Below are 57,671 nucleotides of genomic sequence, written 5' to 3'. Positions count from 1 at the left end.
GGTGGACTTGCCTGTTCCGTTAGCTCCCACGATGCCCATCTTCTCGAAACGGGCAAAGTTGTAATAAAAATTGTCTAAGATAATCTTCTCGTTGCCATCGCTGTCTGCAAATTTTTTGGAAACATATTGGCATTCAAAGATTTTAGAGCCTATGTACACGTTGCTGGCTTTGAGCCTAAGTTGTCGGTCTTGTATGCGCTGATTAGCTTTAGATTGCAATTCATAAAAGGCCTCTTCGCGGTATCGGGCTTTGTGCCCTCGCGCTTGAGGCATGCGACGCATCCATTCAAGCTCTTTGCGATACAAATTGTTAGCTCGTTGAATTTCGCTGCGCTGATTGTCAATGCGCTCTTGCCTCTTGTCCAAATAATAGGCGTAGTTACCACGGTAGGTATAGATATTTCGGTCGTCAAGCTCAATGATCACATTGCATACGTGGTCAAGAAAATACCGGTCGTGGGTCACCATGAGAAGCGTGAGCGTAGAGCGCGAGAGGTAATTCTCAAGCCAAACAATCATGTCGAGGTCGAGATGGTTGGTGGGTTCGTCAAGAATGAGAAAGTCGGGCTGGGTGATCAGGACGTTGGCGAGCGCCACTCTTTTTTGCTGTCCGCCACTCAGTTGACGCATGGGTTGGTACAAATCGAAGATATGAAGTTGGGTTAATATCTGCTTAGCCCTTAACAACCGTTCTTCGTCTCCTTGATGGTTGAAACACGCATCGATGACACGCTCGTCCGGATCAAACTTTGGAGTTTGCTCCAAGAAACTCAATCTAATGTCATTCCTAAAAATAATCTTACCGTCGTCATAACTTTCGTGTCCTGCAAGAATTTCTAAAAGAGTGGATTTTCCGGTGCCATTTTTAGCGATGAGACCAACCTTTTGCCCTTCGCCCACGGAAAAGTTTATATCTTGAAGAAGCACTAAAGCCCCAAACGTTTTGGTGAGATTTTGTACATCTAAAAAAGGTGTCATACCTGTTTTTCTTGTTCTTCTATTTCTTTTAACACCTTTTCTATATAGTCGAGCACATCCTCTCGGCCAGTTTTTTTCTCAGAACTGGTGATAAAATAAGGTGGTAAAGTTTCCCAAGTGTCAAGTAAAGCGTTCATCCATTTGGTTGCGTTTTCCTGTGCTTTAACTCGTCCCATCTTGTCGGCTTTGGTGAAAACGATGGAGAAGGGAATGCCACTAATTCCTAACCAGTCAATGAATTCTCGATCATTTTTTTGTTGTTCATGGCGAATGTCTATTAGAACAAAGACGTTTGCCAATTGCCTACGTTGCAAGATATAGGAACGTATCATGTTGTCTAACTGTCCTATTACTGTCTTCGAACGCTTGGCATAGCCATAGCCAGGCAGGTCTACGATGTACCATTCCTTGTTGATGACAAAATGATTGATGAGCAACGTTTTTCCCGGCGTGGCCGAGGTCTTGGCCAATCCTTTGTGATTGCAGAGCATGTTGATGAGGCTGGATTTGCCTACATTGCTTCGACCGATGAACGCAAACTCAGGTTTGGTGTCTTGGGGACATTTAGACACCGTGGGCGCTGAGAGGACGTATTGGGCTTGGTTGATATTCATGGAGTTGTGATTTTGTTGCAAAGGTAGATAAAAATTTGTAGAATATATATTTTTTTGCTATCTTTGCGAAAAATTTATAATAAGGTAAAGTAAGATAAATTATGACTAAGAAGTTTGCCGAATATGCAGGTTTGGACTTGAATAAGACAAATGAGGTGACGCTCCAAGAGTGGGAACGAAACAATATTTTTCACAGAAGCATTGACGAGCGAAAAGGATGTACCCCGTTTATTTTCTTCGAAGGACCTCCTTCCGCAAACGGACATCCAGGCATTCACCACGTGTTGGCGCGCGCCATCAAGGATACTTTTAACCGCTACAAGACCATGCGTGGCTTTGAGGTGAAACGCAAGGCGGGGTGGGATACTCACGGATTGCCTGTGGAACTGGGTGTCGAGAAAGAACTTGGAATTACAAAAAAGGATATCGACAACAAATCGTCCGACAAATATATCTCGGTGGAGGATTATAACCAACGCTGCCGCAAGAACGTGATGAAGTTTACCGCCGAGTGGCGAGAACTTACGGAGAAAATGGGATATTTCGTCGATCTGGACAATCCTTATATAACCTATGATAACAAATATATAGAGACCCTTTGGTGGCTGCTGAAGCAGCTGTATAACAAAGGCCTGCTATACAAAGGATATACGATACAGCCCTATTCTCCCGCGGCAGGCACAGGTTTGTCAAGCCATGAACTGAATCAGCCGGGATGCTACCGAGACGTGAAAGACACGACGGTAACAGCACAATTCTTGATAAAAAATCCAAAAAACGAATGGTGCGAACATGGTAAACCTTATTTTATAGCATGGACTACCACACCATGGACATTGCCATCGAACACAGCTCTCTGCGTAGGCCCAAAAATTGATTATGTGGTCGTGCAAACTTACAATCCGTATGATGGCGCACCTGTAACGGTAGTTATGGCGGAAACCAGAATCGCTGGCTATTTGGATGCTAAGCAAGAGTGCAAGGAAGGGAAGCTGCCGCCCTTTGACAAGGATAAGAAACTTTGTCCGTGGAAAATTATCGATCGATTGAAAGGCACGGAGCTCGAGGGGATGCAATATGAGCAACTCATGCCGTGGGTTAAACCGTGTGAGAAAGTTGATAATTTTGCGCCACAGTTTGTGAAAGACTACTCATCAAAACATCCAGAGAAACTGTTTGCAAGCCAAGAGGGCCGTGATAAATTTGTCGAAATGAGTGACAAGGCGTTCCGCGTAATACTTGGCGACTATGTGACGACAGAGGATGGAACTGGTATTGTGCATATCGCTCCAACTTTTGGCGCTGACGATGCCAAGGTTGCCAAAGACGCAGGGATACCAGGATTGTGCTTGGTTTCTCGGAAAGGCGCAACCCGTCCTATGGTTGACTTGCAAGGAAAATATTATAAACTTGACGAGCTTGACCAAAATTTTGTAAAGCAATGTGTGGATGTTGACGCATATAATAGACATGCCGGAGACTATGTGAAGAACGCCTACGACCCTAAATTTAACAAGGACGGCGTTTGGGACGCGAAGGCGTCCGAGAAAGCGGAGGACCTGAACATCGTTATTTGCATGGAGATGAAGCAGGAGGGGACGGCCTTCAAAATAGAGAAGCACGTTCATAATTACCCTCACTGTTGGCGTACGGACAAACCGATACTTTATTACCCACTTGACAGTTGGTTTATAAGAGACACGGCTAAAAAGGACCGTATGGTTGAACTGAACAAGACCATACGATGGCAACCGGAATCAACGGGCACCGGACGCTTTGGCAATTGGCTGGAAAATTTGAACGACTGGAACTTGTCTCGCTCGCGCTTTTGGGGCACACCATTGCCTATATGGCGTGACGAGAACCGCAATGAGAAGTGTATAGGCTCTGTAGAAGAACTATATAATGAGATAGAAAAATCTGTCGCTGTTGGCGTGATGAAAAGCAATCCCCTCAAAGAGAGAGGATTTGTACCCGGTGATTACTCTCAAGAGAACTATGACAAGATTGACCTCCATCGCCCTTACATTGACTATATAGTTTTGGTTACCGATGAAGGTAAGCCCATGAGACGTGAAACTGACTTGATAGACGTGTGGTTTGACAGTGGGTCTATGCCTTACGCCCAGCAACATTATCCGTTCGAGGGAGCCATCAATGCGGAGGGGTTGAAGAGAGTTGGCATGAGCGAGGATGCTTATCGACGCTTGCTTGTGCACAGTGCCTATGAGGGAATACCCATTCCTCCGGCGTTCTTCCCTGCTGATTTTATCAATGAGGGTGTTGACCAGACGCGTGGATGGTTCTTCACGCTGCATGCCATTGCCACGATGGTGTTCGACACGGTGGCTTTTAAGAATGTGATTTCAACGGGGCTTGTGCTTGACTCCAAGGGCAACAAAATGAGTAAGCACGTGGGCAACGTGACCAATCCGTTTGAGATGATAGACAAGTATGGCGCCGATGCTGTACGTTTTTACATGATGACCAACAGCGAGCCGTGGGATAACCTAAAGTTCGACGCTAACGGAGTTGATGAGGTAAGACGCAAATTCTTTGGTACGTTGTATAATACCTACAGTTTTTTCGCGCTCTATGCCAACGTTGACCACTATGGCGTGGACAGTGGCTCGCGTGTGCTCACGGAGCGCAGAGAGGGCTTGAAGGAGATAGACTTGTGGATTCTTTCGTGCCTGAACACGTTGGTCAAGAACGTGGAACTTGAGCTTGACAACTATGATCCTACCCGCGCGGGACGATTGATAGACAACTTCGTGAACAACGATTTGAGCAATTGGTATGTGAGATTAAATCGTAAACGCTTTTGGGGCAAGGAGATGAGCGCGGACAAGCTCGCGGCTTACGACACGCTTTACACCTGTTTGCTGACCGTGTCCAAATTGCTGGCGCCGTTCGCTCCGTTTTATGCGGATCAGCTTTACCATGATTTAGGCGGCGGGAAGGCATCCGTGCATATTGATAATTTCCCGGAAGTGAATGAGGGTTTCATAGACCTCGACTTAGAGAAACGTATGGATTTGGCCCAAAAAATCACCTCAATGGTATTGGCTTTGCGTCGTAAAGTCAATGTCAAAGTGCGCCAGCCGCTGCAGCAAATATTAATTCCCGCCGTGGACAAAGAACAGCGTGAACATATCGAGGCGGTGAAAGAGTTGATCATCCATGAAGTGAACGTGAAAGAGTTGAAGTTTGCTGAGGGTCAAGGTATTTTGGTCAAGAGGGTGAAATGCAATTTCCGAGTGATGGGAAAGAAGTTTGGCAAAGACATGAAAGGTGTAGCCGCAAAGATGGGCTTGCTGACACAAGATGAGATATCCCGGTTCGAGAGACAAGGACGTTACAGTTTTGAGTTGGACGGAAAGGCGATAACCGTAGATGTCGCGGATGTCGAAATCATATCCGAGGACGTTCCCGGATGGTTGGTAAGCAATGAGGGAAATCTTACCGTGGCGCTCGAAGTGGAGCTTACCGAGGCTCTCCGGCAAGAAGGAATGGCTCGCGAGCTCATCAACCGCATACAGAACATGCGAAAGGAAGCGGGCTTGGAAATCACCGACCGCATCAGTGTCGTCGTCGCCCCGAACACCGAAACTGACGCTGCCATCCACGCTCACGCCGATTATATCAAATCCCAGGTGTTGGCCAACGAAATCTCAATCGCTGACAATGATGGGGATGAGGTTGATTTTGACAGCTTCAAATTGAATATAACAATCAAGAGAATACAACTATAACATTGTGTTTGCCAGTATGGTCCATGTTACGACCGTGCTGGCAAAACATATAATTTTATTTTTTTTAATGGAAATAAAAGCACGTTATTCTGACGAAGATCTTGAAGAGTTTCGTGGAATTATCAATGATAAGCTTAAGATAGCGAGAAGCATTTACAACGACGCCATGCGCCAGTTGATGAATGCTGACAGTAATAATGACGATGACACGGCTCCAACCTATAAGATTATAGAGGAGGGAACGCAGGTCATTGAGCGTGAAAATCTTATTCAAACGGCCCAGCGTCAACAAAAGTTTATACAAGGATTGGAGGCCGCGCTTGTTAGAATTCAGAACAAGACCTACGGAATAGACCGCGTTACGGGTGAGTTAATACCAAAAGAACGATTGCGTGTGGTGCCTCACGCAACGCTCAGCGTGGCTTCCAAGAACGCAAGAAACAAATAAGACCATGAAGAAAAAAAAGACTTTTATGACTGATGGCCGAATGGCTTGGATACTGATAATAGCGATCCTTGTCATAGACCAACTCATTAAAATAGAGGTCAAGACCAGCATGTCATTGGGCGAGTCCATTCATGTGGCCGATTGGTTTTACATTTATTTCATTGAAAACAACGGCATGGCGTACGGCATGACGTTTATCAACAAGCTCGCTTTGAGCCTTCTTCGCGTCATCGCCATAAGTGCAATAGGGTGGTATATATGGCGCATGGTGAGACGGCAAGCCAGGACGCGCTATATTATTTTTCTTTCTATGATCGTGGCAGGGGCCGCTGGCAATATCTTCGACTCCATGTTTTACGGGCTTGTCTTTTCGGCGTCGTCTCCCTATTATATCTCTTATTTTGTGCCTTTCGGCTCAGGATATTCATCTTTCCTGATGGGAAAGGTTGTCGATATGTTTTATTTTCCGATCATTCAAACCACTTGGCCAAACTGGGTTCCTTTCTTTGGAGGCAATGATTTCGTGTTTTTCTCGCCGGTATTCAATTTTGCCGACGCCTGCATTACGGTGGGAGTCATTTGCTTGCTGCTGTTTTGCCGAAAGGACTTTGACACCAAGGCCAATCCTGATACGGAACAAAGCGCGGCCAATCAAACCATAGACTCAGAAGAATAAATATGAAACAGCGTGGAGCGACATTCGTCTTGGCCATAGCTCTATTCGCGATGGGGCTGTTTTTGGGGTGCAAACCGTCTGTGCCTTCAAAGTATCTTTCGGAAAAAGAGATGGAAAATTTGCTCTACGATTTTCATTTGGCAGAAGCCATGGCACGTCAAGACGATAATAATTACGACTTTAATCTTGTGGCTTATCGTGCTGCCGTATTGAAGAAATATGGTATCAGCGAAGCCGATTTCGACTCTTCGATGGTTTATTACATGCGCCATACGAGTAGGCTTCAAGACATATATAAACGTTTGGCGGAACGTATGGAGGACAAGGCTCGAGAGCTAGGGTCATCTGAAGGTGCTTTGGCTGGGCTTGGGAGAGCAAGCGCCTCTGGAGACACCGTGGATATTTGGCAGGGTGAGACTTCTCTCGCATTGATACCTTTCTCTCCTTATAATATTTATACGTTTACTTATACCCCAGACTCAACGTTTCGCAAAGGAGACTCTTTTGTGCTTGCTTGCAACACGGACTTTATCTTTCAAGATGGCGTAAGGGACGGTATCTTGAACATGGCGGTGGTGTATAAAAACGACAGTGTCGCATCCAATGTGCTCCACCTTTCCTCATCCTCGACGCAATCGCTCTCCATCGCGGACGACGACACGTTGGGTATCAAGCGGATTGTCGGTTTTTTCCTTCTCAATAAAAACTGCCAGGCGGGCGCGTCCATGTCCACTATGCAACTCATGAGCGTGAGCCATATACACTTGTTCAAATGCAGAGTTGACAAGCGTAAAGCCAAGGGGGATGGGCTTGCGCCGCCTTCGCCATACGACAGTTTGAGCCGCGACTCGCAAAGTACGCGTTCCGCGCGACGCACTAAACGTCCGGCCTCCCTTGCCGAGCGAGATTTTCGATAACAAATATAATTTTGTACAACTAATATTTTTTAAACCTTCAACACGCTATGAAAAAATATTTATTAACAGTAGCTGCGCTCGCCGTTGTCTCTTACGCATCGGCCTGCACCAATTTTATCGTTGGCAAGAAAGCCTCTGCCGACGGCTCGGTGATGTGTACTTATAACGCTGACGACTATGGCATGTTCATAGGCTTGTGTCATTTCCCCGCTGGCAAGCACGCCAAGGGTGAGATGCGGAAAATCGTGGATTGGGATACACATAAGTATCTTGGCGAAATTCCAGAGGCTTCAGAAACTTATAATGTCATAGGCAACATCAATGAGTATCAGGTTACCATTGGCGAGACCACCTATGGAGGCCGCAAGGAGATGGTAGATCCTTCCGGTCTTATCGATTACGGTTCTCTCATCTACCTTGCTTTGCAACGCTCAAAGACTGCGAGAGAGGCCATCAAGGTGATGACCACGTTGGCCGAGACTTATGGTTATTATTCCAGTGGTGAGACCTTCACTATATGCGATCCCAACGAAGCGTGGATTATGGAGATGATGGGCAAGGGCCCAAACTCCAAGAGTGTGGTTTGGGTGGCGCTCCGCGTACCCGACAATGCCATCTGCGGACATGCCAACCAGAGCCGTATAGGCAAGTTTGACATGAAAGACAAGGCCAACGTGATGTATTCCAAGGATGTGGTTAGCTTTGCTCGCAAAAAAGGGTGGTACAAGGGCAAGGATGCCGATTTCAGCTGGAAAATGGCATATGCCAAGCCCGACTTCTCCGGAAGGCGCATTTGCGACGCTCGTGTGTGGTCTTTTTTCAATCGTTTTGTCAAGGGGATGGACCGTTATTTGCCGTGGGCTTTAGGCAGGGACGAGAATGCCGAGGACATGCCATTGTGGATAGTCCCCGACCACAAACTCAGCGTGCAAGATCTTGAGACGGCCATGCGCGACCACTACGAGGGCACGCCAATGGCGCTTGACAGTGCTGATATAGGTGGCGGTATTTGGCAAATGCCATATCGGCCAACTCCCCTGTTCTATGAGGTTGACGGGAAAAAATGCTTCAACGAGCGTCCTACCAGCACGCAACAAACAGCCTTTAGCTATGTGTCCCAGATGCGCGGCTGGCTTCCTCGCGAGATAGGTGGTGTGCTTTGGTTTGGCAACGATGATGGCAACATGGTGGCTTACACTCCTGTTTATTGTGGTAACACCGTGCAACCCAAGTGTTACAACACGCCGGGCGCCGGCGCTGTCACATTCTCTATGGACAATGCTTTTTGGGTTTGCAACTGGGTGAGCAACATGGTTTATCCACGCTATTCGCTCATGTTCCCCAGTTTGAAGGCCGTGCGCGACTCGCTTGAGCAAAGTTATTTTGCCGCTCAAAAATCTGTTGAGGACAAGGCTGTGGCGCTGTATAAGGACAATCCCCATGCCGCTATCAAATACCTCAACGACTATAGCAACGCCAAGGCCGCTCAAATGTTGAGCCGTTGGCAGCGTTTGGCTTACTATCTCATTGTCAAATACAATGACATGGCTGTCAAGCCAGAGGTGAATGGACAATTCAAGCGCACCCCGGAGGGTACTGGCGCACGCGTGGAACGTCCGGGATTTCCACAGCCATTCCGCAAGAAATTGTACCAACAAGCCAGTAAGCGCATAGAGCTGTAAAGCTATTGTCAGATTTAATCCAAATAAAATTATTAATCGCAAGAATGTCATTTTTATGGCGTTCTTGCGTTTTCTTTTTATAGGGTGGCGTTGATAAAAAAACGGAAATCCAATAGTTGGATTTCCGTTGGAGGTGCCTGGCGGAGTCGAACCGCCTTGAACGGTTTTGCAGACCGTTACCTGACCGTTCGGACAAGGCACCAAGACTTTGTGTTAAAGCAAGTGCAAAATTAATGATTAATTTTGAAAGTCCCAAATTTTAACCATTGTTTTTTCCACTCATCGCTTGCCTGGCATTATAAACAGGCATCCAGCGTTAGCCGCCGCCACCATCATCTTGGCGTCCTCTGCCTGTCTGTTGGTTTGAAGAGGTGGCGTGTACATTTGCCGCGCCCTGCCAATACGCGGTAAAATGGCAATAAAAGCGCGTCGTGGCGTGCCATGTTGAAGATGGCATGATTTTGGGGTATGTAACAATTTCTTTTGTGAAAAAAAATGACTCAATCTTTAAAATACAGAGCGTATTTAAAAAATAGAAGCCCATTGTTGATAAAAACGGCCAAAATTCATGTTTTCGCCATTTCGTTGTCAATCAGGATTGTATGCGTTTGCATGTCTTGGTTTTGTCTTGATTGTTGGCGTCGTGTGTTGTGTTTGACGCTTAATGGCCATGCCGTTGGGCCTTAAACACGTGGCGAAGAGCACTTAAACGCGTGGCGGTAAAGGCCTGTATGGCGTGAGAATAAACATCAAAGGCATTGCGCGGTGCATGGAACACGCGCCATGATTGGTGGGAGAGGAGTGCCGGAACAATAAAAACGGTTCTAAAAGGCACTGTTGAAAGGGGGCTGTTTTTATGATTTTTTATTGACACAAGCCATTGCGTCGCTTGGTGGGCGCGCTTTATGCCACGCTTGCATTTTCGGTTGGTTTGTAATGTTGGGGAGCAAGCGCGACATGCCTGCCGCTTGAGCGAGCTCAAGCCTTGAGCCTAAAAGAGAGCAAAAGACGGCGATATGCTATTTTAGCTTCGCTTGCTTTTGTGTGCGTCGTTAATTTTCGGAACTATCTTTTAGTTTTAATTTAGCCTCGATGGAGCCATAGGCGTAGTAAAAGACCAATAGCCCCCATGTCGCGACGTAGCACCACACGAACGCGCCAATGATGTTGGCCAAGACAACTATCGCGCTGAAATAGGTGGGTAGCCCACTCTCATCGCCCATCGCCTGTCCTTGCAAGCTAATGGCGTCTGCCATCACCGTGATGACTATTGGCATTTTTATGACCGCGGCGATGATGCCCATAATGATAGACACTAATAGCGATAGTGTGAACAAAAACGCCCAATATCGCCATCCTTGGCGATAAGGCTTGCCAAAAATAGCTCCTAATTTTGTTTCCGTCTCTATGCAATACTTCATCATGGTGTAAGCGATGGGAAGCAAGACGACGCATGCCACCATCGCCACGAGCGTAGGTAGTGCCATCGCTAACCAGACTTTTTGTGGCGTCACGATGGTGTCGGGCGCAATGAGAGGCATGGAGCCAATGGCCAATAGCGTTATGGCGAGGGCTATAGCTATTACTGTTATCAGGCCCACGAGTTTTGCCATGCGAGCAAGGTTTGTCTTGAATGTCGCGTCGTTTAGTAGCGTTGCCATTCTCGCCCCCAGCCATGTGACGCCTGTCAAGATGGCTATGGCCAAGATTATGCCGATAGGCGCGATTGTCAATAATTTTGGGGTATGTCCTCCAACCATGTTCGCAAACACTTCGCTTGACGCGAGCAGTTGGCCTGCCGCTGCGCAGACGCCCAGCAGCAGGGCCGGCATCCACGTGAGGCGAATGATGGTTTTCAGGTTGCCACAGAAAAGTTCGTACGCGGCTTTGACACATTTGGCCAAGCCACGCGTTTTATATAGCTCTGTTTCCATATCTTATAATGTTTTTCTTCTTCTGAACTCGGCGCAAACAATGGCCGTGGCAATGGCCACGTTGAGGCTTTCCGCCGTTTGCCTGCCTATTGGATAATTTGGTATGAGGAGACGCCCGCTCACCATTTTTCGTATTTCGGGGGATATGCCTTTACCCTCGTTGCCCATGACGATGAGCCCTCGTGGTTGCAAGTCTTCGTCGTAAATGTCATGGCCGTCGAGAGTGGTGCCATAGACCGGCGTGCTTGGTGGCAGGGCGCCAATGAGCTGCTTGAGGTCTGTGTATCGCAGTCTCACGCGGGCTATGCTGCCCATGGTGGCTTGTACCACCTTAGGGTTGTACATGTCGGCCGTGTCCTTTGAGCAGAAAATATGCCCAATGCCAAACCAATCAGCCACCCGGATGATGGTGCCGAGGTTTCCGGGGTCTTGTATGTCGTCGAGCGCCAAGCACAATTCTGAGTTTGGAAGCCTGCCACATGGCTCGCTGTCTTCTTGGTCAAACATGCCAAACACGCCGACGATTTGCTGTGGGTGTCGCATGAGCGACACCTTGCTCAGCTCCGTCTCGCTCGCCTCAAGCAGTTCGGCACGAGGCCATTTCTCGCGTGCGTCAGGATGTTTGGTTAACCATTCGGCCGTGGCGATGATCATTGTGGGGGCGGTCGCCATGCCGATGTCGCCCACCACCTTGGGACCCTCGGCCACGAAGAGCCCCTCGCGCAGCCTGTTTTTTTTCAGCTCTAACGAGCGCACGTATTTGATGACAGCCTTGCTTATCATATTGCAAAGATACCTAATACTTTTGTAAGACGTGGAAAAATCTATGTTAATAGATGCTATCTGTGGACAAAAACTATTACCTTTGTGACTTTAAAAGTCGTGTCATTGAAGACAAAATATATCTTATACTTGTCCGTTTTGGTATGCCTGTTATCGGCGTGCGGCTCCTCGAGGCTCATACCTGACAATAGCTATTTGTTGGAAAGCGTGGAGATCAAAAGCGATGACAAGCGTGTTGACGTATCGTCGCTGACTCCATATATACGGCAACACGCCAATTCTAAATGGTTCTCGCTCTTCAAGATTCCGCTTGGCACATACGCGTTGGCTGGCAATGACAGCGCCAAATGGATAAACCGAGCGCTTAGGCGCGCCGGGGAGGCTCCCGTGTTGTATGACGCGGAGCAAGCGGCGCGGTCTGTCGACGACTTGCGGACGGCCTTGCGAAATATGGGATTCATGCACGCTGGCGTCGATTTGAGAACAAAGGTCAGCGGCAAGAAGCTTAAAGCCATCTACATATTGCATCTTGGCGATCCTTATTTTATCAGCAGGGTTGATTATGATATCAAGGACGAGCGTATCAAAGCCATCCTTCGAAATTATGCGCGCGCCACGCCAAATAACAGCAAAGGTAGCATGCTTCGCGTCGGCGACCGCTTCACGGTGGACAGGCTCGACGAGGAACGGGAACGCATCACCAAGATATTGAAAGATTCGGGCTATTACCGTTTTCACAAAGATTTCATACAATACCAAGCAGACTCCGCGGCAAACAGTCGCGACATAGGCTTGACGCTCCACCTGATGGGCTTTAAGGCCGATGGGTCCTCGGTGGAGACGCTCCACCCGAGATACACCATCAGGAACATAAACTTCCAGAATAGCGACGGCGGTGTCTTACCCTTGCGTCGGCGGGTGCTTGAGAACAACACGTACATTCAGCGAGGCGCGCTATTCTGTGCCACCGATTTGCAAAAAACATATAACCGTTTTGGCCGTATGAAAGCGGTGAGGTATACCGATATTCGTTTCCAAGAGGTGCCAGACACGTCGCTCCTTGATGTTGACATCAATATTGGCATGGGTAAGTCTCGGTCTGTGTCTTTTCGGCCTGAGGGAACCAATACGGCCGGCAACCTGGGTGCCGCGGCCTCGTTGAGCTATGAGAACAGGAATATTTTTCGTGGCGCCGAGACTTTCAGCGTGGAGTTGCGCGGCGCTTTCGAGGCCATCACGGGGTTGGAGGGCTATCGTGACAAGAACTACGAGGAGTACGGCGTCGAGACTAAATTGCAGTTTCCCCGGTTCATCGCGCCGTTCATTTCCACCGTTGCCCGCCGCCGAAGCAATGCCACCTCCGAGCTGTCGTTGACATGGGACTTGCAGAACCGGCCGGAGTTTCACCGCCGGGTGTTTTCGTCAGCTTGGCGCTATAGATGGGCCATGCCTCACCGAAACATATCCTACAGGGTGGATTTTCCGGATCTCAACTATGTGTATATGCCTTGGATAAGCGATACTTTCAAGCGCGATTATCTTGACAACGCGTCCAACCGCAATGCCATACTTCGTTATAACTATGAGGATCTGTTTATCATGAGGGCTGGTTTTGGCCTCTCGTATAGCGATGGCGTGGATGCCTTGAGGGCCAATGTGGAGACGGCGGGCGGCGCGCTGAGCGTTTTGTCGCGCCTCATGGGCAGTGGCAAAAATCGCCGTGGGCAATACACTTTTCTCAATATAGCTTACGCGCAATATCTCAAATTCGACTTTGACTACACGCACTTGATACGGTTTGACAGCCGAAACGAGTTGGCGCTTCATGGCGATTTTGGCCTCGCGTGGCCTTATGGCAACAGCTCCATACTGCCATTTGAGAAGCGTTACTTTGCCGGTGGGGCCAACGGCGTGCGGGCTTGGAGCGTGAGATCGCTTGGACCGGGTAAATATCGTGGCACAGACGGACGCATAGACTTTATCAACCAGACTGGCGACATGAAACTATACTTGAGTGCCGAGTATCGCACGTATCTCTTTTGGAAGTTGAATGGCGCGTTTTTTGTCGACGCGGGCAACGTTTGGACACTGCGCGACTATGCTGAGCAGGTGGGCGGACAGTTCAAGATAGACGAGTTTTACAAGCAGGTAGCTGTGGGGTATGGTCTTGGCCTGCGCCTCAACTTCAATTTCTTCATCCTCCGTTTCGACATGGGCATGAAAGCCGTCAACCCAGCCTACGACACCCACAGGGAGCATTGGCCGTTGCTATATCCCAAGTTCAGTCGCGATTTCTGTTTTCATTTCGCTGTCGGCATGCCGTTCTGATGGATGGGTGTCGTGTTTGGAGACCATGAAATGTTTGTTTGTCGGAAACTTTTGGCAACAAGGTTGAAAAAACACTTCGACGTTTCTGTTTTCATTACCTGATAGAAAGAAGTTGGCTAAGCTCACGACTCGTTCTGTCAGTAGTTCGTAATCAACAGATGCGTGGCTTTTCTTGTCCTCGCCGGCCAGCGTACTGAGGAAAGAGCAAGTTTAGGGCTGCAAGTTGAAAATGGGGGATGGTGTCTTGCGGCGCAGCACGTCCAATTTGAAATCGGCAGCCGGGTCGTCTCCGGCAACGATGCCGTGCGCGCGGAGTGTTTGCCTCACGGTGGTCTCCGCAAGGTCGGGATGGTTGTTTTCGTTGCTCAGATGGCATAGCCACACATGCCTGAGGCAAGGCGTGGCGTTGTCTATGATGGCTTTCGCGCACTCGTCGTTGCTCATGTGCCCGTATGGGCCGCGTATGCGTCGTTTCAGATGCTCGGGATAATGGCCATGGTCAAGCATCTCCGTTTCGTAATCGGCCTCGATCACCAAGTAGTTGGCTTTTGAAATATAGTGCTTTATATCTTCCGTGACATGGCCTATGTCGGTCATCAGCACGAATGTTACGTCTTCGTGCTCCACGCAGTAGCCCACATTGTCGGCGCTGTCGTGGGGTACGCCAAAAGCCGTGACGGTGAGGTCTCCTATGTGGAATGGTACACCTTTTTCTATGTTATGGGCTTGCTCGGATGCTATTTTCCGACGCAGGCACCAGTTTCTCTCCATGCCGGCGTGCACCTGTGCGGTGGTGTATACGGGTATGTCGAAATCGTGGCTCAGGCTTCCCGCCGACTTGGCGTGGTCAGTGTGGTCGTGCGTTACGAGTATGCCGTCGATGGCAGAAGGGTGGATGTTATAGTTGCAAAACCATTTTTTCAAAGTGCGTGTCCCCAGTCCCGCGTCTATGAGAAGCCTTGTGCGCTCGGTGTACAGACAGCTGCAATTGCCGCTGCTGCCGCTGCCGAATGATATATAGTGAAGCATTGCTGTCCAAATTTTGTTGCAAAGGTAGCCATTATTGTGTGAAAAAGGGAATAAAGCGTGTCCCATTCACGAAAATATCCTTATTTTTGCAGAGAGTTATCTATAGCTCTCGAGTGATGGGAGGATACGTGGCTGACGCTCGTCGAGCGTCAGGGCGTGTGGCCTAATGAAGAAAAATTACAAAACGATGAAAACAAAATGCCATGTTTTGACGGTGACGGTCTTGACGCTTTTGGTAGGCATGGCCGCTCTGTCGTCGTGCGAGCATTATCAAGAAAAACAATTGAGGGATACGGTGAGCGATTTTTCCACCGCCTATTTCAATTGGCAATATCACAAGGCCGTGCGTTTTTGCGCGCCTGGCTCCGAACGCTGGTTGGCTTATATGGCGTCGCAAGTGACCCAGCGCGACGTGGACACGCTGAGAGCTTTGCCCGAGGGTGCGTCTGTAAGGATAAACTCCATGCGCTTTTACAAGGGAGACAGCGTGGCCGTCGCGGATGTGGAGGCGCGCGATTTTCTCGAGATGGACACGATAGGAAAAACTGGCAGGTGGGTGGAGAAGGCTCGGTACCTCATCTCGGCAAGGTTGGTTCGCGGCGTGTGGAAGGTTTGGCTGTCGGCTCCCCTGCGCGCTGAGAAAGACTGAGATAATAGCCCAATTTATAGCATTTGAACAACCATAAGGATGGCGACGGACCTATAAGGTTTTTTCTCCATTTGCTTTTTAGCAATCGAAACACAAGTAAATATAACGTCACGAAAGCCTTGTTGAGTTTGCCAACGACTTGGAGCAGGTGCGAATACTCTGTCAATTCATGGCGAAAATGGTACAGTGTGCGCACTCCCTCCTCTGTCTTGGCCACAAAATGCACGTTGTCTTCATAGTTGTAAAAACCGATGGGCGCATCTATATGTAGTACGTCCACGCCAGCCTTGCGCAAGTCGCGCCCGAGCATGACATCCTCGTAGCCATAGTTCACGAACCTGTTGTCCAAGGGGTGTGCCAGTATCAGTTTCCTGCTGATGAGCAGGTTGGAAATGTTGAAGCACCTGTACGGGTGCGCTTGTCGGCGCGTGGCCGTCAGCGACGGAGCCGCCGCGCGCTCGTAACGCCATCGCAAATTGCCCTCGGGCCCTGGCATCATGCGGTATCCTCCGTAGCATACGGTGGCATGACGAGAGGCTTTTATAAATCTCAACAGATAGTCGTCAAGGATGATTTGTCCGTCGCCGTCAATATAAAGCAGCCATTCGCCGTTGGCGTGTTCGGCCAAAAGGTTGCGAATGACGGCTCGCCCCACGTTAGTTTCTTGGCGGAATACATGGCAATTAGGTAACTTGGCGACGCGTGAGTTGCGCTCGACGACCGTGCCGTCCGTCGACGCGTCGTCTGCCACTATCAGCTCCCAGCTCAGCCCTTTTATGGCTGAGGCCTGCTGGGCGATACTTGTGGCCAAATTCAGGCAGTCGTCGTTGTGGGTGGGAATGAGTATGGAAATCATGCCAGTTTGTCTTTGAGAAAACGCCCCGTGAGGCTGCTTTCGCAAGCGGCTATATCTTCAGGGGTGCCAGCGCACACGATGTTGCCACCCGCGTTGCCACCACCCGGTCCAAGGTCTATGACCCAGTCGGCCGACTTGACAACCTCGAGGTTGTGTTCAATGATGACGATACTGTGCCCCCTGTCTATGAGGGCGTCGAAGGCTTGGAGCAGGCGCGTGATGTCATGGTAGTGCAGTCCGGTGGTAGGCTCATCGAAGATGAACATGGTGGGCTCTTGTTTCTCCTGGCCAATGAAGTAGGCTAATTTGACGCGTTGGTTCTCACCGCCCGACAGTGTAGACGAGTTTTGCCCCAATTTGATGTAGCCCAATCCCACGTCTTGCAGTGGCTTGAGGCGGTTGACTATGCTATTCTGCCCATGCGAGCCGAAAAAGTCTATTGCCTCGGCTACTGTCATGTTGAGCACGTCGTTTATATTCTTGTCCTCGAAACGCACGTCGAGCACCTCTTGTTTGAATCGTTGGCCATGGCATTCCTCGCATTGGAGCACGAGGTCTGCCATGAATTGCATTTCCACCGTGATGACGCCTGCCCCCTTGCACTCTTCGCAGCGACCTCCGTCGGTGTTGAATGAGAAATGCTGCGCTGTGAGGTTGAGCTGCTTGGCCAGGGGTTGCTCGGCGAAGAGTTGGCGTATGGCATCGTACGCTTTGATATAAGTGGCGGGGTTGGAACGTGTGCTTTTGCCAATGGGATTTTGGTCTACGTACTCTATATGGCGTATGTGGCTCCAGTCTCCATCGAGCGAGAGGAACTCGCCCGGGGCGTCGCACACCTCGTTGAGCCGACGCTTGATGGCCGGGTAGAGTATGCCCTTGACGAGTGTGGATTTGCCCGAGCCGGACATGCCCGTGATAACCGTCATGACATTGAGGGGTATTCGTGCGTCTATGCCTCGCAGGTTGTTCATGCGACAGCCGTTGAGCTTGATGGATAGGTTCCACGCACGGCGGCTTTGGGGAACGGGTATACGCTCGGCCCCTGTGAGGTAGCGCACGGTATGGCTGCGTGGGTATTTCTTCAAGAGGTCGCGGCTGGCTGGGGTGTTGGCGCTCGCGGTGTTGTCGGGCACTTTTCCCTCGTATACTATCTCTCCGCCGTGGCTGCCTGCGTCCGGGCCTATGTCGATGAGCCAGTCGGCCGCTCGCATGATCTCCTCGTCGTGTTCCACCACGATGACGGTGTTGCCAATGGCCTGAAGCTCGCGCAGCACTTGGATGAGACGGTGGGTGTCGGCACTGTGTAGGCCTATGCTCGGCTCGTCGAGAATGTATAGGCTGCCCACGAGCGATGACCCAAGCGAAGTGGTAAGGTTGATGCGCTGGCTTTCTCCGCCTGACAGGGAATTGCTCAATCGGCCGAGGGTGAGGTAGCCCAAGCCTACCTCGCACAAAAATTTGAGTCGTGACCTGATCTCGGTCGTCAGCCGCTCGCTCACCGCTCGCTCGTGCTCGTTAAGCTCAAGCCGCTCGAACCATTTGGCAAGGTCGGACACTGGCATTTGGGTAAGATCCGTGATGGCGCGCCCACCTATCTTTACCCATTGTGCCTCTTTTTTCAGGCGGGTTCCCTTGCAGTCTGGGCAGATGGTTTTGCCACGGTAGCGACTCATCATCACACGATACTGTATCTTGTATTGGTTTTCTTTTACCATTTGGAAAAAAGAGTCTATGCACACGCTGTCCGCTCGCCGTTCGCCATTCTTTTTCAAGTCGCTGGGCAGACCATGCCACAGCATGTCTCTCTCCTTGGTGGATAGGTCCATGTATGGTTTGAAAATGGGAAACTCGTCCTTTTGGGCGCGTCGGCAGAATTCCTCTTGCCATTTGCCCATTTTATCGCCATGCCAACACTGCACGCATCCGTCATAGACGGAGAGCGTTGAGTTTGGAATGACGAGTTTCTCGTCTATGCCAATGACACTGCCAAAGCCTTCGCAGGTGGGGCAAGCCCCAAGGGGAGAGTTGAAAGAGAACATATTGTCACTGGGCTCTTCAAATTTGATGCCGTCGGCCTCAAAGCGCGAGGAGAAATCGTAATGAATGTTGGAGGGAGGGAACACCAGCCTGCAGGCGCCATGACCCTCATACATGGCTGTCTCGATTGAGTCGGCGAGACGGGTCAAGGCGTCATGTTCTCGTGACACGCTCAAACGGTCAACTACAAGGAACAAGGAGCTGTCGTTTTTGTTATTCTTGGCGAATTGACTGTTTGTGATTGCGTCTTCGATAAGCATTACCTCGTCATCGATCATTATTCGCGTGTACCCTCCCTGCAAGCTCATTTCCAATTGCTTTTTTATGGTGCGGCCTTCCATGATGCGCAAAGGCGCCAAAACCATGTACTTGGTGCCATCTGAATATTGCAATACCTGTTGTATCACGCTATCTGTGGAGTGTTTTTTCACTTCTTGTCCGGATATGGGAGAGAATGTTCGACCTATGCGTGCGTACAGAAAACGCAGGTATTCGTAAATCTCCGTGGAGGTTCCTACGGTGGATCGGGGGTTGCGCGCGATTACTTTCTGCTCTATGGCAATGGCGGGGGGAAGGCCTTTGATGTAGTCGCACTCTGGTTTGCTCATGCGTCCAAGGAATTGGCGCGCGTAGCTTGAGAGGCTCTCGACATAGCGGCGTTGGCCCTCGGCGTAGAGAGTGTCAAAGGCAAGCGAAGACTTGCCAGACCCTGACAGGCCTGTGATGGCTATGAATTTGTCGCGTGGAATGCGCAGACTAATGTTTTTCAGGTTGTTTACCCTCGCTCCTTTTATCTCGATATATTTGTCTTCCATGTTAAAAATACTGCTCACGTACATCGTACAAATATACGAAGAATAATCTGAACGTTGTATTTAATACAGTTCAATTTTGAATAAAAAAACGCTCATGGCAAGAATATAGGTATGAATTGCGAAATAAATAGTGGTTGAAAATGTTTTGACCTTATGGCTAAATGCTAGCCATAAGGTCAAGGTGAGATTGTGAGTAAGGGTTAAAATTTGTGCGTGCGAGAATAAGCGGGGCAGCGCTCGCTATTTTTTTGTTAAAGCGTTCGATGCCTTTCTCTAAGCTCTCGGTGGGTGCGATAATATTATATTGTTCCCAAAACTCTGGATTTCCAAAGTGTTCAGGGTGATCTCGGAGCGTTTCGCGCTTTTGAAAAGCGTCACGCCCTTTAATGGTCATTAAAGCATTTGGCGCTTCGTGCGTTGCCACCATCTCGGATGTCACACGGCAAGGTGAGGCGAAGAACTTGTGTTCCCATTCGCGTTTAAAGCCTGTGTCTGCGCGAATATAGTTTAGTGAAAGTTGCCCAAAGGCCTTTTCTTGATAGTTTATGTGTATGGTGAGACTGCGGTTTCCCTGTTGTTGCAATTTCAAGGGCTTATGCAGTAGTGTTTCTTTATCTTGTGTCACAGGAAAAAAGCTTTTGCCGTGGTTACAAACCTGCGTTTTTCTTGTTGACATAATCTGCGAACTCTTTGTCGTATGCGGCAAATTGTTCGTTGGTCTTGTTGCCTAAAGCCTTTCGTAAGCCTTTGTAGTAGCGAGACACTTTTGCGTGGATGGCTGCGTTGTCACTGGCAGAGGCGTATATCTTGTCAAGGTCAACGTGCATCTGTGGAACTAAATCGTTGAGAAATTCAAGATCGCCCGAATATTTATCCAATTGGTTGATTGTGGGCGCTTGGACAGGGGGTGTCGTCCGTGTTGAATTTGTTTTGATGGTGTCTGCCACTTCTTTGGTTGGCAGTTGTGCTTCTGTTGAGGGCTGGTTACGATTGAAAATAAATATGACCGCGATGCCAACGATGGCCGCGATGGCCGCGATGGCCGCGGCTATGCGCTTGTTGTGGCGCGAGCCGCTATTTTGTCGGCTTTTTTTTCGAAGTGTGACACGCCGATGCTCAAATGCTTCGAGAAAGGTTTCTATGTCTGGAAATCGGTCGTTTCGTGCGAAATTGGTGCTGCCTTCAATCACGTCACTATATTCGTCGTTGATATTTAGTTCTTTTAATATGGTTCCAAGAGAGAAAATATCTGTTCGAGCGTCAAGAACAACGGTTCCGTCTTTGGCTTCAGGAGCGCGGTATTTTGTTAGTTCGGCTGGCTCGCTGAGCATATCGGCGAAGTGTAGGCGTATATTGAGTAATTTCACTTGGTCGCCTTTGTCGGTGATGAACACGCATGATGGGTTTATCGCGCCATGCACCAATGAGTTGGCATGAATACAGCCAAGCGCGTCTGCCAATTGGTGAATAATGTTTTTCTTTTCCTCCATGTCATGATTTTCACGCATGTAATCGGCAAGCGTGCGCGCTGGCTCCCACTCCAAGACAATGCAATGTCCATAGTTCTCAAAGTCTCTTTCGCCAATACATTTGATGATATTGGGATGTTCTATTTTGTGACAACGGGCGTATTCTCGCTTCAAACTACGGAGATATTGCGGTTTGTTGCGATAGGCTGACTTGATACCAACGAGCAAGACATCCTGTGCATTCATCTTGTCAGTAACTAATATGTTGACACCATAGGTCTTGATTTCGCTTGATTCTGTCATGGTTTTTGGTTTTATGGAATTTTCATGATGAGCTTTTGTTAGCAATGTCGCGCCTTATGATAAAGTGGATTTTTGTAAACATTGACAGCGATATATCTTTGCTAATGCGCCGTTGCTTGTCCTACTTCCCATCCATGGGGAAGAGACCGTAAAGGTTGGCGTCTATCATGTCTGTCACTTTGCGGAAGTCTTCCGCGTTGTCCTCAAAATTGATATTGTCGCCATCGATGATGATGAGGTCTCCTTTGTAGCTGTTGATCCAGTTCTCATAGCGTTTTTGCAAACCTGTGAGATAGTCTATGCGAATGCTTTGCTCAAACGATCGTCCGCGCTTTTCTATATGGTTTACCAACGTAGGTATGGAAGAGCGTATGTAAATCATGAGTTGTGGCAGTTTTACAAGTGATATCATGAGGTCGAAAAGATCAGAGTAGTTCTTAAAATCCCGATCTGTCATAAATCCCTGATCGTGCAAGTTGGGCGCGAAAATGCGCGCATCCTCGAAGATGGTGCGGTCTTGTACGATGGTGTCGTTGCTTTGGGCAATCTCTACGATCTCCTTGAAGCGTTTGTTGAGAAAGTAAACTTGCAAGTTGAAAGACCATCGGTTCATGTCTTTGTAGAAGTCGTCGAGATAAGGATTGTTGTCCACTGGCTCAAATTTGGGTAGCCAGCCATATCGTTTGGCCAAAAGTTTGGTGAGCGTGGTCTTGCCGCTTCCTATATTTCCTGCTATTGCGATGTGCATGATGTAGTGAGAGTTGGGTGTGTGTTGATTTTTTTGTTATTATCTGAGAGTGTCGCCAAACAGCGTGTTGCTGATGTTTTGTAGAGCGGCTAACTCTTCGTCTATGCGTTTGATGATGCTTGCGAAATCTTCTCGTGAGTACAAGAAGTTGAGGTTGTCCACGTCAATGACGAGCGTGCGTCCAGTGTATTTGTTCATGATGAAGTCCTCGTATCGGTTGTTGAGGTTCTTCAAGTAGTCCAATTGTATGTTTTGCTCGTAGTCTCTTCCTCGACGGTGTATATTTTCCACAAGGTGTGGAACCGTAGACCTTAGGTAGACCATGAGGTCGGGTTGGCGCGCTACCATCATCATGGAGTCGAACAGTCCCATGTAGGTTTCGTAGTCTCGATCGCTCATGTTGCCCATTTCGTGGTTGTTTGCGGCGAAGATATGCACGCCCTCGAATATGGAACGGTCTTGTACGATGGTGTTGGTGGATTTTTCGATTTTCAACAAATCACGAAACCTTTCCTTAAGGAAGAATACCTCAAGGTTGAGCGACCATCGGGACATGTTTTCGTAATAATCTTGCAAATATGGGTTTTGCAGTACGCTCTCCATGCGTGGTTCCCATCCGTAGTGTTTTGCGAGCATCTTGGTGAGCGTGGTTTTGCCGCTTCCTATGTTTCCTGCTATAGCGATGTACATGTTATGCTTTTCTCAGTGCCAAGTTGTAATTGTAGAAATCCCGGTTGCCCGTGATATCTCTCACAGGTTTTATAAAAGGTGGAAAATTCACGTCCTCGGCGTTTGTTATGCCTTTGGTCTCCAAGATGGTCATGCCCTCAAGTTGTTCCAAATAAGTGTCAAGCTCAAAGTATTGCCCTTTCCAGATGAAGCTACGGCGTTTTTTGTGTATGGCGCGCCGGTAGGGGTCTGCTTGCGACAGCAATGATTGGTACAGTGCGTTGCTCACTTGTCGTTCAGTCTCCACTTGCTCCATGTTATTGATAGTCTTTTTCATGGTATGTACGTTAACGCGTTTGCCGTTGGGCCAAAAACGCCTGCGCAGTCTTACTTCGCTATCAGGGTCTGATACCAAATAGGTTTGCAGAATGTCGCTATCAATGGTGTTGGGTATTTCGCCGGTCACTTCCACTATGTATTTTCGTTCCTCGGTGATGGGCTGCGCCAATCCTAAAACACTTGAGATTTCTTTGAGCACGCGGTTCAATTTTGTGTCAAAGTCATCGTGGTTGTTGATTACCCTCAGGTGTGGATGCCCGCTCCAAGCGTTAATAACTTTCTTGTCCAACTCGCGAGCCATGCGCAATCCCTCTTCGTTTTTTTGCTCTGCACGCTGCGAGTTGGTCGTGGTGGTATAGAATTTTTCCGCTCCGTCAGCGGCCGACACCAAGTGGAGCACCGCGTCGTATCGGTCTATAAGTTGCTGCGCTGAGGTGCCTATGCTCGCGATTATATCCTCCCATACGTCAGGTTTGAGGTATGCCGAGATATCCATGGTGCCGCGGTCGCACACCACCACGGCAGGCTCTTCCACTTGTTCTGCCATTTTCATAAATTTGTCTTCAAGCAGAAGCTGGGCCTCGAGCGTGGCTTTTTCTCCTTCATAGAAAAACCGTTGGTTGTCGGTGAGATAGTCCATGCCCGCTTGTGAGAACAGCGTGGGTACCTCGGGGATGGTGAATACTTTGAAGCCAAGGCTCGAAAAGTGCTCAATTATTTTTACCAAGGCGGTGGTTTTTCCAGCGCATGGGCCACCAGTGAGGACTATTTTCTTTATTTCTTTCATTGGCAACGTGGCTTGAGTGGTATCTTCGCCAAGGGCAAAGTTACTTATTTTATTGTATAAAGCCAAGCATTTCTTATTTATATTCTTGTGCGTTCATTTCTCCATGTAGCACGGCGAGCGCGTCCTCGGCGAGCGCTATCATCTCGCTCTCGCCCGGAAAACAGTGGAACGGCGCCATAAACTCCACACGCTGTCGCAGCATTGACACGATCTCGGCGCAATGAGCCACGCCGCCTGTCACGAGAATGGCGTCAACATTGCCACAGAAGTAGGCTCCGAGCGAGCATATCCATTTGGCTATATTGTATACCATGCCCTCCACCACAAGTTTGGCTTGCTGGTCGCCCGCGTGCACACGCTTCATCACCTCGCGCATGTCGTTTGTGCCAAGATGGGCGGTTATGCCGCCTTTGCCCGTTATCATGCGCAGCAATTGCTCTTTGGTATATTTTCCACTGAAGCTCAGGTGCACCATGTCCGAGCTGGGCAAAGATCCCGACCGCTCTGTGCTGAAAGGTCCTTCGCCACTGATGGCGTTGTTCACGTCGACCGCTTTGCCGTGGTCATGGGCGGCTACGGACACGCCGCCACCAATATGGCACACTATGAGGTTTAAGTCTTCGTACCGCATGCCGTGCTCTCGCGCGAAATGTTTGGCCACGGCACGCTGGTTGAGAGCGTGCCATACGCACGACCTTGGCATTTCAGGGCGACCGGATACGCGTGCCACTGGCGCCATCTCGTCCACCACGCCCGGCTCTGCCATGAGAGCCCTGCTGCCTGGTATGAGTTTCGCAATGTCTGAGGCTATCTTGCATCCCAAGTTGCAAGCGTGGTGATATTTGGCGTTCAGGTTGTCGTGTATCATCAAGTCGTTGATTTCGTATGCGCCTCCCGGTACGGGCTTGGCAATGCCGCCACGGCCTATCACAGCGTCAAAGTTCAGTGGAATGTTATGTGCGCTTAGTTCGTTTAGCACGAGTTCTTTGCGAAAATCGTATTGCTCGTGAACGTCGCCGAACGCCGCCAATTCACTGTTCGAGTGGTGAATGTTGGTTGAGAAAGTTGGGGTGTTGTCATCAAATGTGGCTATTTTGGTGGACGTGGAGCCGGGGTTGATAACTAATATCTTCATATTGCTTAAAATTTCAAGGTTTGGTGTCGCTGCAATGGGCTCATTCGTTCACCGTGCCCAATGCGGCGGCTATGGCCAGGCTGTAGTATTTGGTCTCTGGAGCGTCGGCGCGTGATGTCATTACCACCGGCACTCGTGCGCCTTGTAGCAAGCTGGCCAATTTGGCCTCGTTAAACAAGGTGATAGTTTTGTGAAACACGTTACCGCTCTCTATATTGGGGAATACCAGCGCGTCGGCCTCGCCGTTGATGGGCGATACGATACCTTTCACTTTAAGGCTTTCAGCCGAGCATGATGTCTTCAGGTCCAAAGGCCCATCCACGACGCATTTGCCAAATTGGCCTTGCTTGGCCATCTGCGCTATCTCGCGGTATCCTGCGGTATAGGGGAAGTGGCGCTCGTCCACTTCTTCGCTGCAATGTATGAGCGAGATGCGTGGCTCTTCGATGCCCATGGCGTGGCACAAGGTTGCCACGTAGCCCACTTGTCGTACCCGTTGTTCATGGGTGGGAAACGGAATGACGGCCGCATCAGTATAGAAAAGCAATTTGTGGTATTCTGAAAAGCTGGCGCATGCGGTGTGTGTCAACATGTTGCCATCGGGCAACAAGCCGCCTTTGTAACGTATAATGGCTTTGAGCAATATCTCAGACGGTACCAATCCTTTCATTATCATGTCCACTTCACCGTTTTGCGCCAAGCTCACGGCTTTCTCGGCCGCAAGCTTGGGGTTGTCATCATCGAGCGTCACTGGATCTACAAAACCCTCTTGGGCAGCTTGGCTCACGGCCTTGATCGTCGCCTTGTCTCGAGGGTTAACCACGGCCACTCGTCGACAAATGCCCGCGGCTTTCAGTCGGTCTACCACCTCGTTGAAATTTTTGATCGTATTCATAGCGTGTTGTGATTATTTTTTCTATTGGTTGAAACTGTCTTTCTAATGCGTGCAAAGATAAATAATAATTTTTAAATTGAAAATGCGTGATGGGGGTTTTTATATGTCAACAAAATATGATTTGGCATTTGTGTCTCGTCAATCCCTTGCGCTTTGATATGAGAGACATTGATTGTGTTATAAAAAAACCGGCGCGCTCTCACGAGTTGGCCGGTTTTAAAAAATTAACTTTAATAATCTAATACCATGAAAAACACGATACAAAGATACAATATAGTATGAAAATTTTACAGATGTACTCCTTAAAAAATCTTAATAAACAAGTGAGCCACGCTGATTTTTGTTTTCTCGCTTTTGCGCGGCGTTGTCTAAGCGCGCTATGTGGGTTGGCATGCGCTTTGTCACATTCGTTTTTTCAGCTCTGCGCATATCCTTTGTGGAGTGCGTGTGTTTTTTTGTAACTGTTTCTAAAATGTTCGCAGTGTTGGCACTCGCGTTTGTAACTGAAATCCCGGCGTGATGGATGCCTCCTTGATGGCGGCGGAGCGCTTTTCCACTGTTTCTCATTTTATGGAGAAACGGTAGGCGCAATGGCTTGTGTAGCATTTGCCGGGGGCAAGCGTCGTGGATGGCCACTGTGGCTTGTTGGGGCTGTCAGGGTAGTGTTGTGTTTCCATGCATACAGAGGCATGGCGAGGATACCTGTAGCCCAATTTGCCCGGGAAGCTGCCGTTGAGGAAATTGCCCGTGTAGACTTGCAATCCTGGCTCATCGGTCATCACCTCCATATAAATGCCTGTCAACTTGCTGTATAGGCTTGCGGCTACCTTGTGGTCGTTGCCTTTGTTGTTCCGATAGGTGTTCAGGCACCAGTTATGGTCGAAACCTCCCGCCGCTTTTGTCATGGCGTATGCCTTGTTGTCAATGTTGGCGGACAGTGGCGTAGGCTTTCTGAAGTCCATGGGCGTGCCTTTTACGGGGAGCGTCTCGCCCGTTGTCATGTAGGTAGTGTCCGTTGGCGTGAATTTGTCAGCGTTGATATACAGCGTCAAGTTTTCAGCGTTTTGGTCTGGTTGCCCATTCAAGTTAAAGTATGAGTGGTTAGTCATGTTTATGAATGTCTTGCGGTCGGTGGTGGCTTTGTACCTTATGTCCAACGTGTTGTCGTCGGTGAGAGTGTATGTCACGGTTGCTTCTACGTTGCCGGGGAAACCGTTGTCTCCATCGGGCGAACATATCTTGAACGTTGCGTGCCGCTTATCCGCTGCCACGGTTTGGTAAACTTGGTATTGCCATCCCGTGAATCCGCCATGCAAGCAGTGCCCAAAATTGTTGCGCGGCAATTGGTACGCCTTGCCGTCTATCGTTATTTTCCCTTGGTTTATGCGGTTGGCGTAACGGCCTATGGTCGCGCCGAAATCGCTTCCGAAATTTTCTCTGTCAGCGTATTGGGCTATGTCATCGTAGCCCAATACCACGTCGCGCCGTATTCCGTTTCGGTCGGGCACCACGATTGACACCACGCGCGCTCCAAAGTTTGTGATGCAAACCTCCATGCCCTTGTCGTTGGAGAGCCTGTATAGGTGCGTTGGCTTGCCGTCTATGTCACCCTCGAAGCGCGATGGGTCCAGTTGGCTGTCGGTAAGTCTCCACCTCGGGTCTATGAATGGAGCCTCGGCCACGTTGGATGGCTGGCTACCCATGATGTGTGGCCATCCGTCCACCCAGTCCACCCGGTCCATGTACAGCAGCCGTCCGGCGTCTGGGTCGCCTGATTTGAATCCGTGGTACAGCAGGTAATCTCGTCCGTGGTCGTCTGTTATGATTTCAGCGTTGTGCCCTGGCCCCACCACGTTGTCGCTGCGATGCAGTACTACTTCGTAATTGTTGGTAAGCAGGGGGCGTCCCTTGCGGTCCACGTATGGCCCAAAGAGATCGCGCGAGCGACCCACCGTCACTCGATAGGTGCTTCGCTCGCCTTCGCAGCAAGTGCCAGCCGACCCAAATAGGTAGTAGTAGCCTCCGTGACGGTATATGTACGTACCCTCCATGAACGTGCCTGCCACCTGCCTTGGTTTCTCGCCGGCTTTTAAACTCAGGCCATCGGCGTTCAACTCCGCGCCGTAGATGCCTCTGAACGATCCCCAGAACAAGTATTTGCGCCCACCGTCCTCAATGTAAAAAGGGTCTATGCAGTTTTGTATGCCGATGCCTCGACTTTGGAATAGGCAACCGTGATCCGTGAAAGGTCCTCCCGGGGTTGTCGCGGTAGCCACCCCTATGCCTGCGTCCCACTCGCCGCCCCATGTCGATTTGGAGTAATAGAGCACGTATTGGTTTCCTATTTTGTTGATGTCGGGCGCCCAAATGCTTCCGTTCGGCAACCATTTGGGACGGCTGTCTTCATTGAAAGCCGTGCCGACGAACTTCCAATGTACGAGGTCTGTCGAGTGGTACACCGGCACATTCCGCACGTTCTCGGTGGCGTACAGGTAGAAAGAACCGTCCGCGACGCGCGTTATCGTGGGGTCGGGGGTACTCGTGTTGATGATTGGGTTGTGGTATTCGGCAGGTTGAGCTGCCATGTGGGTGGCCGTGAGAATCGTTAATAGGGCCGAACTTAATCTTTTCATAAAATGTCTCGTTTTAACTTGTGTGTTTTCGGCTTGCCTTGTCCTGCTTTTATGGATAGTGGAGCAATCGGGATAAGGTAAGCCGCTTTTTCTTGCTTCTGTCGCTATTTTAAGAAATTCACTGTTCGTTCAGGGCTGTACATTTCCCAAAGAGACGCGACGGTCCATCCTGGCGCGAATATGGTATTGTAAAATCCCTTGCCATTGTGCCCATAGTCCCATGTGGTGTGCTGCACCACTTCCGGGTAATATCCTGGAACGGCCACCCCGCAAAGTCTCTTTGGAGTGGGCATGAGTTGGCTCATGGAAGAGCGCATCACGTCCACCATGCGTTCGAATCTCGGCTCTCCGGTTTGCTTGGCTATCCATTGGGCGATGTGTGGCAGCTCGAAAACAAACACGTCTATATGGTTGTTCTCCACCGACACGTTGCCCCATCCGCGGCTCTTGAAGCCAAGGTCTCCGAGCATTTGCCCTTGCGCGAAAGGTACGTCCCACGTGTAATACCAAGTCATGGCGAAATATGTGGCCCGTTTGCACAGGTCTGTGTATTTGGCTCGTTCCTTCCCTTTGGATACCATGGCCAAGTAGTAGGTGGCCGTCACCGAGGCTATGGCAGCCTCCTTGTCCTCGCAATTGGCGTCAAGGGTTGACGAGAAGTAGTCGCTTTTGGAGATGATTTCCCGTGCCACGTAGTCCACGGTGCGCTTGGCGGCCGACAGGTAGCGCTTGTCACCAAAATATTTGTACCCCATTACCAATGTCGAGGTTGCCGATGGTGTGCTTCCTCCGGACGCGTCAATGTCATGGCCGTTGTCATCGTATTTGCGAGCGAAATGGCCATCGGGTTTTTGTAGTCTCACAAGGTTGTCGAGGATAGATTTTGTGCGTCGTTCCCACTCTTTGTGTTTGCGTCCTTTTTGTTTCTCGTAGTTCAAGTAATGAAGCACGGCGTATATGCCTTCGCTCTGTTGGCGTATGGAATGTACGTATCTCTCGGGCGTTTTTTGGGCGTAGTCTCGCCAGTCTATGAGCCAACCACGTGGCGTGAAGCCGTTGGCCAGCCAACTGTCAAAGATATCTTTGCCCATTTTGGCCAAACTCTTGTCTCCATTTCGCTCGCCGTATTCCAGCTCGTTGAAAGCGTTGAGCAGAACCCGTCCGCAGAAGCCTAACTGTATCTCGGGGCAAGGTTTGCAGGTGGCTGTCTCCAAGGTGATGCCCGAATTGTATTTTAGTGGGTACTTGTCCACGAACGACTGGCGGAAGTAGTTGGTCAGTTGGCGCTTTATCTCATAGGGGCTCATCGAGTTTTCCAACAGCTTGGGGTTCATCGTGTCGAAAGCGTACTGCCATGTGCGCGCGACGAAGTCCCCGTAATTGCTGGCTTCCACTTGGTGTACTCGCCAAGTCACGGTTCGCTCTTGGCCAGCGTCAAGCCTCAAGAAAGTTCGAATGGGCTGTGCCAATGTCAGTTTCCGGATGTATCGCTTGGGCGTTTCCATATAAGGAAATCCGAATGTCAGGCGCGCGTTGCCCCTCTCGTTGTCAAACCCCAAGAAGCCAATACTTGTGCTGCCAGACAATATAACGTCACCCCCTGTGTGCGCCGTGAGGCATTCGGCCGAGCCATCCACCACGCGCAATACGGACACGCCTTTGCCCTTTTGGGCGTCGAATGCCGACGTCAGTGGCGTGGACAGGCGGTCCTCCCGAAAGTTCCAGCTCTTTGAGGTGTGGAAAGATGGGGCTGATTGTGGCGAGCGCAGGTTGCGGTGATACCAAAAGCCTGGCAAGAAGAACTCGCTGTCGTCCGTCTTGAACCCCGTCGCGAGGCTGGCCTCGAAGCTGAAGTATACCCGTCTCTCCGCCTTGAAACTCACGCTAATCATCCTGTCGGAGCCTTCTTGGCGCTCGTCTATGTGGATGTCGATGGGTAGTGTGGCGTCGGATTGCAGCTTGTTGCCATTTTGTCTCAAAACATACCGGCATGGATTGTTTCCGGGCTGCTTGAGCGTTATGGCACTCTCGATGTTGGCGGCGTGGGCTTGTGGCGCAATGGCTAAAAGCGCGATGGCGCGGTAAATGAGTCTTGCTATTCTTTTCATAGAGTTTGAATGTGGAGCCGTGGCTGATGCCATGGGCGTTGGTTATTTGTTTAGTTTTGTTTCGATGATTTTTCCCTCGATATATTGTATGTCGTTTTTTACGCATGTTTCGCCTTTGTAGCGAGAGTGGGTTATGGCCAGCCAAATGGTAGAGTCGTCTTTGAGGAATAGCGAGCCATAGTAAGCCCCCTCCCCGGCGGGCAACGTGGCGAATGGCTGGGTACGATACTTAAACTCCCGTCCTGTGTTGTCGCCTATCGACACCGCCGTGCGGCATGTTTGCCACACTTGGCTGCTTTGGTCCTTGTATCCGATGAGCGCGGTTTCGCCCGTGGGCAGTTGGAGCAGGTATGGCGCGCATGCGCCGCGTATGTTTTCGTTCACCCATCTGTGTGGCGTGTTCGTTCCGGTCCAGCTTGCCGAGTCCCAGTCGTTGTTCAGCTCTCGATACACCAAGGTAGGGTTGTCATCGCTGTAAATGCTCTCAATGGAGAAGAGCACCCCCTTGTTTCCCTGTAGCGATATGGGCACGGGCATACCATCGCGACAGTTGGGGTTGAAAGCGGCGCGTTTGAGGGCGGTCCACGTTTGTCCGTTGTCGGTGGAGCGTGCGTATAGTATCTCTTGGAGGAGATGGTCTCGTTGGCGCTCCCACCAATAGGCCTCGGACGAGACCAGCAACTCCAGCTCGCCTCCTGGCAGTTGGACGATTTGCGGCTCCCATGTGCGTCCTCTGCCCACAGTGATGGGGTCGCCCCATGTGTCACCGCCATCCTTTGATATGAAGACCATCACTTGGCAGTTCTCGTTGGTTTCTGGACGGGCGTTGCCTATCAGTTGCAAAAGTATCCATCCATTGCTCAGTCGTGTGAGCGTGGGGTCGGCGAATCGTCGCCACCCGTGGCTGTCGGTTGAGAGGACGCTGTCGCGGTTCAGCAGCTTGGTGGGCGCCGACCATGTTTTGCCATTGTCGGTGGATCGTTGCAGGTATATGTCGTGCCAATGGTCTGTGTCGGGCGCTGTTCCGTCCCCGCCGTGATAGGTCAGCAGGATGGTGTCGGCCGACACGCGTAGCAGGCGTGGGTACTCGGCTTGGACGCTGTCGGGCGATAGCGTTATGCGTGTGGTGTCCCATCTAATGGCGTGGCTCGCGGGCCTCACGGTGTGGTCCACTGCGTACGAGCTGTAATCGGTGAGCGTGCGAACGGTTTTGCTGATGGTTTGGCGGTGTCCGTTTATGTTGGCTGTCACGGTGGCCACGTAGTCTGTCGCTGGCTTCAATCCGGTGATAAGCTCGGTCGTGAACATGCCTTTGTTGTCTTGGTTGGATCTGTATGGTCGTTGTTGTCCCTTGGGGCCAAAACAAAAATTCACTTGTCCAACGGTGGCTTTGTCTCCTTTGACGTAGAACGTTGGCCGTACGGCATGCTTTGTGATGACCCAATTCTCAGTGCCCCAGCGTAGACCGGGCAATGTCTCGATGATTTTTTCAGGACTGTAAATAGTTGCCCCGCTGCGTGTCTTGACATAAAGTGTCACGCGATACCGCTCGCCAGGTAGCAAGCCGTGACAACTGACAGTGGCTCTTTTCGTGGTGGGTATCGCTCCCGCGTTGGCCACCTTTGCCATGTCGCGCGCGCTCATGGGCATTCCTTGATAGTTCCGGGCGAAGCCCCATTCCACTATTTCGTCTTTGTGAACAGTCAGCCCGGAAAGCTCGAAGGTGGCGCAGTTCGCGCCGACGCTCACGGTTCGCAATTTGAGACTCGTTGACAGCTCCCCTGCGTCTTGCTTGGCCAACCTGTGCGTTTTGTCATGGCCGCGCGGCGATTGAGTGCGCATGTCAGTGGCGCGCTTTGGCGAAAGAATGTTTGTGGACACGCAAGAATAAGGTGCGCGCGCTTGCGTCGGAGCGTTTGGCAACAAGAACGCCAGCGATACCATGATCTTGCGGCGCGCGTGTCTAATTATCGAGGCTGTCATTGCTTGTTTGTTTTTTTGCGTTCAAGGTAGGCGTTCGCGATGGAACGCGGGCATGAATGTGTTGGCAAGTTGTTTAGATGTCTATTCTGTTTTTAATTTCACGTGCAAATTTAGTTTTATGTTATTGATATGACTGCAACAAACCGTTCAAAAAATAGCATAAATGGGCCAAATGGGCTAAATGTGGCACGTTTTGAGCCGCGGACGGTGTTTTTCAGAATGGCGTGCTTGGCCTTGGCGGGATGCGGCCCGGCCGTGTCGGAGGGTGACATGCGTGCGAGGCAAATGTAACAAACAATGATGAAAAACATTGACAAGAAGGCTCTTGAAATTTGTGTATTTGTAAATGGTGGTGTCGCTGTCCGCAAATACGCGAAAAATGGCGAGCGTTTGTAAGCTGTTGCCAGTCAGCGTTTTGTGGGGAAAAAGCTGGCAACGTGTCCGAAAGATGTTTTTTTTGTTGTCCCATCAGGGCTTAATGGTGAGGCGAGGAAACACTGAAGACGGCAAGAATAGGGCTTAAACGTGTTACGTTTAAGCCTTGGACGCACTGTGAAAAAGGTGCGATCGTCATGTGACGCGCGCGCGCAAGCTGTCGCGAAGAGTGATTTTGCGCCTAAAATGTCATTTTGTCGTCGTAGAACAAGTGCGCCGTATGGCCCTGTTTTCGTGATTTTTTATTTACGTTGGCAATATCGATTAATCACGGCCATGTTCGTGCCCACGATGTCAACATGTCTTGATGTCTTGAAGAACGGGGCGCGTGGGCCGCGCGCCGTGGTTTTTTACTTGGCCATGAAGTCCTTGGGCAACATCCCAAACTGTTTGACAAAGCACTTGGCAAAATAGGATGGGGTGCTGAAGCCCACCATGTAGCACACCTCGTTGATTTTATACTCGCCGGACCGCAATAGCTCGGCGGCCTTTTTCAGGCGTTCGAGCCTAATGTAATCGTTGGGTGAGATGTCGAGCGTGCTTCTGATTTTTCGGTTCAGGTTGGTGCGGCTCATATTCATGTTATTGGCAAGCGTGTCCACGTTGAAATCGCTGTTGGTGAGGTTGGCGGCAACAGCTTCGGTGAGTTGGTCTATGAAATTCTCGTCCACTTTGTTGGTGGCTACCGACCCTGTGCTCACGAAGGGCGATTTGGCGTACGCCCTTAGCGCGTTCTCCCGGTTGCGCAACAGATTTTTAGTCGTGCTGACAAGATAGTCAAGCGAGAAAGGCTTTTCTATGTAGGCGTTGGCCCCGCTGTCCATGCCTTGCACTTTCGCGCTGTCAGATGTAATGGCGGTTAGCAGAATGAAAGGCAAGTGGCTGTGCCTGATGTCGTTCTTGACGTTTTGGCAGAGGGTTATCCCATCCATTGGCTCCATCATCACATCGGATATGACGAGGTCTATGTTGTCTTGCTCCAATCGCTCGATGGCATCGTTTCCGTTTGTGGCGGTTACGATGTTGAATTGTCTGCCAAGCTGTGTTTCCAAATAGGCAAGCATGTGGGCGTTGTCATCGACAACGAGCAAGGTGTGCCTGTGCTTGGTCAATGGCGTCACGGCCTCGGGTTCTTGCGATGGATATTCTTGCTCCTCCACGATTTCGATGGCGCCGTTTTGGTGCGTAGGCAATGTCAAAATAAAAGTGTTAAGCTTCTCATTGTTGTCCATGAGCAGTTGGCCGTGGTGCAACTCGGCGAGCGATTTGGACATGGGCAGGCCAATGCCTGTGCCCGAGGCCTGCTCGTTGTTGCCGATACGTACGAAAGGCTCGAAGATACGCTGGCGCATGTTCTGAGGAATCACAGGGCCGTCATTGCTGATAAGGAGCGTGAACGAGTTGGGGTGGGTGTCCAGTGTGAGCCAGACGTGTGTACTGCCGTAGCGTAGGGCGTTGTTGAGCAGGTTCGAGAGTATCTTGGTAAACCCCTCCTTGTCCACATGTGCCGTCAAGCCCTCGCTTGGCAGGTGGGTGCTGAGTGTGAGCGAGCGTTGGCGCATGGCGGGCCGAAAGCGCTTGAGCGTGTCGTTGATGATTTGGCAGATGTCGCACCGCACGAAATTCATGCGCATGGTGTCTTGCTCCGCGCGGCGAAAGTCGAGCAGTTGGTTGGTGAGGTTCAGGAGCCTTTGGGTGTTAAGCTCCATGACGTTCAGGTCATCCAACACACGCTGGTCTTTCACCGATCGCCCGTTTAGGATGTTTTCCAAAGGGGCTTTGATGAGGGAAAGTGGCGTTCTGATCTCGTGTGCCACGTTGGTGAAAAATTTGATCTTGAACTGGTACAACTCTTTCTCTTTCTCACGCTCAAAGCTTTCGATGCTAAGCTGTCGTTTGGCCTCGTGGTGCGCATGGTAAGCCCGTATGATTAGCCACATGACGGTGCTGGCGAATATGATATAGAAAATGATGGCTGGTGTGGAGAGGTAGAAAGGAGGCTCGATTTCTATGTTCATGGAGAATGGGCGATCGTTGGGCGCCCCGCTTTGTCCGCCCGCTTTTCTCACTTCGAGAGTGTAGTGCCCGAAAGGCAGCTTGCCAAAGGCTATTATGGCGTTGTCGCTGATGTTTTGCCATTTGTCTTCATACCCTTTCAACCTGTATTCCAAGTCTTTCACTTGTGGCACGGCGTAGTTGAGCGTGGCCATGCGGAAGGCGATGGAGTTTTGGTCGTGCTCCAGTCGCAGTGAGCTTGCGGTGATGATGCTTTTCTGCTGTCCGTCGGTGGTGGTGACGACGTTCATTGGCTGGTTGTTGACCATCAATTCCGAAATCACGATATTTGCCCTTTCCTTGGAGCTGTCCGTGAATTTTAAGGGGTGGAAAGCTATGAAGCCATTAAGGCTTCCGAAAAAGATGCGCCCGTCGGCGGCCAAGAGCGACGAGCTGTAGTTGAACTGGTCGTCGAGCAATCCGTTGTTGGTCGTGAAGGTGCGCGAGTTTCTTGTCGAGGTGTTGTAGCGCACAAGCCCTTTGTTGGTGGTGAGCCATAGGGCGCCGTCCGCGCTCTCCACTATGCGGAAAACTACGGAACGAGGCTCGCGTTGGGGTATGGGCACTGTCGTGAAACTATTCGTGGCCGCATGGTATAGGCATACGCCACCGCCCTGTGTGGTGAGATAGATGTGCCCTTTGGAGTCTTCAAAAACGCTCAAAACCTTGTCGGAGGTCAAGCCTCTGGCATTGTGATGCCGTTTGTATTGAGTCCATAGTCTGCTTTTTGGCTCTCGCCGAAACACGCCATCGGAATAAGTGGCGACCCAAAGCGCACCTCGTCTGTCCTCGTGGATGTCGTAGATGAGTACCGGTGGCAGTCGCTTGTCGAGATAGAACTTGCCAGAGGCTTGGTCGTATAGGTAAAGGCCGCGCACCGTGCCAACGTATAATTGGCCGCTTCGTGTTTTGTAAAGGGCGAAGATGCTGTTGTCGTGCAGGTCTCCGGGTCTCTCCGTGGCGTTGAACGAACGCAACACACGGCGCGTGTTGATATTTATCTGTTTCAAGCCGTTGGTGAAGGTGCCCACCCAAAGAGTGTTCCCGTCGGCTAACAAAGCATGCACGTTGTTGAAAGCCTCGCTCTCTTTCACAAATTCTATTTGACCCGTTTGCGGGTCCATGCAGTTAAGCCCTCCGTCCTCGGTGCCTATCCAGATACGCCCATTTTGGTCTTGCTCAAACTCTCTAACCCTTCGCCCATGCAGCCCGCCCGTGCCGGCGCTGTTGGGAATGAATTTCTCAAAATGGCTTTCCAAGTTGGGGTAATAGTTTACTCCGCCAAAATAAGAGCCTATCCATACGCTCCCCTCGCGGTCCATGCACAATGCGTAGAGCGGGTTGTCGGATAGCGAGAATGGGTTGGATGGCTCGTAGCGGTAGTGTTCCAAGCGTTTCGTGTCAAGGTTGTAGACAAACAATCCTCGCTCGGATGCCGCCCATATCTCTCGCCCCCGTACCAACAAGTCGCGCACAAAGATGTCGCCGTATGGCTTGAGCAGTGGTATGACGGCGTGTGTCGCGGTGTTGACGATGGATAGGCCGTTAACGGAAGAGCCCACGTAAAGCGTGCCGTTTGGGGTGGGGACTACGCGCGACACTACTTCGTCTTTGAACATTTGCGTTCCATGCCTGTTATTGAGAGGGTGTAGCGTGGCAAGATTGTCCATGGAATACATCAGGCCGCCACCATATAGCCCTATGTACAGGCACCCTCTCGCGTCGCGCGCTACACTTGCCACGTTGGGTAAATGTCGCAAGGGATAATGCCGCATGGAGCGCGTGTACGGGTTATAGCGGAAGAGTCCCTGCTCGTTGGCGGCGATAAACAGCTCATTGTCAACGAGTGTTAGGTCTGTGACGTTGTTTTGCACGCTTACTCCATCGTCTGCCTTTGTTGTGAGTGGCCGGAAGTTGTCGGTGATTGATGAGTAGACGAAGACACCTTCGTCTGTACCTATGTAAATATCGCCGTCGGGCGTTTCGCATAGTGTGTTGATATAGTCGCTACCCAAGGCGCCGTGGGATGGTTTGCGATAATAGATTCTGAAGTGCGTGCCATCGTAGCGGTTGAGTCCGTTTTTTGTGGCGAACCAGATGAAACCATTCCGGTCTTGCAGTATGCTGCTCACAGTGTTTTGGGACAATCCATTGTTGATGTCTATGTGCTTGAAAAGATAGGCGGCTGATATGTTTTCGGAAATGAGATACATCGCGACAAACACTGTCTTGAGAAAACGACTCATGTGATTTTTAATTGATTGTTATGCAAACGTACGTCTTTTTTTGAACAAGGCCAAGTAAAAATGGCTTTTATTGGAACAAGTATGGTTCGCGATGATGCGACCGGCAAAAAGAAGAGCCGCCCCCGCGTCATTTGCTGATGCGGAGCGGCTCTTTTTTCGTGTCAATGCGATATGTTTAGACTGTCATGGCCAAGCGAATTTATTGTTTAGCGTTTGTTGACCTTGTTAGTCTTCGCTTATTTTGATGGCTTTGTAGTCTGTCTTGCCTGAAGGCCACATTCCCGTGATGAAGAGCACTGGCGACTTGCTTGTCGACGCGTCCTTGACAGCTTCTTGCAGATCGGAAATCTTTTTCATTGGTTTGTCGTTAGCGTTTATGATGATAAAGCCATTGCTAATGCCACCCTTCTTAAAGGCTCCGTTCTTCACGTCTTTCACCTGCAAGCCGTAGCTTATGCCAAGCTCTTTCTTCGTGTTGTCATCAATGGGCATGACCTTGGCTCCAAGCACGTCGAGGTCTGCGGTGCGCATCACTTTGGTGTTGCCCTGCTGGTTCTTCACCGTGACGGTCTTGCTCATCTTCTTCTTGTTGTGAATCCAACTGATTGTAGCCTTGTCGCCGGGGCGTTTGTTGTTGATGATCTCTTGCAGCTCTGACATCTTGGTCACTTTCTTGCCGTCAATGCCGTTGAGCACGTCGCCTGCTTTGACGCCAGCTTCCGCCGCTGCGCCATTGTCCTCAACCTCTACGACATACACTCCCTCGTTGGTTCCGAGGTTGGGCACGTCTTTGTCTTGTCTCTTCAGATTGTCAAGGTATATGTTGACATCCTGTCCTTTGATGCCAATGAAAGCTCGTTGCACGGTGCCATATTTCTTCAGGTCGTCCACCACCTTGTTCATGATGGCCGTTGGGATGGCAAAGCCATAGCCAGCGTATGACCCTGTCTCGGAATAGAGCATGGCGTTGATGCCAATAAGCTCACCCTTGGTGTTGACCAATGCGCCGCCTGAGTTGCCACGGTTGATGGCCGCATCGGTCTGGATGAAACTTTCCACGCCATTCTGATAGAGCGATCGGCCTTTGGCGCTAACGATGCCCGCGGTAACGGTGTTGTTGAGGCCGAAGGGGTTTCCTACCGCTATGACCCACTCTCCAACTTTGATTTTGTCGGAGTCGCCGATGGGAAGCGTTGGCAAGTTCTTGCCGTTAATCTTGATTAGCGCGAGGTCTGTGTTGGGGTCCGTGCCGATAATGCGAGCGTTGAACTCGCGGTTGTCCTCGAGCGTGACGGTTAGCTCGTCTGCGCCGTTCACCACGTGATTATTTGTTACGATATATCCGTCACTGCTAATGATGACGCCAGAGCCGGTGCCTTCTTTTTTTTGAGGCATTGATGGGCGGCGTTGGCCGAAGAACCCAAACGGATCTGAGAAAAAGTCAGAGAATGGGTCCATTTGCACGCGCGATGGTTCGTCCTTCGCGTTTTGCACGAATCTGATATGAACCACGGCTGGCAGCGCCTTGTCGGCTGCGTAAGTTAAATCGACAGGTTGTCCCGCCATTGCCACCTCGTTGGTCGAAGCGCTTGCTTTGATAAAAGAACTTGCGGAAAATACCAATGCGACGACGCACAGGCCGGCAACCCAATAATTTGAGATTTTTTTCATTCTTTACTATTTTTATTTGTTGTTTAATTTGATGTCGAATTGTTATCAATGGACCATCCTATGTTATACAATGGCTTGATGTGTCATTATACAATGATAGTCTTTGCAAATATAGGATCAAAAAGCATGAATGTGCCAATTTGTCTTATCATTTTATCCGTATTTAACAATTGTATTTTAGGGGTTAACGGCTCTTAAGCAGAAAGCGAATGGTTTTTACATTCGTTTATACACAAATAAAAAAAATGACTGTTTAGTGCGCCCTTCTCGGATAAAATCGTTACATTTGCACATCGTAACGCAGTGCCCCGGCTCTGTCGCTGGCATCGTTTTAAGATGCGAGAGGAAAGTCCGGGCAGCAAAGGGCGCTCCACTTCTGAAAGTAGAAGCTATTGGTGACAGTAGGTGTAGGCAGAAGAAAATAACCGCCACTCCTTGTGAGTGGAAAGGGTGAGAAGGTGGTGTAAGAGACCACCGGGTGGCGGGTGATCGCCATGCCGTGCCGTCTGGAGGCTGCAAGTTCATGTATACCGTCGTCAATAGGGCTGCCCGCTCGATGCTCTGCAACGACGGAGGGTAGAACGCTGGAGTTGCGAGGTGACTCGCAATGTAGATAAATGATGGGGCTCCTCTCTTGTGGGGGATACAGAACCCGGCTTATCAGGGCACTGTTTTACTTTTTTAGACTATTTATTCGCAATAAATCTTAGTTTTACAAGTTGTCTTTTCATGTATGAAAGAGTTGCGGCCCAATATATTGAACGACTATGATCACGTGGTGACCTCACTTGTGGAGCGGTATGGAGACACTGCCGGTTTTCCGCAATTGGAGGCTTATAACGTAACCAAAGAATCAGTGGAGGATTATCTTTTCGGCTATCAGGCCATATTGGATGGCGAGGGTTCGCAACGTTCGCGGCAAACCATGTATGGCCTCATGGCATCGCTGCCCATAATATTGCTCAGCGCTTTTCCCATGGAGACGTTGCCATGGAGGTCGGAAACAATTTCGTTGATGGTAGGTGTTGGCGTGGGTTTGGCGTTGGCCTTGATAATGAGGGCTTTCAGAATTGGCGTGAAAAAATCGAGACTCAAAAATCTGCGGAATGCCAATGCTGACGTGGCTAACTATGTGGAAGCGATAATGAAATGGAAAAATGATAATATAACTGATAACATTTGAGTAAGTATGAAAAACGTAGATTTGCCCGATTTTATGAAGTACAAGGATAAATTCACAAATAATGGTTTTGTGGAGAAAATCTCGCATGTGGCCAAGCGCGCGGGAGCCAAGTTTGTATATGGCGCTTTGGTACTTTACTATACATTGGAGAGTGATAAAGTGTCAGTAAAAGACAAGGCTATTATCGTGGGCGCGCTGGGCTATCTCATCAGTCCGTTGGATGTTATTCCGGACGCTATACCAATAGCTGGACTAAGCGATGACCTGGCCGTGCTCATCTATGTGTTGGACAAAGTTTGGGGAAGTGTTTCGGACGAGATAAAGGAAAAGGCTTACGCCAAGCTAAGCAAGTGGTTTGATGAGGACGAAGTGGCGGAGGCTAATCACCTCTTTGACAAATCGGATGATAAATAGCTTGTTGGAAAGGACGTCTACTAATATTATACGAAAAGAAGCCGATAGGGCACCTTGGCATGTAACGGTGGTATGGAAGCCCGATGTTTTTTGAACGGAAAGAGCGGGCGCGCGTTCTCCGATCCAATTTAATAAACTAAAAAGAGATGTTGCTACACAGTGGGCAACATCTCTTTTGATGATAGGTCAGGGGATGTCTATCTCAGTCCCTTGCCATGACAATTCTTAAACTTCTTGCCACTGCCACATGGGCATGGGTCGTTGGGACGCGGCATCTTGTCGTGTACGATGGGTTGGTGGCGCTGTTGGGCATGCTCGCGGGTGTCCTGGTTGGCAGCTTGCTGTTGTGCCCGTCGCACCTCGTCGTAATCGTCTTTTTGCTCATTGTAACGCTGTGCCGGCCTCTCTTCCTCGCCAACTTCTTGCACTTGCTGTTGTACCTGAATGGGAATTTGTCCGCGCATCAAGAAACTTGATATGCGATTGTTCATGTCGTCTATCATGCTGTCCCAAAGCTTGGCACTTTCCAGCTTGAATATGAGCAGTGGGTCTTTTTGCTCGTACGAAGCGTTTTGCACGCTGTGACGAAGCTCGTCGAGCTGGCGCAAATTCTCTTTCCAGCAGTCATCAATGATGCTTAGCATGACAAACTTCTCGAACTCCTTGACGATGTTCTTGCCCTCGGTTTCGTAAGCCTCTTTCAGGTTGACACGAAGCTGTATCACTTTTCGGCCGTCCGTGATGGGGACAAGGATAAACTGGTAAGTGTCGCCTTGATTTTCGTACACATCTTTGATCACGGGATAAGCGTCGGCCTTAATGCGATCGGCCTTGCGCTTGAAAGAAGCCATCGCGCTTTGGAAAGCGCGCTCCTCCAAAGCGGGCCTGTCGCCATTCTCAAACTCGTCCTCGTTGAACGGAATTTCCATGGACAGCACTTCGAAAAAAACTTCTTTTGCGCCTTGGTAATCGTTGTTCTCGATAATGTTGACCACGCGATCCCAAATGATATTGGAAATGTCCATGCCGATACGTTCGCCCATCAAGGCGTGACGCCGCTTTTCGTAGATGACAGTACGTTGCTTGTTCATCACGTCATCGTACTCAAGAAGGTGCTTACGTATGCCAAAGTTATTTTCCTCCACTTTTTTCTGAGCGCGCTCGATACTCTTTGAAATCATGGAGCTCTCTATGCGCTCACCGTCTTCAAAGCCCAAGCGGTCCATCACTTTGGCGATGCGCTCACTGCCGAACTTGCGCATCAAGTCGTCTTCAAGCGATACGTAGAACACGGAGGAACCGGGGTCGCCTTGACGTCCGGCGCGTCCGCGGAGCTGGCGATCCACACGCCTGCTCTCATGGCGAGTGGTGCCAATGATGGCCAAACCTCCAGCCTCTTTTACCTCGGGTGACAGCTTGATATCTGTACCGCGACCAGCCATGTTGGTGGCAATGGTCACGGCGCCAAGTCCATTGGTGGACTGTCCGGCGTCTGCCACGATTTGTGCCTCCTTTTGATGGAGCTTGGCATTGAGCACTTGGTGGTTGATTTTGCGCATGGATAGCATTTTGGAGAGTAGCTCTGAGATTTCCACGGAGGTGGTTCCTACGAGACAGGGACGTCCTTGTTTCCTCATTTCTTCCACTTCCTCGATGACGGCGCGGTATTTTTCGCGATTTGTCTTGTACACACGGTCTTCAAGATCACGACGAACCACTGGCTTGTTGGTAGGTATCTCTACTACGTCAAGCTTGTAAATGTCCCAAAACTCGCCTGCCTCCGTGCTCGCCGTGCCAGTCATGCCAGCCAACTTGTGATACATGCGGAAGTAGTTTTGCAGCGTGATGGTGGCGTAGGTTTGCGTGGCGGCCTCAACGTGCACGTGCTCTTTGGCCTCGATGGCTTGGTGAAGTCCGTCGCTCCAGCGTCTTCCTTCCATGATGCGTCCTGTTTGCTCGTCCACAATTTTCACCTCTCCATTCATCACGACGTACTCGTCATCTTTGTTGAACATGGTGTAAGCCTTGAGCAATTGCTGCAATGTATGGACGCGGTCGCTCTGTACGGCGTAATGATTTAGCATGTCATCTTTCTTGTCCAAGCGTTCTTGGTCGGAAAGATTGGTTTCGTTTTCAAGTGCGGATAGTTGTGCCGCAATGTCTGGCAGCACGAACAAATCCCTGTCTTTAACCTGTTTTGCCAACCAATCAGTGCCTTTGTCGGTAAGATCTGCGCTGTTGAGTTTTTCGTCTACGACAAAATACAGTGGCTTAACAGCCTCGGGCATGCGGCGGTTGTTGTTTTCCATGTATGTCTCTTCTGTTTTCTGAAGACCCAACTTGATGCCTTCTTCTGAGAGATATTTAATGAGCGCTTTGTTTTTGGGCAGAGCTTTGAAAGACCTAAAAAGACTCAAGAATCCCTCGTCAATCTTATCTTGGTTCTTGCTCTCTCTGCCCTCGGCGATTTTCTGCCGGGCATCGGCGAGCAATTCTGTGGCTTGCTTGCGTTGAACCTCGTATAGACGTTCTACCAAAGGTTGGTATTCCTCGTACATTTGGTCGTCGCCTTTGGGAATTGGGCCAGAGATGATAAGGGGAGTTCGGGCATCGTCGATCAGCACGGAGTCGACCTCGTCGACAATGGCGAAATTGTGTCTGCGCTGTACCAAATCTTTGGGAGACAGTGCCATGTTGTCGCGCAAATAATCAAAGCCAAACTCGTTGTTGGTACCAAAAGTGATGTCGGCTCTATATGCCTTTCGACGCTCTTCGGAGTTGGGTTGATGCTTGTCGATACAGTCTACGGACAGGCCATGGAACTGATAGAGCGGCCCCATCCACTCCGAGTCGCGCTTGGCCAAATAATCATTGACAGTCACCATGTGTACGCCATTGCCCGTTAGGGCGTTGAGAAATACAGGCAGGGTTGCTACAAGTGTTTTTCCCTCGCCAGTGGCCATTTCTGCGATTTTACCTTGGTGAAGAGCGATGCCACCGAAAATTTGCACGTCATAGTGCACCATGTCCCACTTGGTCTTGTTGCCACCGGCGGTCCATTCGTTGTGGTAGATGGCCTTGTCGCCATCAATCGAAATGAAATCATTGGCTGGGTTTGCGGCCAGCTCGCGGTCGAAGTCTGTCGCCGTGACAACTATTTCCTCGTTCTCCGCAAAACGTCGGGCGGTGTCTTTTACTATGCTGAATGCCACGGGCATGACCTCGTCGAGTACTTTTTCAAGTGCTTCAAGCATGTCTTTGTCTTGCTTGTCTATTTCTGCGAAGATGGGTTCGCGCTCATCAATGGGCGTTTCTTCTATTTTGGCTTTCAGTTCTTTTATTTTTTCAAGAAATGGTTTGGCGGCGGCTTGCACGTGCTCGCGTATTTCCTTGCTCTTGGCGCGCAAGTTGTCATTGCTGAGTTTCTCAATGTCGGGATAGGCTTCTTTAACCTTTTCAACTTGGGGTTGAATAAGTTTCATGTCTCTGTTTGACTTGTTGCCAAAGAGAGATGTTAGAATTTTGTTGAAGTTCATATACTGTTTTATTATTTTTTTGCGGTGGTGATATATGTGATTATGATGCAAAATTACGAAAAGTTTTGTTTATTTAGGGATAAACAAATGATAATTTGACTGTTACCTTGGTAGAAAGGCTTGCGAGATAATTTTTTGCGACAAGGCGAAATGTCGTGCGTGATATTTCACACGCGTGTAACTTGCCGTTCTTGTCTTCCAAATTCTTGTATTCTATCCTTCATTTATTCATCCTCAAAATAATGGGGCTGCATTGCATGCGTTGGGAGCTCGGATACGGATGGCCTTGGCGATAGTCGGCGCAATTCGGTCTACGGTTATTTGAGTGGACACGCGTTGAGACTTGATGCCTATTCCCATGAATACAATGGGGAATGGCATGAAGCCCGCGCGATTGGTGAATGTTTGTTGTGTGTCTTCGTTAAGCAATTTCCATCCGGGCGCCACCTCGATGATGATATCGCCGCTAATGGTGGGATTAAATCCGTTTCGGATTTTCAAGATGTCTGTATTGCCATCAAGCAGACGGTCGCTTGTGTATATGTCTGCCACGCCGGCGTTTTGCGCAAGAAACTCTCTGCTGCGGCTGAGCACTTCTGAGATAGATACCCTTTTCTGATCAATCAACTTATGATTGAAATACAGTTGATTGCCGTAAATCTGCTCGACATAACGCCCTTGGCCGTAAATGGCGCCAAGATAAATGTTGAGAAGGTTGGCTGTACGGTTTATGTAGAATGTTCCAGTGGGTATGTGATACTTCGTCAAGTCGGCTATGCTTTCATCTGTGTAGCCCGTCGAGGTTACGACAATGAGTACCTTGTCAAGCCCTATCTGTTTTTCTATACCTGTGAGAAGTCGTTCCAAACTGTTGTCGAGCTGCATATACACGCTTTCCATCTCAGTTTGCCAATGAGCCACCGGCATGTTATCTGGCTTGGTTGCCGACAATGACACGTAGAGCATGTCTGACACATTGTCCTTGCCCATAGCTGTCGCCGTGATGGCATGGAGAGACGCGTCTACCACTTGGTCGTTGCGATTGACAAGTGTGGAGCTGGCACTTTTCAGTTTGTTGTATGCTTTCATCCATTTGGGCATGCCGGGATAATAGGTCGAGGTTTGCCATGTGCCACCCTTGTTTAGCCAAAACGCTCCGTCGGCCGCGTGCCCAGCGGCCAAGATAGCCATGTCTTTTTCCGCCGCGAAAGAATATACGATGGCTGCGCCATTGGTGCTTACCTTTAGCTCGTCGCCGACAGTGGATGTCTGTAAACGTCTTGGAGAATTAACGTGTTTGGTGTCGTCAACGCAGAAAACGGGTTGGAGGGTTTCTCGATCAAGCCATCTTGAGCTAACGATACCATTATAATAAGGTGTTGTTCCTGTCGACAACGTGGCTGTAGCCGACGATCTGTCCACAGGCGAGAATGGATAGCCCGCCCCGTCGTAGACCAATCCTTCGTGCATAACTCGTCGTAGGCCACCGGCGCAATAGAGTGGGGCGAAAGCGTCTATATAGTCGGTACGCAGTTGGTCAATGGTGATATTGACAACAAGCCGGGGCGCAAGCTGGAAGGCTTGCATCTCAGCCGATGTAATAGCCGCTAATATAAAAGCCAAATATCTCATGTCTTCTGTGTGGGATATTTATAGATAAACCTGTTGGCCACTACTCTTGCAAGCAAAGCCAGTGCCAAGAAGTTCATTCCTTCTGCGTAATTTTGAAAAACAGATCCTATGAAAAACAATATGACGCATACTCCTAACACATCCCAAAACCAATGGTATTTGTGTTTTGCGGCTTGTCTCGCGACGGAATATACAAATATTATTGACAAAGGATTAAGTAATAAAATTTGCAGGTTCAGGCTCACCGTCGGATGCTTGGAGAAAATCATGGCAAAAAGAATGAGCCCCGGTATGCCGTCGAGAGTTAACAATGTCACGTCTATTAGCCAAAATGTCTTGCGCCGATAACACTCGTACGCTGTTGTCAAGAATATGACAACAGCGAGAATGGCAAAGAGCATGCGAGGCGATATGCTGTCCCAAACGCTCTGTTCTGTTGTGGAATCTTGCGCGTTGCCCTTCAACACCTCGAAGGTGGAGTCCACCAAGGCGTGCTTTTGTTGGGTTGGCTCCAAAACGATGGCATGCTCAAAGTCAGCCCGCAAGCTATCTGGTAAAAATTGTCTTGCGGCAAAATCATTTCTCATGTCTGCCTTCACGCCTAAAAGTAAGTCTTTGCCAAAACGTGCCCAACGATGATTCTCTGTCCATTGATGAACCATCTCCCGATAAGAGCAGCGCAAGTTCGTTCTACCAACGTAGACAACTTTTCCACTCAAATGATTGACAAGCATGTCGCGTGCCCTTGTCGTGCAATTGTCATAAAAGTAGTTATATCGGTATACTCGATTTGCTGGCGAGCAGTTTTCGGCGATAGCTTGGATGATCTGAGTTTTTTCTTCAGGCGAAAGATTTAGCCTTTGCTGCACCACCGTGCGGCCTTGGCGGGCATATTCCGTTAAAAACATGGGGAATGGGGCTATTCCTACACTGTAGTCGGTGAGCCCGAAAATGAAGCGAATGATAAAGTTCTTTTGGTTGTAATCAAACAATCCGTAGTTCACGGCGACATCCTCGCCATTGCTCTTGTCTTGGATGCGAATGGCCGAGTGCCCGTAAAGGCTCCACACCTCATTTCCCGGAGAGCAGGTAAGCAAACTTATTTCCACGCTGTCCATACGCACTCCTTGCGAAGGGAAATTTTGCGCATGGACGCTCGCGGTCATAATTGTAAAAGCCGCGAGGCAAAGTGCTCTTGAAAAAAAATTGAAATGTTTCACGATGCAAAAATACCTTATTATTTTTAGTTAACGTGCTTTTGTTTCGTTTTTTTTCAATACTTTTGCAGTTACTTTTATAAAAACAAAGCTATTTGATGTTTGGCGGAAATTAAGTGTCTTGGATTATGCTCACGGCAAGTGTCTTTTTTGATGTGCCATGTGCGATAATTGTCTGCGCACCGAGGGTTGGCGGTCGAACATTTATAGGTATTGCATAGATTTGATAAGAAAATAAAACGAAATATTCTTGCAATGAACAGATACGTGATGGCCATTTTTCTGATGGCGGTAATTGCTCATGGAGCATCTGCGCAGAGCGGCACGAAGTCGCCATATAGCCAGTTTGGTTTGGGGTTGCAGGCAGATCAGTCTTCAAGTTTCAATCGAGGCATGGACGGATTGGGTATAGGCTTTCGAGAGCGCAATCAGGTAAATAGTCTGAACCCGGCTGCATATTCGGCTATAGACAGCCTCTCTTTTATTTTTGACGCTGGTATATCCGGCCAACTTTCAAATTATATCGAGAGAAACAAGAAGGTCAATGCAAAAACCGCTAACGTGGAATATATAGTGGCGGGCTTTCGGTTGGCTCGGCATTTGGGGTTTAGTTTTGGGTTGCTTCCTTACACTAATGTTGGCTATTCCTATACTGTAAGTCAGCAACTTGACGACGCAAACAAGACGACGGCCAACAATACGTACCAAGGTCATGGCGGCTTGCGGCAGGTCTATCTGGGCTTGGCTTGGGAAATTTTCCGTGGATTGTCCATAGGTGTCAATGGTAGTTACTTGTTTGGCGACTATGCCAAAACCATGTTAAGCGCTTATAGCGATGGCTACGCCAATGTCCTTACTCAAAAATACACGGCGGATGTGCGAAATTACAAGTTGGATTTTGGCGTGCAATATACTGCCAACCTGGGTAAGAAAGATGCTTTGACGCTTGGCATGGTATATGGTTTGGGGCACAGGATAGGCGGCAATCCCAAAATGGAGCTGATTACCACCAACAGCCAAACGGGAGTCGCTGACACGGCCACGTACCAAGGCTCGGATGGGAATAAATTGTATTTGGAAATCCCTCGCAGCTTTGGCGTCGGGTTAATGTATAATCATAACAGTGTTTTCAAATTTGGATTTGACTATAGATTGCAGCGATGGGGCAGGGTTTCAAGCCCGATTACGCGGGTAGGCAAAGACAATCTCACCACCTACACCATGCAAACCGGTGCATATAAAGACCGCCATAAAATGACCGTTGGTGTTGAGTTATGTCCTGAAACGTCCAGTCGCAACTTGGCCAAGAGCATGCGCTATAGAATTGGAGCGTCGTATGCCACTCCTTATTATTATATAAACGGGCAGGATGGTCCGAAAGAAATCGGCGCAAGTGTAGGCGTAGGCATTCCTGTTGCCAATGGATACAATAATCGGTCTATTTTGAATGTTAGTTTCCAATGGGCTCGACAAGCTGCCAATAACTATATCAAGGACAATACATTCCGCATTAATATCGGGTTTACTTTTAATGAGCGATGGTTTGCTAAATGGAAGGTGGATTAATCCATGGTGCGTCGTTTAACAATTTTACATTATATAATAGTCTTTGCCGCAATCTTGTTTTTTGTCTCGTGTGAGAAACAAGTGGAGCACACTGCTCCTGCCATTAATGACCGAGATTCGGCATCGGTCATGACAACATGGGGTGTAAACACTCTTATTTCTGATTCTGGCGTTATTAAATATCGTATCGTAACCGAGCGTTGGGAGGTAAATCAGGTGCGCACGCCATCTCGGTGGATATTTGACAAAGGTCTTTTCCTCACGCAGTTTGATGAGAAATTCCATGTGCATGCATATGTACAGTGTGATACGGCCTATTATTACGACTCTCAACATTTGTGGGAGTTGAGGTCGCGTGTACGCATATTGACAAAAGATGGGTTGAGGTTCAGTAGCGAACGACTTTTCTGGGACGAAACCAACCATGAGCTTTATTCCAACGTTTATTCACGTCTTATCACGCCAGAACGTACTTTGGAGGGAACTTACTTTCGCTCAGATGAGCGGATGACACGTTATTACGTATCAAATTCCAAGGGTTCTTTTGAGCGGAGTGACATTGACAGTTCCACGGACGGTTCGGATTCCGCTCGTATTATGCAAGACAGTATATTGAAAAATCTGCGCCACCAGGCCACCCCAATTCGAATTTCAAGCAATTAAAATATTCATTTTGGAACAGATTTCTTTACCTCTCGTTTTGGGAATAATGGTTAGCATGTTGTTCAGCGCTTTCTTTTCTGGCATGGAGATAGCTTTTGTCTCCAGTAATAGAATGTTGGCCGAAATGGACAAAGAGAAGAATCGGATTTCCCAAAAACTTATATCATTCTTTTATCGCCATGCCAATGGCTTTGTCTCGACAATGCTTGTGGGCAATAACGTGGTGTTGGTTATATATGGCATTCTGTTCGCCCGATTTTTCGACAACACCCTTTTCAGGGGGCTTGACGCGGGCATGCAAGTCACGCTCAATACCATATGTTCCGCCCTCGTGGTTCTTTTCACGGGAGAATTTGTGCCTAAAACGCTTTTCAAGAGTAACCCAAATAGGTTGCTCGCCTTTTTTGCGCCCATAGCGTTTTTGTTTTATATTATTCTTTGGCCAATCAGCAAGTTTGCCACACTCCTTTCAAAAGTTCTCATGAGATTGGTGGGTATTCGTCTTGTAAAAGACGACGATGACGAGGGATTTACCAAGGTGGACCTCGATTATCTCGTCCAATCGTCCATTGACAGCGCACCAGACGACAGGTTGGTGGAAGACGAGGTTAAGATCTTTCAAAACGCTCTTGACTTTCCTGACACGCGCGTGCGCGATTGCATGATGCCGAGAACGGAAATAGAGGCTGTCGATATGAACGACTGTACGCTCGAGGAGCTCAGACAAAAATTTGTCGAGAGTGGAAAGTCTAAAATCATTGTCTACAAAGACGATATAGATCATATAGTGGGATACATCCATGCACAGGAGATGTTCAGGCAGCCAGGTCGTTGGCAAGACCGTGTACGCACAATGCCTTTCGTGCCAGAGACCATGACCGCCCAAAAACTAATGCGAATTTTTTTACAACAAAAAAAGAGCCTCGGAATTGTTGTAGACGAATTTGGTGGTACCAGTGGCCTCATCTCGCTTGAAGATATTGTGGAGGAAATTTTCGGTGACATCCAAGACGAGCACGATGTTGACAACTATGTAGCCAAGCAGATAGGCGACGGTGATTATATTCTTTCGGCACGTCTTGAAATAGACCGTATCAATGAGATGTTCAACCTTGATTTGCCCAAGAGCGACGAATACATGACCCTTGGAGGCTTGATTTTGCATCATTATCGCAGTTTCCCTAAACTTAACGAAGTTGTAAAAATAGATAAATATAATTTCAAGATTATAAAAAACACCATGACCAAGATAGAGCTTGTAAGGCTACATATTGATACGCAATAAATAGTCTAATTGTAATTTCTTCGTGGAAAGTTCCCTCGTTTGGTATTTAATTAGTAAATTTGTACACATTTTACCAAGTATGTGTGTACTGGTCAATAAATAGAAAATACAAATAAAATAAACAATAAATTCAAATGGCAGCATTAGGAAAAATAAGAAGCAGAGGTGTTACCCTGATTATTATCATTGGTTTTGGCCTTTTTGCTTTCATCGCCGAAGAAGCTTTTCGCTCTTGTGAGTCGTCTCGCAACAATCAACGACAGCAAGTCGGCGAAGTGTTAGGAAACAAAATCAGTTACGAGGAGTTCGCCAAGCTTGTGGACGAGGCGCAAGAAGCCATGAAACTCATGGGGCAAGAAAATCTCAACGACGCCCAGCTGAACCAGCTTCGCGATCAAGTTTGGCAAGGATATGTTCAGTTTGAGCTTATCAAGAACGAGTGCGACAAGCTTGGTCTCACCGTTACAGATGCAGAGCTCCAGAATGTTATTAGCGACGGCACTAACCAATTGCTACTTTCCACACCCTTTGTCAATCAGCAAACAGGGCGTTTCGATGCTAACCAGTTGAAACAATTCTTGGCTCAGTATGAGGTTCAAAAAAAATCCAACCCTCAGGTCGCGCAGCAAATGCAAGCCATTTACAAATATTGGACATACGTTGAGAAGACCCTGCGCCAGCAGCTTCTTATGCAAAAATACAACGGATTGTTTGCCCATTGCTTCCTCTCTAACCCTGTGGAGGCCAAGATGAGCTATGACGAAGAGAGCATAGAAAGCCATATCCGGTTAGCTTCTTATCCATATTCCAGCGTTCAAGACTCCAAGGTGAAAATATCAGACGCGGACCTCAAAAAACGCTATGACGAGGTCAAGGATCGCTATCGCCAGTATGTGGAGAGTCGCGACATTAAATATGTAAGCGTGCCAATCTATGCCTCCGCTGCCGATCGCGCCGCTCTTCGTAAGCAGTTTGACGGCTATTTCAAGGAGCTTGCCACAGCTGCGGACCCATCGGATGTGGTTCGTAAGAGCACGTCCGCGATACCTTATCTCGGCATACCTGTCGCCAAGGACGCTTTCCCCTCGGACATTGCGGAAAAACTTGATTCTATGTCAGTAGGCCAAACCATGGGTCCTGTGGAGAATAAGCAAGACAATACGATGAACTTGGTGAAATTGGTAGCCAAGACACAGTTGCCCGACTCTGTCAAGTTCCGCGCCATTCAGGTTGGTGGCAACACGGTCGAGGAGGCTCACAAGCGTGCCGACTCCATTTATACGGCTCTCAACGCGGGCGCCGATTTCGCGGCTCTTGCCAAGAGGTATGGACAGGAGGGTGGCGAGCAGTGGCTCACTACGCGCCAGTATCAAAACGCTCCATCCATGGATAAGGATACCAAGGGTTATCTCGCCGACTTGATGAGCATGGGGGTTAACAGCACAAAGAATGTGCGGCTTGCCCAAGGCAATATCATCGTGCAGGTGCTTGATCGTCGCAACATGATTAGTAAATATACCGTTGCGGTTATCAAGAAGCCTATAGACTACTCCAAGGAGACTCGTGGCGAGATATTTAACAAGTTCAGTTCTTTCGCCAGTGCCAACCAAACCTCCGAAGCCATTGTCAAAAACGCGGCAAAGAGTGGTTACAATGTACAGGAAGCCAAGGATGTTACCACGGCCCAGCACTATTTGGCAGGCATCAGCTCTACGCGCGATGCCATGAAATGGCTCTTCGACGCGCACGAGGGCGATGTCTCTCAGATGTATGAGTGTGGTGAGAATGGAAATAACCTTCTCATAGTAATCTGTGATAAAATCCATCCAATAGGCTATCGTGATCTCAGCGATCCACAAGTTAGGGAAGATGTAAAGCAAGACGTGATGCGCCAAAAGAAAGCGGAGATTTTGTTGGCCAAGATAAAAAATGTGAAGAGCATCGCGGCCGCAAAAGCGCGAGGAGCGCTTGTTTCAGAAGTGAGCCAAGTTACATTTGCCGCCCCGGTGTTTGTTCAGGCCACGGGTTCCAGCGAGCCGGCGTTAAGTGGCGCCGTTTACGCTACAAAGCCTGGAGCGTTCTGCGCGCGGCCGGTGCAAGGACAGGCAGGTGTATACCAATTCCAAGTATTGCAACGTAACCGCAACGCTTCAAAATATGACGAGAAGGCACAAGAGGCCAAACTTCGCCAGAAAGCGTTGCAATACGCCGGAAATTACATGAATGAGCTTTATATCAACGGTAAGATTGTAGACAACCGTTACTTGTTCTTCTAAAGCAATTTTAAATAAATATCCAACAATGTTTTTATGAAGCCACGACATTTTGATAAAAGTGTCGTGGCTTCGTAATTTTTATGCTCATTCAACGTGGAGTTGTTGTTGTGCCTTTCGGCTTCCCGTTCAATCAGGCAAATGCGTTAGTTTATAAGAAAGTTTGTTTGGTCAACCTTGCGGTAGGTTATAAAGGTCAATGTGGCTTGTGTCCGGAAACTTCCACGTACCCCCCAACTTCTTATGCTCTTTCAAGCCAGCTCCAAGTTGCATCCTTCTAAAATAGATGAGAATAAATTTAGGAACAGATCACATCACTGGGCTTCTGTCGTCCACAATAGTGCAGTCGCGGCTCAAAATGTCATAACGCCAGCACGTGCTCTCATGGTCATTGATGATGCCGATGGCCTGCAAAAAGCTGTATATGATAACCGAACCGATAAAATTGAAGCCCCTTTTTTTCATGTCTTTCGCCACTTTGTCCGACAGGTCGTTGCTTTTGGGGACCTCTCGCTGGTGTGATGGATAGATGAGCGACCGCCCTTGTGTAAACGACCAAACATACCGGTCGAAGCTGCCAAACCTTTTCGCCACCTTCATAAAAGCCTTGGCATTGTCAATCATGGCTTCTATCTTGCTCCGCGAACGTATCATCCCCTCGGTCTGCATGATGCGGTCCACGTCGTCTGTCGTAAACTCAGCCACCTTGGACGCGTCAAAGTTGGCGAAGCATTGGCTGAACACTTCCCTGCGTTGCAACATCATTTGCCAAGAGAGACCGCATGACATGGTCTCCATAATCAGGTACATGAAGTGCTTTCGCTCATCGTGCACGGGTACTCCCCATTCCTCGTCGTGGTACTTTTCGGATAGTTCGTCATGCTTGGCCCAAGCACATTTCGTGGGGTATTGCAGGTGTCTCATGGCGTGACCGCCCCACTCGGAGTCGTCCACGTGCACAAACCCCACTCGGTTGTAGAGTCGCTCCGCTTTTGGATTTCCTTTGTCCACAAGAAGCCCTACCGGTTTTTGTCCCCCATGCCGCTTGATGACGGCTTGTAACAACAGGGTGGCGATGCCGCGTTTCTGATACTCAGGCTTGACGGCCAACGAGTCAATGTAATATTCCTCGGGGCCGGTCTCGTCAAGCATGCCCTCGAAATCTTGGTCCAAATGCGTGCGCGCGGCTTGGAAAAAAGCCTTGCGCAAACGCTCCAGGTCCTTGCCATCGTATACCACGCAGGCGCCGGCGATTTTCCCCTCGTTGTCCATGGCCACCAATGTGTTGCGATAACTGTGCTGGCTTTCTTCCATTTCCACCAGCCCTGTCATCATGCGGTGAAAATCGTCAAGTGTGTGTCGGTTTCCGCAGAAGTTTTGGCAGCAATCGTGGTTCATGGCTAACATGACCAACGTGGCTATTTCTGACGCCTGCTCGGGTTTGGCAGGCGCGATAGTGAAATTCGATTTCATAGGTGATGTTGTGTTTCTTAAACGATCTTCGCGTCGTTGGCGCGTGTTTTATCTGTTGATAATCTGTTTAGCGATATTTTTTTGTTTTTGGTAAAAAAGCGTTTGCTCGGCTTCTGTCACAGGTGTGTAGGCTGACAAGACGCGCGCCATGCGATCCACGTCGGTGGGTATAGGCTGTTTGGCTTTTTTGCGAGCCTCCACGCTTTTGCTTATCTCGTAGGCCGCTCGGGTGGGCGATGGCATTTGCAACAGTTCGGCCAGATGATAGCGGTTGGCCATGTTATAGTTTTCTTTGGGCTGTTGTGCCACGGCTTGGCATAGTAGGGCCACGCGATCGGCGGCGTTGGGCATCAGCTCTGCCAATTCCGCGTAAAGATAGCTATCGTCATATTTTCGGAGCAATTGCTTGTATATGGCGATGGCCTGCGATTTGAGTCGTACCCTAACATAGAGTTGCGCCAAGTGCCGCAGGTTATCTTTGTTGCTCGGGTTGTGTTGCAGCGATTTTCTAAAAAAATACGCTAAAATCTGCCGAATAGCTTAAAATGAGCAATTTATGAGTTTTTCACCTCAATAGAGGTAATGATTTGGCAATGGTGCTAATTTCTTCAATGCGCATAGCATTGCTTGCCTAACAACTCTTTTTTCATGTGCAAAGGTAATATCTGTATCCGAGAAAAGCAAAAATATAGAGTTAAAAAATTATATTTAGGCATTTAAATGATAATAGTTCATTATCTTTGCACGCAAAAAGAACATACAATGGATGTAAATCGTTTAAAGATAGTTTTGGTTGAACAGAAACAAACCAGTAAATGGTTAGCAGAGCAGTTAGGAGTAAATCCTTCAACTGTTTCTAAGTGGTGCACAAACACTTCACAACCTCCGCTGGAAACATTAATTCAAATAGCACAGCTTTTGAATGTTGATGTTAAAGAACTGATTCGCATACCTCAAAAGACAAATAGAAAATGACAAAAATAAATAATGTTTTTTCTTTGTTCGATTTTTGTAAAAAGAGAGCAGACAAACTACAGATATACGGAGAAGAAACACTTGATGAAGAAAGGAATATTATTCCTTTTATTGACCAAGCTGCTTTGATAACACATTACTTGCAACTAAGAAATAAAAATGTAAATATGCCTTATGAGCAACAAGCAAAGGGTATATTGGATTTGTGGTACGAATTTGTAAAGGGGGAACAGAAAAAGAAGCCAAAGAACTTTAATTTCGTAGGGGAATCTTCTGCTGCTATTCAAGGGTACTTGTTTCCAGATTTGTTTCAAGCTCCATTCCAAGCTCCTGCAAATCCAAAGTTCACATTTATTGATTTGTTTGCAGGAATAGGTGGCTTTAGAATGGCTTTCCAGAATCTGGGTGGAGAATGTGTATTTTCATCAGAGTGGGACGAACAAGCAAAAAAGACATATTATGCAAACTATGGCGAAGTGCCTTTTGGCGATATAACGAAAGAAAGCACAAAGAATAAAATTCCTAAAGGTTTTGATATTCTTTGTGCAGGCTTCCCATGTCAGGCTTTCTCTCTTGCAGGAAAACGTTTAGGCTTTGAAGAAACCAGAGGAACGTTATTTTTTGATGTCGCAGAAATACTTCGTAGGTATCAACCTAAAGCTTTCTTCCTTGAAAATGTAAAGGGACTTGTCATTCATGACAAAGGCAAAACATTAAAAACAATATTAAATACTTTGGATGAAGTTGGCTATGTAGTGCCAAATCCAGAGATAGTAAATGCAATGTACTTTGGAGTTCCACAACATCGTGAAAGAATTTACATTGTAGGTTTCAGGAAAGACCTTGGTATAAAGAAGGAAGATTTCTCTTACCCAATACAGAAAGAGGTTACGAAAAAATGGATTGATGTTAGAGAGGAAAATCCTGTTCCTGCCAAGTACTATCTTTCCACAACATACATAGATACTCTGATACGGCATAAAGCTCGCCATGAAGCTAAAGGACATGGTTTCGGCTATGATATAATTCCTGATGATGGCATTGCACATGCAATTGTCGTAGGAGGAATGGGAAGAGAGTGCAATCTTGTTATTGACTTCCGCCAAAAAGATTTAACACCAACAACAAGAATCAAAGGAGAAGTAAATAAGCAAGGGTGGCGCAAGATGACCCCAAGAGAATGGGCTCGTCTGCAAGGCTATCCAGATAATTTTAGAATAGTAGTTGCTGATGCTTCGGCATACAAGCAATTTGGTAATAGTGTAGCTGTGCCCGCTATTCAGGCTACAGCAAGTCAATTACTTAAAACATTGAAAGAACATGGCTATATCGGGAAATAAAGGTGAATGGAGTGAAATATACACTTTGTTCAAGTTATTAGGAGAAGGAAAGGTTCATGCTGGTGGTGCCGACATGAACAAGTTGGATTTGTACTATCCTATTCTCAATATTATTCGTGAAGAAAGCAAGAAATATGAGTACAAGCCCGACACAGACCAACATATAGTAGTTATAGATGAGGACGGTTGTGAATTCGCAAGAATATCCATGAACAAATTTTTGGAAGAATCCTCTAAATTACTTGAAGAGATAAAAACGGCAAATGACCGTGCCTTTACACTACCTGCGACAGAATCTTTTATGACAGAGATAGGTTGTTCAAAGCTAAAAGCACCTTCAAAGGACAAAGCAGACATTCATATTATTATCCACGATTTGCGTACAAATATGACTCCGCTCTTGGGATTTAGCATCAAATCCCAATTGGGTAGTGCCTCTACACTTTTGAATGCAGGAACAACAACCAATATCACGTATAAGATTGTCGGAACCAAACTCAGTGACGTTGATATCGAGGAGATCAATGCCATCATGGGGCATCTTCCAAGAATGGAAGCTATTTTTAATAAAGGTTGCGACTTGGAGTATAACGACATCGAGCATCCTATCTTCAAGAATAATCTTCTGTTTTTGGATAGTTGTATGCCTCAATTTATAGCAGATTGCTTATTGATAGATAGTTTGCCCAATTCCAAATCTTCCATCAATGAATGTGTGGCAGAAGTAGCCAAGCATAACCCTTTTAAATTTAATGGCAAAAATGTGGAGGCGTTTTATGCCCACAAGATGAAAGTACTTCTCCTTGATGCTGCGCTCGGCATGACACCTGCCAAGGAATGGACAGGCAGATATGATGCCAATGGAGGCTATCTTGTCGTACGCAAGGATGGCGAGATTGTTTGCTATCATTTCTACAATCGTAATGATGTGGAAGATTATCTTTATAACAATACTCGTTTTGAACGAGCAAGCAGAAGTCGCTATGGCTTTGGTTATGTTTATAAAGGAAGTGATGGCTGTGCTTATGTGAAACTAAACTTACAAATTAGATTCAAAAAATAGCCCGTAGAGTCAACCAGCAAGTGCAAAATTACAAAACGTGTTTGAAGAATTCGCACTTAGGTGTAGAAAAGTTT

Annotated in this window: 41 protein-coding genes, 1 tRNA gene and 1 other RNA gene (1 of these 43 running past the window's edge); 17 read left to right on the top strand and 26 right to left on the bottom strand. The window is 48.7% G+C overall.

All coding sequences use genetic code 11. The features are described 5' to 3' along the window. Positions 1-978, bottom strand: the 5' portion of a protein-coding gene (gene abc-f, locus HMPREF1640_RS05975) for a ribosomal protection-like ABC-F family protein (protein ID WP_036893241.1). It extends 819 nt beyond the left edge of the window; 978 of the gene's 1,797 nt are visible here — the first part of the coding sequence; the start codon lies at positions 976-978; its stop codon lies beyond the left edge, outside the window. Continuing rightward, positions 975-1,592, bottom strand: coding sequence for a ribosome biogenesis GTP-binding protein YihA/YsxC (gene yihA, locus HMPREF1640_RS05970; protein WP_036893240.1), 618 nt, complete (start codon positions 1,590-1,592; stop codon positions 975-977). The genes abc-f and yihA overlap by 4 nt, the downstream gene beginning before the upstream one ends. 101 nt (positions 1,593-1,693) lie before the next feature. Here yihA and ileS point away from each other — a divergent pair, with 101 nt between their 5' ends. The 5 genes from ileS (at position 1,694) to HMPREF1640_RS05945 (ending at position 9,070) form a co-directional block, all read left to right on the top strand. Continuing rightward, the gene (gene ileS / locus HMPREF1640_RS05965) at positions 1,694-5,347 is read left to right on the top strand and encodes an isoleucine--tRNA ligase (protein ID WP_036893239.1); all 3,654 of its coding nucleotides are present in this window, start codon (positions 1,694-1,696) and stop codon (positions 5,345-5,347) included. A 67-nt stretch (positions 5,348-5,414) separates the two neighbouring features. Continuing rightward, positions 5,415-5,795: a molecular chaperone DnaK gene (locus HMPREF1640_RS05960; protein ID WP_036893237.1), complete on the top strand. Its 381-nt coding sequence runs from the start codon at positions 5,415-5,417 to the stop codon at positions 5,793-5,795. 4 nt (positions 5,796-5,799) lie between these two features. After that, a complete protein-coding gene (locus HMPREF1640_RS05955; RefSeq protein ID WP_036893235.1) occupies positions 5,800-6,471 on the top strand; it encodes a lipoprotein signal peptidase in 672 nt (223 codons plus the stop codon). A 2-nt stretch (positions 6,472-6,473) separates the two neighbouring features. Beyond that, entirely contained in the window at positions 6,474-7,388 is a 915-nt protein-coding gene (locus tag HMPREF1640_RS05950) for a DUF4296 domain-containing protein (protein WP_052051730.1), read from the top strand. Positions 7,389-7,435: 47 nt separating this feature from the next. Further along, on the top strand, positions 7,436-9,070 hold the full coding sequence (locus HMPREF1640_RS05945; RefSeq protein ID WP_036893233.1) for a dipeptidase: 1,635 nt from the start codon (positions 7,436-7,438) through the stop codon (positions 9,068-9,070). Positions 9,071-9,198: 128 nt separating this feature from the next. Here the strand turns inward: HMPREF1640_RS05945 and HMPREF1640_RS05940 are convergent. The 4 genes from HMPREF1640_RS05940 to HMPREF1640_RS05920 all read right to left on the bottom strand — a co-directional run bounded on the left by HMPREF1640_RS05940 (position 9,199) and on the right by HMPREF1640_RS05920 (position 11,787). Further along, positions 9,199-9,272, bottom strand: a tRNA-Cys gene (locus HMPREF1640_RS05940). A gap of 114 nt (positions 9,273-9,386) precedes the next feature. Next, positions 9,387-9,614 carry a hypothetical protein gene (locus HMPREF1640_RS05935; protein WP_036893230.1) on the bottom strand — a complete coding sequence of 76 codons (228 nt, stop codon included), beginning with the start codon at positions 9,612-9,614 and terminating at the stop codon, positions 9,387-9,389. Between the two features lie 508 nt (positions 9,615-10,122). Beyond that, positions 10,123-11,004 (bottom strand): hypothetical protein, encoded by an 882-nt coding sequence (locus HMPREF1640_RS05925; RefSeq protein WP_036893227.1) that lies wholly within the window; start codon positions 11,002-11,004, stop codon positions 10,123-10,125. A gap of 3 nt (positions 11,005-11,007) precedes the next feature. Then, entirely contained in the window at positions 11,008-11,787 is a 780-nt protein-coding gene (locus tag HMPREF1640_RS05920) for an RNA methyltransferase (protein WP_052051729.1), read from the bottom strand. 105 nt (positions 11,788-11,892) lie between these two features. Here HMPREF1640_RS05920 and HMPREF1640_RS05915 point away from each other — a divergent pair, with 105 nt between their 5' ends. Continuing rightward, entirely contained in the window at positions 11,893-14,115 is a 2,223-nt protein-coding gene (locus HMPREF1640_RS05915; protein ID WP_036893225.1) for a BamA/TamA family outer membrane protein, read from the top strand. Between the two features lie 210 nt (positions 14,116-14,325). On the opposite strand, the gene HMPREF1640_RS05910 is transcribed toward HMPREF1640_RS05915, so the two are convergent. Then, complete coding sequence (locus HMPREF1640_RS05910; protein WP_036893223.1) at positions 14,326-15,144, bottom strand: MBL fold metallo-hydrolase; 819 nt, start codon at positions 15,142-15,144, stop codon at positions 14,326-14,328. Positions 15,145-15,331: 187 nt separating this feature from the next. On the opposite strand from HMPREF1640_RS05910, the gene HMPREF1640_RS05905 reads away from it, so the two are divergent. Beyond that, positions 15,332-15,793 (top strand): hypothetical protein, encoded by a 462-nt coding sequence (locus HMPREF1640_RS05905; RefSeq protein ID WP_156098726.1) that lies wholly within the window; start codon positions 15,332-15,334, stop codon positions 15,791-15,793. On the opposite strand, the gene HMPREF1640_RS05900 is transcribed toward HMPREF1640_RS05905, so the two are convergent. The 14 genes from HMPREF1640_RS05900 to HMPREF1640_RS05825 form a co-directional block, all read right to left on the bottom strand. Beyond that, positions 15,720-16,649: a glycosyltransferase family 2 protein gene (locus tag HMPREF1640_RS05900; RefSeq protein ID WP_052051727.1), complete on the bottom strand. Its 930-nt coding sequence runs from the start codon at positions 16,647-16,649 to the stop codon at positions 15,720-15,722. The genes HMPREF1640_RS05905 and HMPREF1640_RS05900 overlap by 74 nt on opposite strands. Then, positions 16,646-19,501 (bottom strand): excinuclease ABC subunit UvrA, encoded by a 2,856-nt coding sequence (gene uvrA / locus HMPREF1640_RS05895; RefSeq protein ID WP_036893276.1) that lies wholly within the window; start codon positions 19,499-19,501, stop codon positions 16,646-16,648. The genes HMPREF1640_RS05900 and uvrA overlap by 4 nt, the downstream gene beginning before the upstream one ends. A gap of 157 nt (positions 19,502-19,658) precedes the next feature. After that, positions 19,659-20,177: a hypothetical protein gene (locus HMPREF1640_RS05890; RefSeq protein WP_036893222.1), complete on the bottom strand. Its 519-nt coding sequence runs from the start codon at positions 20,175-20,177 to the stop codon at positions 19,659-19,661. Further along, complete coding sequence (locus HMPREF1640_RS05885) at positions 20,149-21,273, bottom strand: protein kinase (RefSeq protein WP_036893220.1); 1,125 nt, start codon at positions 21,271-21,273, stop codon at positions 20,149-20,151. The genes HMPREF1640_RS05890 and HMPREF1640_RS05885 overlap by 29 nt, the downstream gene beginning before the upstream one ends. A 121-nt stretch (positions 21,274-21,394) precedes the next feature. After that, positions 21,395-22,021, bottom strand: a complete 627-nt coding sequence (locus tag HMPREF1640_RS05880; RefSeq protein WP_036893219.1) for a deoxynucleoside kinase — start codon at positions 22,019-22,021, stop codon at positions 21,395-21,397. Between the two features lie 39 nt (positions 22,022-22,060). Further along, complete coding sequence (locus tag HMPREF1640_RS05875) at positions 22,061-22,711, bottom strand: deoxynucleoside kinase (RefSeq protein WP_036893214.1); 651 nt, start codon at positions 22,709-22,711, stop codon at positions 22,061-22,063. A 1-nt stretch (position 22,712) separates the two neighbouring features. After that, on the bottom strand, positions 22,713-23,816 hold the full coding sequence (locus HMPREF1640_RS05870) for an AAA family ATPase (protein WP_036893213.1): 1,104 nt from the start codon (positions 23,814-23,816) through the stop codon (positions 22,713-22,715). A 73-nt stretch (positions 23,817-23,889) separates the two neighbouring features. After that, on the bottom strand, positions 23,890-24,951 hold the full coding sequence (buk, locus tag HMPREF1640_RS05865) for a butyrate kinase (RefSeq protein ID WP_036893212.1): 1,062 nt from the start codon (positions 24,949-24,951) through the stop codon (positions 23,890-23,892). 40 nt (positions 24,952-24,991) lie between these two features. Next, positions 24,992-25,846: a phosphate acyltransferase gene (locus HMPREF1640_RS05860; protein WP_036893211.1), complete on the bottom strand. Its 855-nt coding sequence runs from the start codon at positions 25,844-25,846 to the stop codon at positions 24,992-24,994. Between the two features lie 563 nt (positions 25,847-26,409). Continuing rightward, positions 26,410-28,479, bottom strand: a complete 2,070-nt coding sequence (locus HMPREF1640_RS05850; RefSeq protein WP_036893206.1) for a galactose-1-epimerase — start codon at positions 28,477-28,479, stop codon at positions 26,410-26,412. 104 nt (positions 28,480-28,583) lie between these two features. Next, positions 28,584-30,587 (bottom strand): hypothetical protein, encoded by a 2,004-nt coding sequence (locus HMPREF1640_RS05845; RefSeq protein WP_036893204.1) that lies wholly within the window; start codon positions 30,585-30,587, stop codon positions 28,584-28,586. Between the two features lie 42 nt (positions 30,588-30,629). Beyond that, positions 30,630-32,570 carry a sialidase family protein gene (locus tag HMPREF1640_RS05840; RefSeq protein ID WP_052051726.1) on the bottom strand — a complete coding sequence of 647 codons (1,941 nt, stop codon included), beginning with the start codon at positions 32,568-32,570 and terminating at the stop codon, positions 30,630-30,632. A gap of 785 nt (positions 32,571-33,355) precedes the next feature. Beyond that, on the bottom strand, positions 33,356-37,306 hold the full coding sequence (locus tag HMPREF1640_RS05830) for a two-component regulator propeller domain-containing protein (protein ID WP_036893191.1): 3,951 nt from the start codon (positions 37,304-37,306) through the stop codon (positions 33,356-33,358). 225 nt (positions 37,307-37,531) lie between these two features. Further along, positions 37,532-38,977, bottom strand: coding sequence for a Do family serine endopeptidase (locus tag HMPREF1640_RS05825; protein WP_036893190.1), 1,446 nt, complete (start codon positions 38,975-38,977; stop codon positions 37,532-37,534). Positions 38,978-39,277: 300 nt separating this feature from the next. Between HMPREF1640_RS05825 and rnpB the strand changes: the two genes are divergently transcribed. From rnpB to HMPREF1640_RS05815, 3 genes are all read left to right on the top strand, one after another. Beyond that, an RNA gene (gene rnpB, locus HMPREF1640_RS12550) (RNase P RNA component class A) lies at positions 39,278-39,653 on the top strand. 57 nt (positions 39,654-39,710) lie between these two features. Continuing rightward, positions 39,711-40,160: a hypothetical protein gene (locus HMPREF1640_RS05820; RefSeq protein WP_036893189.1), complete on the top strand. Its 450-nt coding sequence runs from the start codon at positions 39,711-39,713 to the stop codon at positions 40,158-40,160. A gap of 6 nt (positions 40,161-40,166) precedes the next feature. Continuing rightward, positions 40,167-40,574 (top strand): YkvA family protein, encoded by a 408-nt coding sequence (locus HMPREF1640_RS05815; RefSeq protein WP_036893187.1) that lies wholly within the window; start codon positions 40,167-40,169, stop codon positions 40,572-40,574. Positions 40,575-40,771: 197 nt separating this feature from the next. Here HMPREF1640_RS05815 and secA read toward each other — a convergent pair whose 3' ends face one another. The 3 genes from secA to HMPREF1640_RS05800 form a co-directional block, all read right to left on the bottom strand. After that, the gene (gene secA, locus HMPREF1640_RS05810; protein WP_036893273.1) at positions 40,772-44,110 is read right to left on the bottom strand and encodes a preprotein translocase subunit SecA; all 3,339 of its coding nucleotides are present in this window, start codon (positions 44,108-44,110) and stop codon (positions 40,772-40,774) included. 234 nt (positions 44,111-44,344) lie between these two features. Further along, positions 44,345-45,742 (bottom strand): alkaline phosphatase family protein, encoded by a 1,398-nt coding sequence (locus HMPREF1640_RS05805; protein ID WP_036893184.1) that lies wholly within the window; start codon positions 45,740-45,742, stop codon positions 44,345-44,347. Beyond that, a complete protein-coding gene (locus tag HMPREF1640_RS05800) occupies positions 45,739-46,908 on the bottom strand; it encodes a DUF4105 domain-containing protein (RefSeq protein ID WP_052051725.1) in 1,170 nt (389 codons plus the stop codon). The genes HMPREF1640_RS05805 and HMPREF1640_RS05800 overlap by 4 nt, the downstream gene beginning before the upstream one ends. Before the next feature lie 306 nt (positions 46,909-47,214). Between HMPREF1640_RS05800 and HMPREF1640_RS05795 the strand changes: the two genes are divergently transcribed. The 4 genes from HMPREF1640_RS05795 (at position 47,215) to HMPREF1640_RS05780 (ending at position 52,749) form a co-directional block, all read left to right on the top strand. Then, a complete protein-coding gene (locus tag HMPREF1640_RS05795; protein ID WP_036893180.1) occupies positions 47,215-48,525 on the top strand; it encodes a hypothetical protein in 1,311 nt (436 codons plus the stop codon). 3 nt (positions 48,526-48,528) lie between these two features. Beyond that, positions 48,529-49,188, top strand: coding sequence for an LPS export ABC transporter periplasmic protein LptC (locus HMPREF1640_RS05790; protein WP_052051724.1), 660 nt, complete (start codon positions 48,529-48,531; stop codon positions 49,186-49,188). Between the two features lie 55 nt (positions 49,189-49,243). Beyond that, on the top strand, positions 49,244-50,473 hold the full coding sequence (locus tag HMPREF1640_RS05785; RefSeq protein ID WP_197051488.1) for a hemolysin family protein: 1,230 nt from the start codon (positions 49,244-49,246) through the stop codon (positions 50,471-50,473). A gap of 134 nt (positions 50,474-50,607) precedes the next feature. Next, positions 50,608-52,749, top strand: coding sequence for a peptidylprolyl isomerase (locus HMPREF1640_RS05780; protein WP_036893177.1), 2,142 nt, complete (start codon positions 50,608-50,610; stop codon positions 52,747-52,749). Between the two features lie 306 nt (positions 52,750-53,055). Here HMPREF1640_RS05780 and HMPREF1640_RS13915 read toward each other — a convergent pair whose 3' ends face one another. Together HMPREF1640_RS13915 and HMPREF1640_RS05765 are read right to left on the bottom strand one after the other, a co-directional pair. After that, the gene (locus HMPREF1640_RS13915; protein WP_081935291.1) at positions 53,056-54,219 is read right to left on the bottom strand and encodes a GNAT family N-acetyltransferase; all 1,164 of its coding nucleotides are present in this window, start codon (positions 54,217-54,219) and stop codon (positions 53,056-53,058) included. A 48-nt stretch (positions 54,220-54,267) separates the two neighbouring features. After that, positions 54,268-54,681, bottom strand: coding sequence for a hypothetical protein (locus tag HMPREF1640_RS05765; RefSeq protein WP_197051487.1), 414 nt, complete (start codon positions 54,679-54,681; stop codon positions 54,268-54,270). A gap of 300 nt (positions 54,682-54,981) precedes the next feature. Here HMPREF1640_RS05765 and HMPREF1640_RS05760 point away from each other — a divergent pair, with 300 nt between their 5' ends. Genes HMPREF1640_RS05760 through HMPREF1640_RS05750 form a run of 3 tightly spaced genes read left to right on the top strand, consistent with a single transcriptional unit; the run spans position 54,982 to position 57,597 of the window. Next, positions 54,982-55,194, top strand: a complete 213-nt coding sequence (locus HMPREF1640_RS05760) for a helix-turn-helix transcriptional regulator (RefSeq protein WP_036893176.1) — start codon at positions 54,982-54,984, stop codon at positions 55,192-55,194. Next, a complete protein-coding gene (locus HMPREF1640_RS05755; RefSeq protein WP_036893175.1) occupies positions 55,191-56,534 on the top strand; it encodes a DNA cytosine methyltransferase in 1,344 nt (447 codons plus the stop codon). Before HMPREF1640_RS05760 ends, HMPREF1640_RS05755 begins: the two co-directional genes overlap by 4 nt. Further along, complete coding sequence (locus HMPREF1640_RS05750) at positions 56,515-57,597, top strand: HpaII family restriction endonuclease (protein WP_036893174.1); 1,083 nt, start codon at positions 56,515-56,517, stop codon at positions 57,595-57,597. Before HMPREF1640_RS05755 ends, HMPREF1640_RS05750 begins: the two co-directional genes overlap by 20 nt. Positions 57,598-57,671 lie beyond the last annotated feature (74 nt).

Origin of the sequence: Prevotella sp. S7-1-8 (assembly GCF_000758925.1) — a bacterium.
Classification (GTDB): domain Bacteria; phylum Bacteroidota; class Bacteroidia; order Bacteroidales; family Bacteroidaceae; genus Prevotella.
Note: the sequence above shows the minus strand (reverse complement) of the source record. Positions and strands in the feature narration are given on the sequence as shown.

Excerpts from the sequence above, each read along its gene's own strand:
- yihA (WP_036893240.1), bottom strand. The coding sequence starts at position 1,592 with ATGAATATCAACCAAGCCCAATACGTCCTCTCAGCGCCCACGGTGTCT.
- ileS (WP_036893239.1), top strand. The coding sequence starts at position 1,694 with ATGACTAAGAAGTTTGCCGAATATGCAGGTTTGGACTTGAATAAGACA.
- HMPREF1640_RS05960 (WP_036893237.1), top strand. The coding sequence starts at position 5,415 with ATGGAAATAAAAGCACGTTATTCTGACGAAGATCTTGAAGAGTTTCGT.
- HMPREF1640_RS05955 (WP_036893235.1), top strand. The coding sequence starts at position 5,800 with ATGAAGAAAAAAAAGACTTTTATGACTGATGGCCGAATGGCTTGGATA.
- HMPREF1640_RS05950 (WP_052051730.1), top strand. The coding sequence starts at position 6,474 with ATGAAACAGCGTGGAGCGACATTCGTCTTGGCCATAGCTCTATTCGCG.
- HMPREF1640_RS05945 (WP_036893233.1), top strand. The coding sequence starts at position 7,436 with ATGAAAAAATATTTATTAACAGTAGCTGCGCTCGCCGTTGTCTCTTAC.
- HMPREF1640_RS05935 (WP_036893230.1), bottom strand. The coding sequence starts at position 9,614 with ATGGGCTTCTATTTTTTAAATACGCTCTGTATTTTAAAGATTGAGTCA.
- HMPREF1640_RS05925 (WP_036893227.1), bottom strand. The coding sequence starts at position 11,004 with ATGGAAACAGAGCTATATAAAACGCGTGGCTTGGCCAAATGTGTCAAA.
- HMPREF1640_RS05920 (WP_052051729.1), bottom strand. The coding sequence starts at position 11,787 with ATGATAAGCAAGGCTGTCATCAAATACGTGCGCTCGTTAGAGCTGAAA.
- HMPREF1640_RS05910 (WP_036893223.1), bottom strand. The coding sequence starts at position 15,144 with ATGCTTCACTATATATCATTCGGCAGCGGCAGCAGCGGCAATTGCAGC.
- HMPREF1640_RS05905 (WP_156098726.1), top strand. The coding sequence starts at position 15,332 with ATGAAAACAAAATGCCATGTTTTGACGGTGACGGTCTTGACGCTTTTG.
- HMPREF1640_RS05900 (WP_052051727.1), bottom strand. The coding sequence starts at position 16,649 with ATGATTTCCATACTCATTCCCACCCACAACGACGACTGCCTGAATTTG.
- uvrA (WP_036893276.1), bottom strand. The coding sequence starts at position 19,501 with ATGGAAGACAAATATATCGAGATAAAAGGAGCGAGGGTAAACAACCTG.
- HMPREF1640_RS05890 (WP_036893222.1), bottom strand. The coding sequence starts at position 20,177 with ATGTCAACAAGAAAAACGCAGGTTTGTAACCACGGCAAAAGCTTTTTT.
- HMPREF1640_RS05885 (WP_036893220.1), bottom strand. The coding sequence starts at position 21,273 with ATGACAGAATCAAGCGAAATCAAGACCTATGGTGTCAACATATTAGTT.
- HMPREF1640_RS05880 (WP_036893219.1), bottom strand. The coding sequence starts at position 22,021 with ATGCACATCGCAATAGCAGGAAATATAGGAAGCGGCAAGACCACGCTC.
- HMPREF1640_RS05875 (WP_036893214.1), bottom strand. The coding sequence starts at position 22,711 with ATGTACATCGCTATAGCAGGAAACATAGGAAGCGGCAAAACCACGCTC.
- HMPREF1640_RS05870 (WP_036893213.1), bottom strand. The coding sequence starts at position 23,816 with ATGAAAGAAATAAAGAAAATAGTCCTCACTGGTGGCCCATGCGCTGGA.
- buk (WP_036893212.1), bottom strand. The coding sequence starts at position 24,951 with ATGAAGATATTAGTTATCAACCCCGGCTCCACGTCCACCAAAATAGCC.
- HMPREF1640_RS05860 (WP_036893211.1), bottom strand. The coding sequence starts at position 25,846 with ATGAATACGATCAAAAATTTCAACGAGGTGGTAGACCGACTGAAAGCC.
- HMPREF1640_RS05850 (WP_036893206.1), bottom strand. The coding sequence starts at position 28,479 with ATGAAAAGATTAAGTTCGGCCCTATTAACGATTCTCACGGCCACCCAC.
- HMPREF1640_RS05845 (WP_036893204.1), bottom strand. The coding sequence starts at position 30,587 with ATGAAAAGAATAGCAAGACTCATTTACCGCGCCATCGCGCTTTTAGCC.
- HMPREF1640_RS05840 (WP_052051726.1), bottom strand. The coding sequence starts at position 32,570 with ATGACAGCCTCGATAATTAGACACGCGCGCCGCAAGATCATGGTATCG.
- HMPREF1640_RS05830 (WP_036893191.1), bottom strand. The coding sequence starts at position 37,306 with ATGAGTCGTTTTCTCAAGACAGTGTTTGTCGCGATGTATCTCATTTCC.
- HMPREF1640_RS05825 (WP_036893190.1), bottom strand. The coding sequence starts at position 38,977 with ATGAAAAAAATCTCAAATTATTGGGTTGCCGGCCTGTGCGTCGTCGCA.
- HMPREF1640_RS05820 (WP_036893189.1), top strand. The coding sequence starts at position 39,711 with ATGAAAGAGTTGCGGCCCAATATATTGAACGACTATGATCACGTGGTG.
- HMPREF1640_RS05815 (WP_036893187.1), top strand. The coding sequence starts at position 40,167 with ATGAAAAACGTAGATTTGCCCGATTTTATGAAGTACAAGGATAAATTC.
- secA (WP_036893273.1), bottom strand. The coding sequence starts at position 44,110 with ATGAACTTCAACAAAATTCTAACATCTCTCTTTGGCAACAAGTCAAAC.
- HMPREF1640_RS05805 (WP_036893184.1), bottom strand. The coding sequence starts at position 45,742 with ATGAGATATTTGGCTTTTATATTAGCGGCTATTACATCGGCTGAGATG.
- HMPREF1640_RS05800 (WP_052051725.1), bottom strand. The coding sequence starts at position 46,908 with ATGACCGCGAGCGTCCATGCGCAAAATTTCCCTTCGCAAGGAGTGCGT.
- HMPREF1640_RS05795 (WP_036893180.1), top strand. The coding sequence starts at position 47,215 with ATGAACAGATACGTGATGGCCATTTTTCTGATGGCGGTAATTGCTCAT.
- HMPREF1640_RS05790 (WP_052051724.1), top strand. The coding sequence starts at position 48,529 with ATGGTGCGTCGTTTAACAATTTTACATTATATAATAGTCTTTGCCGCA.
- HMPREF1640_RS05785 (WP_197051488.1), top strand. The coding sequence starts at position 49,244 with ATGTTGTTCAGCGCTTTCTTTTCTGGCATGGAGATAGCTTTTGTCTCC.
- HMPREF1640_RS05780 (WP_036893177.1), top strand. The coding sequence starts at position 50,608 with ATGGCAGCATTAGGAAAAATAAGAAGCAGAGGTGTTACCCTGATTATT.
- HMPREF1640_RS13915 (WP_081935291.1), bottom strand. The coding sequence starts at position 54,219 with ATGAAATCGAATTTCACTATCGCGCCTGCCAAACCCGAGCAGGCGTCA.
- HMPREF1640_RS05760 (WP_036893176.1), top strand. The coding sequence starts at position 54,982 with ATGGATGTAAATCGTTTAAAGATAGTTTTGGTTGAACAGAAACAAACC.
- HMPREF1640_RS05755 (WP_036893175.1), top strand. The coding sequence starts at position 55,191 with ATGACAAAAATAAATAATGTTTTTTCTTTGTTCGATTTTTGTAAAAAG.
- HMPREF1640_RS05750 (WP_036893174.1), top strand. The coding sequence starts at position 56,515 with ATGGCTATATCGGGAAATAAAGGTGAATGGAGTGAAATATACACTTTG.